Annotated in this window: 55 protein-coding genes and 1 pseudogene (2 of these 56 running past the window's edge); 18 read left to right on the top strand and 38 right to left on the bottom strand. The window is 63.4% G+C overall.

The window, feature by feature from the left end; genetic code table 11:
* The 3 genes in view from JHL16_RS27995 to JHL16_RS27985 are tightly spaced (each overlapping or abutting the next) and all read right to left on the bottom strand, a layout consistent with a single transcriptional unit that may run on beyond the window.
* Positions 1–769, bottom strand: partial view of an ABC transporter permease gene (locus JHL16_RS27995; protein ID WP_137853910.1) — the 5' portion only. Its footprint begins 29 nt before the window's first position; only the first 769 of its 798 coding nucleotides appear in the window; the start codon lies at positions 767–769; its stop codon lies beyond the left edge, outside the window.
* Positions 769–1575, bottom strand: a complete 807-nt coding sequence (locus JHL16_RS27990) for an ABC transporter ATP-binding protein (RefSeq protein ID WP_200188176.1) — start codon at positions 1573–1575, stop codon at positions 769–771. The genes JHL16_RS27995 and JHL16_RS27990 overlap by 1 nt, the downstream gene beginning before the upstream one ends.
* The gene (locus JHL16_RS27985; protein ID WP_200188175.1) at positions 1568–3073 is read right to left on the bottom strand and encodes an aldehyde dehydrogenase family protein; all 1506 of its coding nucleotides are present in this window, start codon (positions 3071–3073) and stop codon (positions 1568–1570) included. Before JHL16_RS27985 ends, JHL16_RS27990 begins: the two co-directional genes overlap by 8 nt.
* A 295-nt stretch (positions 3074–3368) precedes the next feature.
* Here JHL16_RS27985 and JHL16_RS27980 point away from each other — a divergent pair, with 295 nt between their 5' ends.
* Entirely contained in the window at positions 3369–4073 is a 705-nt protein-coding gene (locus tag JHL16_RS27980) for a GntR family transcriptional regulator (protein WP_200188174.1), read from the top strand.
* Positions 4074–4096: 23 nt separating this feature from the next.
* Here the strand turns inward: JHL16_RS27980 and JHL16_RS27975 are convergent, their stop codons facing one another.
* The 6 genes from JHL16_RS27975 to JHL16_RS27950 form a co-directional block, all read right to left on the bottom strand.
* Complete coding sequence (locus tag JHL16_RS27975; RefSeq protein ID WP_200188173.1) at positions 4097–5401, bottom strand: alpha/beta hydrolase; 1305 nt, start codon at positions 5399–5401, stop codon at positions 4097–4099.
* A gap of 120 nt (positions 5402–5521) precedes the next feature.
* Positions 5522–5668, bottom strand: a complete 147-nt coding sequence (locus JHL16_RS27970; RefSeq protein ID WP_200188172.1) for a nucleotidyl cyclase domain-containing protein — start codon at positions 5666–5668, stop codon at positions 5522–5524.
* A 32-nt stretch (positions 5669–5700) separates the two neighbouring features.
* Complete coding sequence (locus tag JHL16_RS27965) at positions 5701–6171, bottom strand: SRPBCC domain-containing protein (protein ID WP_200188171.1); 471 nt, start codon at positions 6169–6171, stop codon at positions 5701–5703.
* Position 6172: 1 nt separating this feature from the next.
* Complete coding sequence (locus tag JHL16_RS27960) at positions 6173–6508, bottom strand: ArsR/SmtB family transcription factor (protein ID WP_200188170.1); 336 nt, start codon at positions 6506–6508, stop codon at positions 6173–6175.
* Between the two features lie 6 nt (positions 6509–6514).
* Entirely contained in the window at positions 6515–7195 is a 681-nt protein-coding gene (locus JHL16_RS27955) for a glutathione S-transferase family protein (RefSeq protein WP_200188169.1), read from the bottom strand.
* 101 nt (positions 7196–7296) lie between these two features.
* Positions 7297–9633: a helix-hairpin-helix domain-containing protein gene (locus tag JHL16_RS27950; protein ID WP_200188168.1), complete on the bottom strand. Its 2337-nt coding sequence runs from the start codon at positions 9631–9633 to the stop codon at positions 7297–7299.
* 180 nt (positions 9634–9813) lie between these two features.
* Here JHL16_RS27950 and JHL16_RS27945 point away from each other — a divergent pair, with 180 nt between their 5' ends.
* Complete coding sequence (locus JHL16_RS27945) at positions 9814–10083, top strand: hypothetical protein (RefSeq protein ID WP_200188167.1); 270 nt, start codon at positions 9814–9816, stop codon at positions 10081–10083.
* A 3-nt stretch (positions 10084–10086) separates the two neighbouring features.
* On the opposite strand, the gene JHL16_RS27940 is transcribed toward JHL16_RS27945, so the two are convergent.
* From JHL16_RS27940 to JHL16_RS27930, 3 genes are read right to left on the bottom strand one after another with little or no spacing between them, the layout of a single operon-like run.
* Positions 10087–10779, bottom strand: coding sequence for a class I SAM-dependent methyltransferase (locus tag JHL16_RS27940; protein ID WP_200188166.1), 693 nt, complete (start codon positions 10777–10779; stop codon positions 10087–10089).
* On the bottom strand, positions 10776–11231 hold the full coding sequence (locus tag JHL16_RS27935) for an Rrf2 family transcriptional regulator (RefSeq protein ID WP_200188165.1): 456 nt from the start codon (positions 11229–11231) through the stop codon (positions 10776–10778). Before JHL16_RS27935 ends, JHL16_RS27940 begins: the two co-directional genes overlap by 4 nt.
* A 39-nt stretch (positions 11232–11270) precedes the next feature.
* A complete protein-coding gene (locus JHL16_RS27930; protein ID WP_200188164.1) occupies positions 11271–12623 on the bottom strand; it encodes an ankyrin repeat domain-containing protein in 1353 nt (450 codons plus the stop codon).
* 174 nt (positions 12624–12797) lie between these two features.
* Here JHL16_RS27930 and JHL16_RS27925 point away from each other — a divergent pair, with 174 nt between their 5' ends.
* Positions 12798–13550, top strand: a complete 753-nt coding sequence (locus tag JHL16_RS27925; protein WP_200188163.1) for a class I SAM-dependent methyltransferase — start codon at positions 12798–12800, stop codon at positions 13548–13550.
* Between the two features lie 6 nt (positions 13551–13556).
* On the opposite strand, the gene JHL16_RS27920 is transcribed toward JHL16_RS27925, so the two are convergent.
* Complete coding sequence (locus tag JHL16_RS27920; protein WP_200188162.1) at positions 13557–14051, bottom strand: MarR family winged helix-turn-helix transcriptional regulator; 495 nt, start codon at positions 14049–14051, stop codon at positions 13557–13559.
* 79 nt (positions 14052–14130) lie between these two features.
* Here JHL16_RS27920 and JHL16_RS27915 point away from each other — a divergent pair, with 79 nt between their 5' ends.
* Entirely contained in the window at positions 14131–14610 is a 480-nt protein-coding gene (locus JHL16_RS27915) for a methyltransferase family protein (RefSeq protein WP_200188161.1), read from the top strand.
* Positions 14611–14650: 40 nt separating this feature from the next.
* Here JHL16_RS27915 and JHL16_RS27910 read toward each other — a convergent pair whose 3' ends face one another.
* The 9 genes from JHL16_RS27910 to JHL16_RS35470 form a co-directional block, all read right to left on the bottom strand.
* Positions 14651–15730: an arginase family protein gene (locus JHL16_RS27910; protein WP_200188160.1), complete on the bottom strand. Its 1080-nt coding sequence runs from the start codon at positions 15728–15730 to the stop codon at positions 14651–14653.
* A 14-nt stretch (positions 15731–15744) separates the two neighbouring features.
* A complete protein-coding gene (speB, locus tag JHL16_RS27905) occupies positions 15745–16731 on the bottom strand; it encodes an agmatinase (RefSeq protein ID WP_200188159.1) in 987 nt (328 codons plus the stop codon).
* 2 nt (positions 16732–16733) lie between these two features.
* On the bottom strand, positions 16734–17876 hold the full coding sequence (locus tag JHL16_RS27900) for an aromatic ring-hydroxylating oxygenase subunit alpha (protein WP_200188158.1): 1143 nt from the start codon (positions 17874–17876) through the stop codon (positions 16734–16736).
* 10 nt (positions 17877–17886) lie between these two features.
* Positions 17887–18909 carry a branched-chain amino acid ABC transporter permease gene (locus tag JHL16_RS27895; protein WP_200188157.1) on the bottom strand — a complete coding sequence of 341 codons (1023 nt, stop codon included), beginning with the start codon at positions 18907–18909 and terminating at the stop codon, positions 17887–17889.
* Entirely contained in the window at positions 18906–19790 is an 885-nt protein-coding gene (locus JHL16_RS27890; protein ID WP_200188156.1) for a branched-chain amino acid ABC transporter permease, read from the bottom strand. Before JHL16_RS27890 ends, JHL16_RS27895 begins: the two co-directional genes overlap by 4 nt.
* Positions 19787–20461, bottom strand: coding sequence for an ABC transporter ATP-binding protein (locus JHL16_RS27885; RefSeq protein WP_348647290.1), 675 nt, complete (start codon positions 20459–20461; stop codon positions 19787–19789). Before JHL16_RS27885 ends, JHL16_RS27890 begins: the two co-directional genes overlap by 4 nt.
* A 1-nt stretch (position 20462) precedes the next feature.
* Complete coding sequence (locus JHL16_RS27880; RefSeq protein ID WP_200188154.1) at positions 20463–21248, bottom strand: ABC transporter ATP-binding protein; 786 nt, start codon at positions 21246–21248, stop codon at positions 20463–20465.
* A gap of 15 nt (positions 21249–21263) precedes the next feature.
* Positions 21264–22493, bottom strand: a complete 1230-nt coding sequence (locus tag JHL16_RS27875; RefSeq protein WP_200188153.1) for an ABC transporter substrate-binding protein — start codon at positions 22491–22493, stop codon at positions 21264–21266.
* Positions 22494–22699: 206 nt separating this feature from the next.
* Complete coding sequence (locus tag JHL16_RS35470) at positions 22700–23764, bottom strand: LuxR C-terminal-related transcriptional regulator (protein ID WP_200188152.1); 1065 nt, start codon at positions 23762–23764, stop codon at positions 22700–22702.
* A 170-nt stretch (positions 23765–23934) separates the two neighbouring features.
* Here JHL16_RS35470 and otnK point away from each other — a divergent pair, with 170 nt between their 5' ends.
* From otnK to JHL16_RS35105, 3 genes and pseudogenes are all read left to right on the top strand, one after another.
* Positions 23935–25206: a 3-oxo-tetronate kinase gene (gene otnK, locus JHL16_RS27865; protein ID WP_200188151.1), complete on the top strand. Its 1272-nt coding sequence runs from the start codon at positions 23935–23937 to the stop codon at positions 25204–25206.
* Between the two features lie 136 nt (positions 25207–25342).
* Positions 25343–25446: pseudogene (locus JHL16_RS35560) on the top strand (aldolase); the annotation flags it as partial.
* 18 nt (positions 25447–25464) lie between these two features.
* Positions 25465–25959 carry a class II aldolase/adducin family protein gene (locus tag JHL16_RS35105; RefSeq protein ID WP_281436056.1) on the top strand — a complete coding sequence of 165 codons (495 nt, stop codon included), beginning with the start codon at positions 25465–25467 and terminating at the stop codon, positions 25957–25959.
* 33 nt (positions 25960–25992) lie between these two features.
* Here JHL16_RS35105 and JHL16_RS27855 read toward each other — a convergent pair whose 3' ends face one another.
* The 3 genes from JHL16_RS27855 to JHL16_RS27845 all read right to left on the bottom strand — a co-directional run bounded on the left by JHL16_RS27855 (position 25993) and on the right by JHL16_RS27845 (position 28338).
* Positions 25993–26469: a nuclear transport factor 2 family protein gene (locus JHL16_RS27855; protein ID WP_137853883.1), complete on the bottom strand. Its 477-nt coding sequence runs from the start codon at positions 26467–26469 to the stop codon at positions 25993–25995.
* Positions 26470–26563: 94 nt separating this feature from the next.
* Positions 26564–27037 (bottom strand): nuclear transport factor 2 family protein, encoded by a 474-nt coding sequence (locus JHL16_RS27850; protein WP_200188150.1) that lies wholly within the window; start codon positions 27035–27037, stop codon positions 26564–26566.
* A gap of 68 nt (positions 27038–27105) precedes the next feature.
* Positions 27106–28338, bottom strand: a complete 1233-nt coding sequence (locus JHL16_RS27845) for a pyridoxal phosphate-dependent decarboxylase family protein (protein WP_200188149.1) — start codon at positions 28336–28338, stop codon at positions 27106–27108.
* Positions 28339–28421: 83 nt separating this feature from the next.
* Here JHL16_RS27845 and JHL16_RS27840 point away from each other — a divergent pair, with 83 nt between their 5' ends.
* The 6 genes from JHL16_RS27840 to JHL16_RS27815 are packed head-to-tail and all read left to right on the top strand — an operon-like array spanning position 28422 to position 35660.
* On the top strand, positions 28422–29183 hold the full coding sequence (locus tag JHL16_RS27840; protein WP_200188148.1) for an IclR family transcriptional regulator: 762 nt from the start codon (positions 28422–28424) through the stop codon (positions 29181–29183).
* Entirely contained in the window at positions 29183–31258 is a 2076-nt protein-coding gene (locus JHL16_RS27835) for a hydantoinase/oxoprolinase family protein (protein WP_200188147.1), read from the top strand. Before JHL16_RS27840 ends, JHL16_RS27835 begins: the two co-directional genes overlap by 1 nt.
* A complete protein-coding gene (locus JHL16_RS27830; protein ID WP_200188146.1) occupies positions 31255–33015 on the top strand; it encodes a hydantoinase B/oxoprolinase family protein in 1761 nt (586 codons plus the stop codon). Before JHL16_RS27835 ends, JHL16_RS27830 begins: the two co-directional genes overlap by 4 nt.
* A gap of 37 nt (positions 33016–33052) precedes the next feature.
* Entirely contained in the window at positions 33053–34093 is a 1041-nt protein-coding gene (locus JHL16_RS27825) for an ABC transporter substrate-binding protein (protein ID WP_200188145.1), read from the top strand.
* Complete coding sequence (locus tag JHL16_RS27820; protein ID WP_200188144.1) at positions 34090–34890, top strand: ABC transporter ATP-binding protein; 801 nt, start codon at positions 34090–34092, stop codon at positions 34888–34890. The genes JHL16_RS27825 and JHL16_RS27820 overlap by 4 nt, the downstream gene beginning before the upstream one ends.
* The gene (locus tag JHL16_RS27815; RefSeq protein ID WP_200188143.1) at positions 34887–35660 is read left to right on the top strand and encodes an ABC transporter permease subunit; all 774 of its coding nucleotides are present in this window, start codon (positions 34887–34889) and stop codon (positions 35658–35660) included. Before JHL16_RS27820 ends, JHL16_RS27815 begins: the two co-directional genes overlap by 4 nt.
* A gap of 29 nt (positions 35661–35689) precedes the next feature.
* On the opposite strand, the gene JHL16_RS27810 is transcribed toward JHL16_RS27815, so the two are convergent.
* The 8 genes from JHL16_RS27810 to JHL16_RS27775 form a co-directional block, all read right to left on the bottom strand.
* On the bottom strand, positions 35690–37438 hold the full coding sequence (locus JHL16_RS27810; RefSeq protein ID WP_200188142.1) for an ATP-dependent Clp protease adaptor ClpS: 1749 nt from the start codon (positions 37436–37438) through the stop codon (positions 35690–35692).
* Between the two features lie 106 nt (positions 37439–37544).
* Positions 37545–38423, bottom strand: coding sequence for an IclR family transcriptional regulator (locus JHL16_RS27805; RefSeq protein WP_200188141.1), 879 nt, complete (start codon positions 38421–38423; stop codon positions 37545–37547).
* Between the two features lie 199 nt (positions 38424–38622).
* Positions 38623–39666 carry a lactonase family protein gene (locus JHL16_RS27800; RefSeq protein WP_200188140.1) on the bottom strand — a complete coding sequence of 348 codons (1044 nt, stop codon included), beginning with the start codon at positions 39664–39666 and terminating at the stop codon, positions 38623–38625.
* A gap of 12 nt (positions 39667–39678) precedes the next feature.
* Positions 39679–40800 carry an alanine racemase gene (locus JHL16_RS27795; RefSeq protein WP_200188139.1) on the bottom strand — a complete coding sequence of 374 codons (1122 nt, stop codon included), beginning with the start codon at positions 40798–40800 and terminating at the stop codon, positions 39679–39681.
* A gap of 108 nt (positions 40801–40908) precedes the next feature.
* Positions 40909–42510 (bottom strand): N-acyl-D-amino-acid deacylase family protein, encoded by a 1602-nt coding sequence (locus JHL16_RS27790; protein WP_200188138.1) that lies wholly within the window; start codon positions 42508–42510, stop codon positions 40909–40911.
* A gap of 13 nt (positions 42511–42523) precedes the next feature.
* Positions 42524–43285, bottom strand: a complete 762-nt coding sequence (locus tag JHL16_RS27785; RefSeq protein ID WP_200188137.1) for an ATP-binding cassette domain-containing protein — start codon at positions 43283–43285, stop codon at positions 42524–42526.
* Complete coding sequence (locus JHL16_RS27780; protein WP_200188136.1) at positions 43282–44283, bottom strand: ABC transporter permease subunit; 1002 nt, start codon at positions 44281–44283, stop codon at positions 43282–43284. Before JHL16_RS27780 ends, JHL16_RS27785 begins: the two co-directional genes overlap by 4 nt.
* Positions 44284–44413: 130 nt before the next feature.
* A complete protein-coding gene (locus JHL16_RS27775; RefSeq protein ID WP_200188135.1) occupies positions 44414–45400 on the bottom strand; it encodes a sugar ABC transporter substrate-binding protein in 987 nt (328 codons plus the stop codon).
* 136 nt (positions 45401–45536) lie between these two features.
* Here JHL16_RS27775 and JHL16_RS27770 point away from each other — a divergent pair, with 136 nt between their 5' ends.
* On the top strand, positions 45537–46325 hold the full coding sequence (locus tag JHL16_RS27770) for an SDR family NAD(P)-dependent oxidoreductase (RefSeq protein ID WP_200188134.1): 789 nt from the start codon (positions 45537–45539) through the stop codon (positions 46323–46325).
* Here JHL16_RS27770 and JHL16_RS27765 read toward each other — a convergent pair.
* Entirely contained in the window at positions 46267–47247 is a 981-nt protein-coding gene (locus JHL16_RS27765) for a GlxA family transcriptional regulator (RefSeq protein WP_200188133.1), read from the bottom strand. The two genes, JHL16_RS27770 and JHL16_RS27765, sit on opposite strands and share 59 nt — an antisense overlap.
* 53 nt (positions 47248–47300) lie before the next feature.
* Between JHL16_RS27765 and JHL16_RS27760 the strand changes: the two genes are divergently transcribed.
* Together JHL16_RS27760 and JHL16_RS27755 are read left to right on the top strand one after the other, a co-directional pair.
* The gene (locus tag JHL16_RS27760; protein WP_200188132.1) at positions 47301–49766 is read left to right on the top strand and encodes a CoA transferase; all 2466 of its coding nucleotides are present in this window, start codon (positions 47301–47303) and stop codon (positions 49764–49766) included.
* Positions 49767–49851: 85 nt separating this feature from the next.
* Positions 49852–50334 (top strand): DUF1801 domain-containing protein, encoded by a 483-nt coding sequence (locus JHL16_RS27755; protein ID WP_200188131.1) that lies wholly within the window; start codon positions 49852–49854, stop codon positions 50332–50334.
* Between the two features lie 15 nt (positions 50335–50349).
* On the opposite strand, the gene JHL16_RS27750 is transcribed toward JHL16_RS27755, so the two are convergent.
* The gene (locus JHL16_RS27750; RefSeq protein WP_210346148.1) at positions 50350–51270 is read right to left on the bottom strand and encodes an NAD(P)-dependent oxidoreductase; all 921 of its coding nucleotides are present in this window, start codon (positions 51268–51270) and stop codon (positions 50350–50352) included.
* Positions 51264–53078, bottom strand: a complete 1815-nt coding sequence (locus tag JHL16_RS27745; protein ID WP_200188129.1) for a M2 family metallopeptidase — start codon at positions 53076–53078, stop codon at positions 51264–51266. Before JHL16_RS27745 ends, JHL16_RS27750 begins: the two co-directional genes overlap by 7 nt.
* A 165-nt stretch (positions 53079–53243) precedes the next feature.
* On the opposite strand from JHL16_RS27745, the gene JHL16_RS27740 reads away from it, so the two are divergent.
* On the top strand, positions 53244–53609 hold the full coding sequence (locus tag JHL16_RS27740) for a PRC-barrel domain-containing protein (RefSeq protein ID WP_200188128.1): 366 nt from the start codon (positions 53244–53246) through the stop codon (positions 53607–53609).
* 116 nt (positions 53610–53725) lie between these two features.
* Here JHL16_RS27740 and JHL16_RS27735 read toward each other — a convergent pair whose 3' ends face one another.
* Positions 53726–54205, bottom strand: coding sequence for a VOC family protein (locus JHL16_RS27735; RefSeq protein ID WP_200188127.1), 480 nt, complete (start codon positions 54203–54205; stop codon positions 53726–53728).
* Positions 54206–54334: 129 nt separating this feature from the next.
* On the opposite strand from JHL16_RS27735, the gene JHL16_RS27730 reads away from it, so the two are divergent.
* Positions 54335–55012, top strand: coding sequence for a hypothetical protein (locus tag JHL16_RS27730; protein ID WP_200188126.1), 678 nt, complete (start codon positions 54335–54337; stop codon positions 55010–55012).
* Positions 55013–55052: 40 nt separating this feature from the next.
* Here the strand turns inward: JHL16_RS27730 and JHL16_RS27725 are convergent, their stop codons facing one another.
* Positions 55053–55259 carry the 3' portion of a hypothetical protein gene (locus JHL16_RS27725; protein WP_200188125.1) on the bottom strand. 105 nt of this gene lie beyond the right edge of the window, so only the last 207 of its 312 coding nucleotides appear in the window; the start codon falls outside the window, past its right edge — the gene reads right to left on this strand; the stop codon is at positions 55053–55055.

Here is a 55259-nt window from a genome sequence, read left to right as displayed (position 1 = left end):
ACGGCACGAAGATGCGTTCGAGCAGAGCGATCAGCGCGAAGAAAGCGATGCCGATGAGCGCCGACATGAGCATCGCGGCCCACAATCTCGGCATGGCCAGCGTGCGGTAGGACGTCATGATGACGAAGCCCAGGCCTTTGTCGGCCTGCACGAATTCGGCGACGATGGCGCCGATCACCGAGAAGGTGACATTGAGCTTCAGCCCAACGAAGACATAGGGCAGCGCGCTCGGCAGGCGCATCTTGAAGAAGCGCTGCGGGCCGTTTGCCGCCGCGATATGGAACACGTCCATGATCGTGCGGTCATAGGATTGCAGCCCCTTCATCATGTTGAGCGCCAGTGGGAAGAAGGACAGGAACGCCGTGACGGCGATCTTCGAGCCGATGCCGTGGCCGAACCAGATGATGATGATCGGCGCCACCGCGACCACCGGAATGGTGTTGGCGGCGATCACATAGGGAAGCAGGCCACGGGCGATGATCTTCGAATAAGCGAAGACCGTGCCGAGCACGGCGCCCATCAGGGAGCCGATGATGAAGCCGGCGACGGCTTCATAAAGCGTGATGCCGGCATGGCCGAAAAGCGGACCGGGATTGGTGGTGATCGCCAGCCAGATGCTCGCCGGCGAGGGCAGTATGTAAACCGGAATTTCGAAGACCGCGATCAGGCCTTCCCACAGGATGACGATGGCGATGAAGGCCGCGACCGGAGGCCAGGCCAGGTCGACGAAGCCGTTCGGCCGCAGAAGCTTCTGAACCGTATCCGACATCACATATAACCCTTTTCCAGCTCGCGGTTGCCGAGGCGGACGAGGTCGTCGAAACGTTCGTCATTGCGCACTTCGAGGCCGCGTGGGCGCGGCAGGTCGACATCGATAAAGCGTGAGATGCGGCCCGGGCGCGGCGTCAGCACCACGATACGGTCGGAAAGCAGCACCGCCTCGCGGATCGAATGGGTGACGAGCACCACGGTGACGCCGGTCACTTCATGGATGCGGGCGAGTTCCATATTGAGCCGGTCGCGGGTGATCTGATCGAGCGCGCCGAAAGGCTCGTCGAGCAGCAGGATGCGCGGATTGGTGGAAAGGGCGCGGGCGATCGCCGCGCGCTGGCGCATGCCGCCCGAAAGTTGACGCGGCCAGGCTTTCTGGAAGCCATCGAGGCCGACAAGCTGGATGAGTTCTTCCGCCTTGCGTTCGCGTTCGGCTTTCGGCGTGCCGCGCAATTCGAGCGGCAATGCGATGTTCTCGCGGATGCGGCGCCATTCGAGGAGCGCCGCGTCCTGGAAGACGAAGCCGATCTCACGGTCGAGGCGCGCCTCGCGCGGCTCACTGCCGCCGATCAGCACCTTGCCGGTGCTGGGCGACAAAAGATCGCCGATGATGCGGAGGAGCGTGCTCTTGCCGCAGCCGGACGGGCCGATGAGCGAGACGAATTGGCCCTTGTCGATGGCGATGTCGATATCCTGGAGCGCATTGACCAGCACCTGGCCAGGTGCGCCATAGGTAAGCGACAGGCCGGCGATGCTGACGAAGGCTTCCGGCGCCGGTGGTGGGACGCGCCGCGGCTCAGCCATAGCGATGGCCTCCGGCGAACCAGTCGCTGAACTGGGCTTCGGTGCGCACCACGACGCTGCTTTTGGTCAGATAGCTCTTGAGTGCGTCCCAGCCATTTTCCTTGCCATAGCCACTCATGTCATAGCCGCCCCAGATCGAGCGTGGATCGTTCTTGTGATGGTCGTTGATCCAGGTCACGCCGGCGCGGATTTTGCCCGCCACGCGATGTGCCCTGATGATGTCACGGCTCCAGATGGCGGCGCCGAGCGCGAAGTCCGAGTCGTTGGCAAGCGCCAGGGCGTGCTCCTCGTCGCGGAACGGCGTGACGCTGACGACCGGGCCGAACACCTCGTCGCGGAAGAGCCGCATCTTCGGCGTGACATCGGCGAAGACGGTCGGCGGCACGAAGAAGCCGTCGCTAAGATTACTTGAAAGCGCCGGCCGCTCGCCGCCGACGAGCAGGCGGGCGCCATCGGCCTTCGTTTCGGCGATGAAAGCGAAGCAGCGGTCGCGCGAGGCAGCCGAGATGACGGGCCCGATATCGGTATCCGGCAGGGCCGGATCGCCGATCTTGAGACGTTTCACCCGCTCGGTCAGCTTGGCGATGAACTGTGGATAGATGGAGTCCTCGACCAGGAATCGTGAGCCCGAGACGCAGGTCTGGCCGGCCGCGACGAAGGCTGAGAACAGCGCGCCGGCAACCGCTTCGTCGAGCTGGCTGTCGGCGAAGATGACGACTGGCGTCTTGCCGCCGAGCTCCAGCGTGCAGGGCACCAGCCGTTCCGCGGCTGCGGCGGCGACGCGTTTGCCGGTGGTGGTGCCGCCGGTGAGATCGATGCGCGCAACTTGGGGATTATTCACCAGCGCCGCGCCGGCGGTGGCCCCGCCGGTGACGACATTGACCGCCCCGGCAGGCAATCCCGCTTCGCGCGCCCATTGGGCGATGAGCAGCGGCGAAACCGGCGCCAGTTCCGACGGCTTGATGACCAGCGTGTTGCCGGCGGCAAGGGCCGCCGCGAGTTTCTTCACCAGGATGAGAACCGGGTGGTTCCATGGCGTCAGCAGCGCGCAGACGCCATAGGGGCGGTATTGCGTATAAGTGAGGAAGCCGCCTTTGACGCGGTTCGCTTCGCCTTCGAGGCCGAGAATGATGCCGGCGAAATAATCGAGCCATTCCGGAATACGGCCCATTTGCGCCCGCATCTCGCGGATCGGCCTTCCGGTCACGGCAGATTCGAGCTCGGCCAGGCCGTCCATGCGTTCGGCGATGATCCGTGCGAGCCCACGCAGCAGGCGGGCGCGTTCGGCCGTGTCGGTCGCCGCCCAGGCCGGAAAAGCCGCTGCGGCCGCATCACAGGCCGCCGCCACATCGTGATCTGTTGCCTCGGTGACGGTGGCGATCAGCGTGCCCGTGGCGGGACTGCGCACTTGCCGACGCTCGCCGGTGCCGGTCTGCCATTCGCCAGCGATATGAAGCTTGAAATCCCGAATGTCGGTCAAAGGCACGGACGCGCTCACATTCTTGGCCTTTCTCCAAGGCGGGCCGCGAGGTTTTTGTGCGGAGCGTCGGGAATGAATTGCATCAGGGCGGCATTTCCGTCATAATTTGTGCGTACGTCGTGTATACACGAAGCCTAATGACTCAGCGTAGCGATTGCAAGCCCATTGGAGCCGATCTCACCAGGAGTCTGGAAAGCACCCGCGCGGGGGCGTTGTGGATGTGCTCCAACATATTGATTCGGCGCGATTCCTGCAGCGGGGTGTTCCCACGCCGCGGCAAAGCGCGCTACACAGGAAGAATACGGGGAATCACATGAAGAGTGTTCTTGCCGCAGCGCCAGGGCCCGCGAAGAAGGGAAGCCCGCGTAAGAAGGGCTGGGCTCTCGGCAGTGATATCGGCGCCGATCTCGAAACGCAGATCATCGAAGGCCGCCTGTCCCCGGGCGCCAAGCTCGACGAAGTCACCATCGGCAATCATTATTCCGTGTCGCGCACGCCGGTGCGCGAGGCCTTGCGGGCGCTCGCCGCCAAGGGGCTGGTCGAATTCCAGCCGCGCATCGGCGCCATCGTGGCGCGCCCGACGGTCGGCGAGGTGATGGACCTGTTCGAGGTCGTGGCCGAACTCGAAGGCGTGGCCGCCCGTCTCGCGTGTGAGCGCATGGATGAAGCGGATGAGAAAGTGATCGTCGAGACGCACCACGCCTGCATCGAAGCCGCCTCATCGCTCGATCCCAAGAAATACTATCAGACCAACGGGCAGTTCCACGAGGCGATCCAGAAGGCCGCTCACAATCAGATGCTGAGCGAGCAGATCGAGCATTTGAACAAGCGCCTGTCGCCCTATCGCCGCTTCATCACTTTCCGCCCAGGCCGCACCGAGACGGCGCTGCGCGAGCATGAGGAAGTCTTCAGCGCGCTCCTCAAGCGCGACGGCGCCGCCGCCTCGACCGCCTTGCGCGATCATGTGCGGGTGCTGGCGGAAGATACGCTGGCCTTGGCGCGAAGCTTGAAGTTCTGATCTCTGGCCGGGGATTCCGCTCCTTACTTGACCAATCTCTTGCCGTTCCGATCAACGATGACGCAGGTATGCGTGTTGGTGGCATCCAGAAAGGCATCACCGCCGGCGGCTTCGTCACAAGCGAACAGGGCCATCTCTTCGCTGTCCAGCATGGTTTCGCCTTCCGGATACCACGACCACACGCCGGTCTTCGCGGCTGCGATGGCCTTGGGATGTTTGAAGTCCTGATATTGCTTCAGATCTGCGGGCGTGATGTAGGGAAATTTCACATCTTTGGTTTCATTGCGCTGCACGGTGATCGGCTTGACCTTCAGGAATTTGCTGACGGCGTCGCGAACGCCGGGCCACCAAAGCGCCGCGTAGTGACCCAGGCCGGCGACCGAGACAGTCGTCATCTTGCCGTCTCCGTCTACCTTCCTGCAATAAGAGGCAAGTTGCTTCGCTGATCGCGCATTCCAGATGGACGCGTCCTTGGTGCCGGCGATGAACATGATCGGCGTTCCCTCGCCGGCCCGATAGGTCCTGGCGGCGCCGAACCCACATGGCGCGCCGGTTACGATGATGCCGTCCAGCCTTTCACCCAGCGCCTGAGCGACATAGCCGCCCTCCGACTGTCCGTGCACATAGATCGGCTCGCCCGGATATTTCTGGCGAATGGTGGCAAGGGTGCGCAAGGTTTGCGCGATGCGAAATTTGACATTGCGCGATTGCACATCGATTCCGAACTCCCCGGGATCGCCGCACATTTCCGGACCGCGCGGTTCAACGAATGAGTTGGGGAGGACGACCCGAAAGCCGTTGGCGCGATAGAAGTTGATCCAAGACCGCAGCCAGCCGCCGACATCCTGGAGTTTATTGCAGCCATGGAGAAGAAGCAGCGTGCCGCGCCGCGGCATGCTGGTGGCTTCCCACTTGCCTCCGTAGTCATAGGGGAGGTCCGGCCCGCTGGCTGCGGTGCCGAAGGGGATGCCGACGGGACTGCCTTTGCCGGTTCTTTCGCCGTCGACATCGAACAGGACACAACGCCGTTTCGCCAGACTCTTGTAGGGCGCGGTGCGTAATACCTGATTGCAACCGGCAAGCGCGGCTTTGCGGGCGGCCGCGGCCGATGCCAGACCGTCGATGTTGCTCCAATAACCGCCCGGCCCGACCGCCAGTGCCTTGTGCTTCTTGCGCTTCGAGTAGCTGTGTATGGCATAGAACTCGGCGATCGCCGATATGTGGATATCGTCGTCATTGGGCGATTGAGCGAAGCCGGCGGTTGCGGCGAAGATGTTGAAAAGCACGGAGAGGACGACGCACACTGATCCAGACAGAAAGCGGCGCATGCATGTCACCTGGTTGCTCAGGAAGCCCTGAGATGGCCGATAACAGCATAGGGCGAGCAGGCAATCAATCACAAATCGGTATCAGTAATCCAACATGTGAGTTGGCAAGCGGCGGATCGGTCAACCCTTGACCCCATAATAATCCCAGTCTTCCGAAATTCCCTTAAGTGTGCGGCGTCCGGCCGGCGTGAAAGCGATACCGGACCCCACCACGAGGTCCTTCACGGTGCGCGAGACGAGTGTCTTGCCCGGGCTCGCTTCGGCCATGATCCGCGGGGCATGACCAGGAGACTAACTTATTAGTGCGAAACCGCCAGACTCTGTTCGATAGCCAGCACCAGCCGGTCGAAGCCCCATCCAGTGCCGCTGCTGCGGATATCGGCATCGGCAGCATCCGCGAAGACGGCCTGCTCGGTGTAGGTCATGCGTGTCTGCTGGTCCGCTGGTGTGAATTCCACCGTGACCAGCGATGCCGAAATCTGCCTCGTGCCGCTGTTCATGGCATAGCCATAGACGATACGTTCGGTCGGCACGATGTCGAAATAGGTGGCGCGGAAGCCGTTCTCGGTGCCGTCCGGTGTTCGCCAGCGCACCCGTTCCGAGCCGTCGATGCGGAAGTCGAGGTGATCCTCCTCGACCGTCCAGTCCGGATGGCAGCTGGTCCATTGCCGCTTGTTTTTGTGTTCCGACCAGAAGCGGAAGGCATGGCGTGGGCTGCCCGGCAGGTCGCGCTCGATCACGAAATTCGTATGGTGGACAAGAAGACCCATGTCAGTCGTCTCTCTCAGGTGTTTCGGTCATGGCCTCGACCAGGCGGTCGAAGGCCTTGTTCATCTGGGCTTCGCGCTGGCGCACCCACTGCGCGACGGAAGTGAGCGCATCGGGCCGCATGCGGTAGGTGCGCACCCGCCCGGCCTTTTCCGAGCGCACCAGGCCGCCATCCTCGAGCACCTTGAGATGCTTGAGCGCCGAGGGCAGCGCAATGGCGATCGGTTCGGCCAGCTCGCTGACCGTGGCCGGCCCGCGCGAAAGCTGCTCCACCATGTTGCGCCGATAGGGATCGGCCAGCGCATGGAACAGGCGGTCGAACTGCTCTGGTCTCATCATCGCCTCCTATCCGTTGAGAAAGCGCGCCGGCATCGCCTCGCGATAGGGAAACATCGAGAAATAGGGCCGCGCCTCGGCGATGACGCGCTGCACCGACGGGCGCTCCAGCAACTGCTCCAGATAACGGGCGAGGTGATGCTGTGTGTCGCCGAAAGGCTGCACGATCGAGGCATAGAAGAGCGCCGGGGCCGCCGCGCAGTCGGCGAGGGTGAAGTCATCACCGCTCGCCCAGCGATGCGCCGACATCTGCCCCTCGATCATGCCATAGGCCGTGTCGAGCAGGCGGCGCGCCTCGGCCACGCCATACGGATCGGACTGACCCTCGGGGCGGATGCGGTCGGTGACGATCTTGCCCACCGGCACATTAACATAGAGATCGAAGAAGCGGTCCCACAGCCGCGCCTGAAGCCGCGCTTCAGGATCGGCCGGCAGCAGGGTGACCGGCCCGGGATAGTGATCTTGCAGATATTCGATGATGATGCTGGTCTCGGGGATGACGCGCTTCGCCGCCGCATCGAACAGCACCGGCATCTTGCCCACCGGCCAGCGCTCTATATGGGCCGCGGCCGATCCCGGATCGCCGAGATCGACCATCTCGGCCCGAAACGGCGTGCCGTTCTCATAAAGTGCGATCAGCACCTTGTGGCAGAAGGAGGCGAGCGGGTGGCTGTAGAGCGTGAGCGACATCGGCTGTACCAGATAGTTTCCGAATTCGGAAACTATAATGCCAATATCCGGCGCTCACGCAAGTAAATAGTTTCCAAAATAAGAAACTATTACCCGGCGACTTACCGCGTCTTGTTCGATCCGTTGAAGCCCGCCTGCCGCAAGGCGTCCGCCAGCGCGCCACCGGCGGAGGAAGATGACTTGTCCTTGCCGCCTTGCGGGCCGGCATAGCCGCGCTTCGGCGTATTGCGGTCGCCGGCGCTTGAGTTACGCGTCGGCTGGCTGCCCACTTCATCGTCGAGCCGCATCGTCAGGCTGATGCGTTTCCGCGGCTTGTCCACTTCGAGGATCTTCACCCGCACGATATCGCCGGGTTTTACCACCTGGCGCGGGTCTTTCACGAAGGTCTTCGACAAAGCGGAAATATGCACGAGGCCGTCCTGATGCACGCCGACATCGACGAAGGCGCCGAAGGCGGCGACATTGGTAACCACGCCTTCGAGCACCATGCCGGGTTCGAGATCGTTCATCGTCTCGATGCCGGCCTTGAACTCCGCTGTCTTGAAGGCGGGGCGGGGATCGCGGCCGGGTTTCTCCAATTCGCGCAGGATATCGGTGACGGTCGGCAGACCGAATTTTTCGTCGACGAAGGACCTGGGCGCGAGGCCGCGCAGCACCGGCGCATTGCCAATCAGGAGTTTGATGTCGTTCTTGGTCGCCTCGATGATCCGGCGCACCACTGGATAGGATTCGGGATGCACGCCCGACGCATCGAGCGGATCATCGCCGCCATTGATGCGCAGGAAGCCGGCGCATTGCTCGAAGGCCTTGGGACCGAGCCGCGGTACTTCCTTCAGCGACTGGCGCGAAGCGAAGCGGCCATGCGAGTCGCGATGGGCGACGATATTCTGTGCCAGCGACTCGCCGATGCCGGAAACGCGCGCGAGCAGGGGCGCCGACGCGGTATTGAGATCGACGCCGACGCCGTTCACGCAATCCTCGACCACCGCATCGAGCGAGCGCGACAGTTTGTATTCGCTGAGATCATGCTGATATTGGCCGACGCCGATCGATTTTGGATCGATCTTCACCAGCTCCGCCAGCGGGTCCTGCAGTCTCCGCGCGATAGACACGGCGCCGCGCAAGGTCACATCGAGGCCGGGCAATTCCTCAGAAGCATAGGCCGAAGCGGAATAGACCGAAGCGCCCGCTTCCGACACCACGATCTTGTTGAGCTTTGGATTGGCGAGCCGTTTTACCAGCTCCGTCGCGAGCTTGTCGGTCTCGCGCGACGCGGTGCCGTTGCCGATGGCGATCAGCTCGACTTTGTGCTCGAGCACCAGCTTGCCGAGGATGGCGAGAGACTCGTCCCAGCGCTGCTGCGGCTCATGCGGAAAGATGGCGGTCGTCGCGACGACCTTGCCGGTGGCATCGACCACCGCCACTTTGACGCCGGTGCGGAAGCCCGGATCGAGTCCAAGTGTCGGCCGGGCGCCGGCGGGGGCCGCCAGGAGCAGGTCACGCAGATTGGCGGCGAAGACACGCACCGCTTCTTCTTCGGCCGCCGTCCACAGCCGCAGGCGCAGATCGATCGACAGAGTGATGAAGATCTTGGTGCGCCAGGCCCAGCGCACCGTTTCGGTGAGCCATTTGTCGCCGGGGCGCCCCTGGTCGATGATCGCATAGCTGCGCATGATGCGCTGCTCATAGGTGCTGACCGTCGGTCTTGTCGCCGGATCGTCCGGCTCGACGATGAGGCTCAGAATCTCCTCGCGCTCGCCGCGGAACAGCGCCAGCACGCGATGCGACGGCATCTTGGTGAAAGCTTCCGAGAACTCGAAATAATCGCTGAACTTGGCGCCGGCTTCCTTCTTGCCGTCGCGCACTTCCGACTTGAGCCTGGCATTGGCCCACAGCTCCTCGCGCAAGGTGCCGATGAGATCGGCATTTTCGGCGAAGCGTTCGATGAGAATGGAACGGGCGCCATCGAGCGCCGCCGCCACGTCGGCGACATTCTTGTCGGCCGAGACATAAGGCTCGGCGGCGACCTTGGGATCGTTCGAGGGATCGCTCAACAGCAGGTCGGCGAGTGGCATCAGGCCGGCTTCCTTGGCGATCTCGGCCTTGGTGCGGCGTTTGGGCTTATAGGGAAGATAGATGTCCTCGAGGCGGCCCTTGCTGTCGGCGGCCATGATCTGGGCCTCGAGCGCGGCGTCGAGCTTGCCTTGCTCGCGCACCGACTCGAGGATGACCTTGCGCCGGTCCTCGAGCTCGCGCAGATAGCGCAGACGCTCCTCCAGCGTGCGCAATTGCGCATCGTCGAGCGAGCCGGTGATTTCCTTGCGGTAGCGCGCGATGAAGGGCACGGTGGCGCCGCCGTCGATCAGCTCGACCGTGGCGGTGACCTGCTGCTCCCTCACATTAAGTTCTTCGGCGATGCGCGCGTGAATGGAAACCACTGATGACACCTCTTCGACTGGATGGGCGAGACTGCCGCCACATCAAGGCGCGGTTATGGACGCCGCCGCTTTGATTCTTCAAGGCGATCATTTTGCAGCCAACAGCTTGATCTTGGGCCCAAATTATGGGGTGGAAGAGCGGGACAGATGGCTACATATTGTCTGCCGTAGAGTCTGCACATGACCCGAGAGAAGACAAAGCGATATTTCCAGAGTCCCTTGCAGCAGATTCTCAAGAGCGAACTGGGGCGCGGAAACAGTATCCGGTCCGCGTCCGATTGGCCACCGCATTGCGTCATGCTGGTGCTGCTCGATCGTCCCTTCAAGCGACGGCATGCGCTGGCGCCCGGCATGGAATACAACAAGCTCGATGATCCGCATTATTGGCAGGCGGAATACAGTATCGAGATCGAGCCTGGCAAATGGGAGAGTCTGGCCTGTGGCTTCTAGCCTTCAGGCATAGGCCACCCAGCCGCGCCAGGTGAAGGCGGCATAGAACAGGCTGACTTTCGTGAAGCCGGCGTCACGCAGGATCGCTTCGTCCTCTTCCGGGTCGAGTATTTCGAGACGGGCGGCGATGGCAGCCCGCGCACTTTCGGCCTTGTCGGGCGGGGCGCCGGAGGCGATGGCGAAAGCGGCGTAGCGTGACAGCCATAGCGCCCGCTCATCCGCATGTTGCGGAAAGCTCGAATGCGCGGCCACAAAGGGTGCGCCGGGCTTCAGGCGGCGATGGATCTCCGAGAGCGTGCGCCGTCTTTCGGCCGGCACCAGGAAGTGCAAGGTCAACAGGCAGGCGGCCGCGTCGAACGGACCTTCCGGCGCATCGTCGATATACCCTTGATGCAGGCGTGTGCGCGCCGCATGCGGTCCGAGCGTCTGCTCGGCGAGCTTCAGCATCTCGGCGGCCGGATCGACGCCATCGAAGGTCCATTGCGGCTGTGCGTCCGCGAAGGCTCTCAATTCCAGACCGCCACCGGCGCCCAGAACCAGCAGGCGGGCATGGCGTGGCGCCCGCTCGGCGAGGAGAAGGCTCGACATGCGGTGCAGATCGGCGAAGCCCGGCACGAAACGCGGCGGCCCTTCGGCATAACGCGCCACGGCATCGGGGTCGGAGAAATGGGCCAGCAATTGCGTATCGTTATTCATGCGTGCGCCTTGGACCGGGTAAGGCCGCGGGCAACGAGGCGGCGATGGAAGTCGGCGCTCAATTGGGCAAGTGTCACATCACCGAGACGCGCCAGGAGCATCGCTTCCACTTCATGAAAGACCGGACTCAGCGCGGCATTGACCGCCTGCTCGACCAGGCAGCCGGGCTCCGCCGAGCGGTTGCCGATGGCGAGCAGCGGCGGACTGTCGAGCGCCGCATAGACATCACGCAATGTCAGCTTCGTGAGATCGCAGGAAAGCGTCCAGCCGCCGCCATGTCCCTTCTCGGAGCGGACATAACCCTGGTCTCTGAGGCCGGCCATGATCCGCCGGATCACTACGGGATTGGTCTGCATGGCCTTGGCCAGCATCTCGGACGTGGCGGCCTCCGGCCTTTCGGCCATGTGCAGCAGAATGTGAAGTACGCCCGACAGTCGGCTGTCCCGTTTCATGTAACTTCATATGTTACATGATGTCGCGAGAATCAAGCTTTATCGTTTGGCGCCGAGTTTCTCGAGCCTTTCGACGACGTCCTGGTGCCGGTGGTTGCTGGCGAGTTTGAGCGGCGTCCAGCCGCTTTCGTCGGCTGCGTTCACTTGCGCCCCGCTCTGGATCAGGAAATCGACCATGCCGATGGCACCTTTATTCGCCGCATAGTGGAGCGCCGTGCTGCCATTGCCTTTGCCGGCGCTGTTGATGTCGACGCCGGCCTTGAGCAGGAGGCGCATGGTCTCGATATCGCCCGAGCAGGCGGCGTAGTGCGCCGGCATGTCGCCCCATACGCCATCCTGCGCATTGGGATTGGCGCCGTTGGCCAGCAGCAGCTTGGCCATCTGGGGATGGAGGAAGCCCGCTGCCACCATCAGCGCGGTCCGCCCCGCGGCGTCGCGGGCGTCGACTTTGGCGCCGCGATCGATGAGGAGGGCGGCGACCTGTGCCTGCCCGTTCAGAGCCGCGGTGTGCAGCGGCAGCGCACCCTCGGGTTCGCCCGGAGCTTCGAGATCGGCGCCGCGATCGATGAGGATGACCGCGATGCCGGTGCGCCCTTTGGCGGCCGCCAGATGCAGAGGCGTGCCGAAGAGATCATAGGCATTCACATCGGCGCCTTGCGCGATGAGTTCGACCACGCGCGCCACATCGCCGGCATTCACCGCATCATGAAGCCCGTCTTCATGCGCACCGAATTTCAGAAGCCGCTCGACGGCCTGTTTCTGGAGTCTGAGCCGCGCATATTGCAGCGGGGTTACACCCTGATTGTCCTTCATGTCGATGCCGGCGCCGCGGGCCGCCAGGAGATCGATCGCTTTCAGGCGGCCATAAAGTGCGGCGAAATGGAGCGGCGTTTCGCCTTCATGCGGCGCGCGGATGGCGATATCGGCACCGTGATCGAGAAGAAGCCGCAGAATATCGGCCTGGCCGGCCAGTGCCGCGATATGAAGCGGCGTGTGACCGGCGGGATTGCGCGCGGTGATATCGGCGCCGAGCGTGAGCAGCACGTCGGCCACTTCGACATTGCCGAAGGTCGCCGCCACCATCAGGGGCGTCAAGCCGGCTTCGTTGCGCGTGTCGACCGGGATGCCGCGACCGACCAGGAATTTTGCCGCTTTAGGCCGGTTGTAGATGGCTGCCGTATGGAGTGCATGGGCGCTGGTGACCTTGGCTGCGCCATCGAGATTTGTCCCGGGCTCGGCCGCGGCGAGTTCGATCGGGTCGCCGACACGATCCGTCAGCGCTGCGGTCGCGCTCAGGCCCAAAGCGAGTGCGCTCGTGAGGAGGGTGGGGATTGCCTTGTAGGCAAAGGCTTTCAGCCTTGACCAATTGATCTGGACGCGGGCCTTGCTCATGGCGTGCCTCACGCATTTGAGAGGATCGCTCAGTCTGCGCCGGTACGGCGTGCGTGAAAAGTAAACGGCGGTTACGCAATTTTCCGCATGTCATCATTGCCCATGGATATCGGGAAAATTGGCCGTCGCATGGGCAGCTGGACAGGCGGCATGGTGAAAAGCATAGTGCCTCTCATGAAGCAGGATGACACCTGGAACGACGAGACCGCCGCCGCCTATGACACCGAGGACGCCGGTATGTTCTCATCCGATGTGCTGGGACCGACGATCGATCGCCTGGCTGATCTTGCGCGGGGCGGGCGCGTGCTTGAATTCGCGATCGGCACTGGCCGTGTCGCCGTGCCTTTGCGGGCCCGTGGCGTCGCCGTCACGGGCATAGAAATGTCGCCTGCGATGGTCGCACAACTTCGGCGCAAGGCCGACGAAGCGACGATCCCGGTGATCCTCGGCGACATGGCGACGACGCGCGCCCCTGGCGACTTCACGCTCGTCTATCTCGTCTACAACACGATCTCGAATCTCTTGACCCAGGCCGCGCAGGTCGCCTGCTTCCGCAACGCGGCGCGCCATCTGAAGTCCGGCGGCCATTTCGTGATCGAGCTTGGCGTGCCTGAGCTGAGGAAGCTGCCGCCTGGCCAGGATGCGGTCGTCTTCCGCTCGGACCCCGATTATATCGGCGTCGACACCTATGACGTGCTGAACCAGCATCTCACCTCTCATCATTTCCGCTTTGGCGCCGGTCGCGAAGCGCGCCTCTTGCGCTCGCATCACCGTTATATCTGGCCCGCCGAGCTGGATCTGATGGCCGAGCTTGCGGGGTTCAGGCTCGAAAGCCGGCACGCCGACTGGGTGAAGTCCCCCTTCACGGCCGAGTCGCCATCGCATGTGTCTGTTTACCGCCTGACGGAGCGGATCGTCTCCGGATAGGTCCCGTTATATCCGCTTCGTCCGATCTTTCACGTCATCGCTCAGCTGCCGCACGATTTCGGTGGTCTGGCGGATATCCGCTTCGCCGAGAGGGGCCACCAGCGTCGCGGCGATCGCCAGAAGCTCGGCATTCATCTCGCCATACTGCGTCTCGCCTTTAGGCGTCAGCTTCACCAGCTTCGAGCGCTGATGCCTGGGATTGTCGATGAAGGTGACGAGGCCGTCAGCCGCCAGCTCATCCGCCAGCCGCTGCATGCGCTGCCGGCTGGTTGGGCGCATCCGGGCGATCTGCGGAATGGTGAGGGGGCCCAGCAAAGCGAGACTGCGCATGAAGCCGAAGGCGCCGCCGCCCCAGCTGGTGATGAGTCCCGTCTTCTGTCCGAGCGCCCTGATCCTGAAGAAACACTGGGCCACTTCGAGCATCAGCTCGGTGACCGCCTCGGCCTTGCCGCCGCTTTCTACCTTGCGGCTCGCACCGCTTTTCTGTCGCGCCGATGTCATGGCCTCAATCTCCCCGATTGACAACCTCATTGTCAATTCTTAGATTGACACCTTAGTTGTCATATCTGCGGAAGTGGACATGGAAACATCCGACAGCGAAACCGCCGGCGTTATCGGGCGGCCGATCCTCTTCGTTCCCGCCACGCTTCTGGCCGGTCTCGTCCTCGACCGTCTGCTGTCCTTGCCCTTCGCTGTTGCAGAGTTTGGCGGACTTCGCTGGCTGGTTGCCGGCTTTCTTATCCTGATTGGTGTCGCGCTGTTTGCGGCGGGCGTGCGCAACTTTTCACGGGCCGAGACACCTTTGCCCACCAACCAGCCGGCCCGCGTACTGGTGACGACCGGCATCCACCGCTGGACCCGCAATCCCGTCTATCTCGGCCTTCTTCTTATCTATGTCGGTATTGGGATCGCGGCGCAAAGCCCATGGAGTCTGCTCCTGGCGCTTCCGCTCGCTCTCGTCATTCATTATGGCGTCGTCAAGCGCGAGGAGGCCTATCTGGAGCGGCGCTTCGGCGACGCCTATCGCGACTACAAGGGCCGTGTCCGCCGTTGGCTGTAAGACGGATGCGGCGATCTCACCGCATCCGCTTCAGTGCAGGTCAGGCCGCGATGCCCCAATGAGTCTTCCGCTTCTGGCCGTGGCGGCACACATGCGCCTCCGCCAGCAGGCAGACCGTCTCGAAACCGAGCGCCGCGCTGATATTGGCGGAGATGCCATTGGGATCGTAAGGCGGGCAGAGCTCGACCATGTCGGCGCCGACGATATCCATGCCATGCATGCCGCGGATGATCTGCACCATCTCGCGCGTGGTGAAGCCGAAGGGTTCCGGCAGTTCGGTGCCGGGCATGAAGGTGGCATCGATCCCGTCGGTGTCGAGCGTGAAATAAAACGGCCCGTCGCCGATGACGCGGCGGATCTCCGCGATGACACCTTTGACGCCCAGCTCATAGACCTCATGCATCGGAATGAGGCGCATGCCGGCCTCGCGTGAGAAGTCCCAATAGGGACTGAGCGAGCCGCGCATGCCGATCTGGATCGTGCGCTCCGGATCGATCGCCTCGTCGAGCACCGCATTGAGGAAGACGCTGCAGTCATTGAAGCGGTTGCCCTGGAAAGTGCCGCGCGCCGTGTCGGCATGGGCGTCGATCTGCACGAGCCCGATCGGTTCACCCGCGGCGAGCCCCGACAGGATCGGATGCGTCATCGTATGGACGCCGCCCACCGAATAGGGCGTGATGCCGCGCCGGCGGAATTCCGCGAAGGTCGCGCGGATGGTCTCCACACATGAATTGACGTCATGCGGGCTCTCGAAGCTGATATCGCCGACATCGGCCATGCTCAGAAGCTCGAAGGGAATGGTCCGCCACACGTCGTGCACGGGACCCCGCACCTTCGACCATTCGCGGAACGACCTCGGCCCCAGCCTTGTGCCGCCGCGCACCGGCGCGCTCGCCTCGAAGGGAATGCCGATGCAGGCGAGGTCGACATCGTCGAGATTGGCGCGCCGCGGCGCGTTGAAGAAGTTCATCTCGCCGGCATAGACATCGGCGAAGACCGGCGCCTTTTCCGCTTCCATGCGTTTGAGGAAGGCATCGATCCGGGGATCGCTGCTTTGCAGGAACTCTCCCTTGGCCAAAGCTTCCAGGCGCGCGCGTTTCTCAGGTGAAAAACCAGACATCAGATACTCTCGGTTTATTTCTTGAATTTCTTGGAATTGGCGTTGCCGGCCAGCGCTTCGAGGATGAGGCGCACCGCCAGCCGGCTGGTGATGCCGTCATGATCCCAGGAAGGCGACACTTCGACGAGGTCGAAGCCGGCAATGCCCATGCGTCCCAGCTCATAGGCCATGGTGAGGGCTTCCCGCGAGCTCATGCCGCCGGGCGTCGGCACGCCGGTTCCCGGCGCATAGGCGGCATCGATGGCGTCGATATCATAGGTCAGATAGACGCCGTCGGCGCCTTTGCTGGCGACCGCCGCCGCCTTTTTGGCGATCGTCTTGGCGCCTTGCGCCCAGATGTCCTCGATGGTGAAGAGCGTGATGCCCTGCTTCTTGATATAGGCCAGCTCGGATTTCGGGTTCATCCAGCCGCCGGTGCCGACGATCGCGATACGTTTGGGATCGAAGCCGGCATCGACGGCGCGGGTGATCGGGCAGCAATGGCTGAGCGTCTCGCCGCCGACATCGAGCGCCGTGTCGAAATGTGTGTCGACCAGCACGAGGCCCGGCTTCTTATAGGCTTTGGCGAAGGCCCTGACGCAGGCGATGGTGATCGAATGATCGCCGCCGATCGTCACCGGCATGGCGCCGCTTTGCAGGATCTGCGAGACCATGGCCTGCGCCCGGTCCATGGTGGTGACGGCGGCACCCGGCACCACCGGCACGTCGCCGCAGTCGGCGAAACGATAATGCTGGGTGAGGTCCATGCCGGTCGAGGCATTGTAGAAGGAGAACTGGTCGCTCGCCTCGCGGATGGCGCGCGGCCCATAATTCGTACCGGTGCGGCTGATGCACATGGCGTCCCACGGAAAGCCTAGAAACGCCGCCGAAATCTTCGCGTCCTTGAGCTTCTTGGCGTCCGCCGCAATGGCCGGCAGCCGCATGAAGGTGCCATGCGTCCCGGCATGGAGAAGGCCGGCAAAGGCGTTCTCATTGAAGGTGACGGTGCTTGTGTTTCCCATCTTCAATCTCTCTGTTGTGTGGTTGTCGGGCGACCCATCATGCGGTCGAGATACTGGCGGAACTCGTCGACATAGATTTCGAGCGTCGAATGCAGATAGCCGGGCTCGGCCGCGTTGAACTGGACGCCCTGCTGCACCCAGGCCACGACGCGCTTGTCTTCGAGCGTGGCGGTATGGATCACCTCGCGGACTTTCTCCGCGAAAGCTTCGGGATCCTTCATCCCCTTCATCGCCTTGGGCGTGAAGGACAGGCCCCAGCGGCCATTGGTGCGGTCCACCGCTTGCGGCTCGAGCGTCATCCACCAGACGAAATTGGCGTCGATGGCGACGAGCGCGTTCGGATAGATGCCGATGACGAGGAGGCGCCGCCGCTCGTCCTCATCGAGATCCTCATTATGGACCTCAGGCAGATCTTCCGGGCGATAGGGATTGTAGTGGACCGAGAATTGCTGCTGGCCGCGCGGGCCCAGCTCGGCCAGCCGCGTCGGGTTGGTCGGCCCGATCGACTGCTTATGTGCGTAGGTCACATGGTAGCATTCGACGAAATTCTCGTAGACGAGCTTCCAGTTACCGGTCCAGATCTCCTCGTCGAACACATAGCGGTCCTCGTAGGACGAGAGATCGTAACGGGCGAGATGGTCGGCCAGCGGCTTGAGCTTGCTCGCCATCGAGGGCAGATCGTGGCGCAAGGCCACGAAGATGAAGCCGAGCCAGACTTCGCAGGCGAGCTCGCGCAGGCCCATCTCGGATTTGCAGGCATCGCCGAAGCCTTGCGGATTGGCGATGCCGATCAGCCGGCCGCTCATCTCATAGGTCCAGGCGTGATAGGGACAGACGATCCGGCCCACTTTGCCGCGGCCCTCGAGCAGCTTGGCATAACGATGCAGGCAGAAATTGGCGAAGGCCTTGATCGAGCCGTCCTTCTGGCGGATGCACACGATGGGACGCTTGCCGATCGCCGCCGTCATATAGCTGCCGGGCTCGAGGATGCTGTTCTGCCGGCCGACCATCACCCAGTCATTGTCGAAGACGTCGCTGAGCTCCTGCTCGAAGATCTGGGGGGTGATATATTCACTCTGCTTGGCGCCCCGCAGCGCTGCCGGTGTTTCGCCGATTTGCGGCTTCGGCATTTTTCCATCATCCATGGCCAAACTCCTATTCTTTCAGCTTGGTTCGCGCCTTGTGCTTGCGCCGCGATACCCGCTCCCAGATCGAGGCAAGCCCTTGCGGCAGCAGAAGCAGGGTCAGGACCACGAGGATTCCGAGGATCAGGAGCCGGTATGTTCCGGCGTCACGCAGCAACTCATTGAGGATGGTGACGACGAAGGCGCCGAGCACCGCGCCGGGGAAGCGGCCGATGCCGCCGATGGCCAGCATCACGATCGCCAGCAGGATGAATTCGTTGCCGAGGATCTTCGGCGTGACGACCGAGGTGTAATGCGCATAGAGGGCGCCGGCGAATCCGGTCACCAAAGCAGAGAGGACGAAGGCCAGCAGCTTGTATTTGAACTCGTTGATGCCGAGCGAGCGGGCGAAATTGGCCGAGTCGCGCAAGGCGACGAAAGCGCGTCCGGTACGACTGCGCAGCACGACATAATAGATCACATAGACCGAGATCGCCGCGGCGGTCAGCGCCAGATAATACCAGCCGATCTTGTTCAGCGGCCCGAAAGTGAGGCCGAAGAATTTGATCGGCGGCACGCCCATGAGGCCCATGGTCCCGCCGGTGCCGAGCCCCTTGGCGAGCTGGATCAAGGGCGGCATGGCGAGGTGGATGGCGAAGGTGAACAGCGCCACATATTCGCCCTGGAGCCTGAGACACGGTAGCGCGATCGCGAGTCCCAGAAGCGCCGTGATGGCGGTGGCCGCGATGATGGCGGCGACGGGCGGCACGCCGAATTTCAGGGTGAGCATCGCGGTCGCATAGGCGCCGGCGGCGAACAGCGCGATCTGCGCATAGTTGAAGATGCCGGCATAGCCGAGCGTCAGATCCCAGGCGGCGGCGACCATGCACCACAGGAAGCACAGGATCAGCACATGCTGCACATAGCTGTCGGTGATCAGCATGCCGGCGAGCGCCAGCACCCCCACTGCGGCCCAGTAGAAGGGCACGCTCGTACCGGCGAGAAGCCGCTTGCCGCCGGCCTGGGCTGTCATCGTGGCATCGCTCTGCGTCATCCGGCTGCCTCGCTCTGGCCTTTGCCCAGCAGTCCTTGCGGACGGATCATCAAAACCAGGAGCAGCGTCACCAGCCAGACCGGCATCGTCCAGCTGGCGCCGAGCTGATAGACCACCATCGCCTCCACCAGTCCGAGAAAGAAAGCGGCGGCGATGGCGCCGCGCGTGCTGCCGAGGCCGCCCAGCACCACGATCACGAAGGCTTTGAGGAACGGCTCCCAGCCGCCTTGCGGCGAGATCAGGAAGATGGGCGAGAGCAGCAGCCCGGCCATGCCGGTCAACACCACGGAGAGGCCGAAAGTGAAGGCGAAGATGCGGTTGACATCGATGCCGACCTGGCGGGCGCCCTGGATGTCCTGTGCCACCGCGCGCACCGCCCAGCCGAAGCGGGTGCGGTTCAGGAACACTTCGAGCAGCGCCACAATGACGAGCGCGATGATGAGCACCGCGACCCGGTAGGCCGAGACGGTGACACCGAAGATCGAGACTGTGCCTTCGATGAAGGCCGGCATCGGTTTCGCCACCGCGCCGAACAGGATCAGATTGGCGTTATCGAGCACGAAAGCGAGGCCGAGCGTGACCATCATGGCCGTCACCCGCCAGTTCTTGCCGCCCCGCAAGGGGCGCAGCATGAGAGTTTCGATGGCGACGCCGATGCTGAACAGGATCGGGATGAGCACCAGGACGGCGAGCCATAGAGGCAGGCCCAGATAGCCGACAGTGAGGATCCAGGAAATATAGGCGCCGGTCGTATAGAGCGCGCCATGGGCGAAATTGAGCGTGCGCGCTGTGCCATAGACGAGCGACAGGCCGACCGCGATGATGCTGTAGGCCGCAGCCTGGGCGATGCCGCCGAAGATCACTTCGAGAAACTGGGTCATCGGTGATCCGCCATGGCCATGGCGGCGCGTGCCGCGCCGCCCGAAATGATGCCTTCCTCGAGCCGATAGACCCGGTCGACGATGCCGTCGATGAGCCCCAGGCTCTGCTCGACCAGCAGGATCGTCGTGCCGGTATTCTTCAACTCCGCGATCGTCTCCAGCATGGTGTCGACGAGCTTGGGCGCCAGGCCCAGCGACGGTTCGTCGATGGCGAGAAGCGCCGGGGCCGACATCAGGCCGCGGCCGAGCGCCAGCATCTGCGCCTCGCCGCCGCTCAAAGTGCGGGCGAGCTGCTCCTGCCGTTCGGCGAGCCGCGGATAGAGGTCGAAGACGCGCCTCAGCGAGGTTTGCTCGTGACCGCGTCCGCGCGCCAGGAAGGCGCCGAGCAGCAGGTTTTCCCTTACCGTCATGTCGGGGAACAGCCGGCGATCCTCGGCGACATAGACGAGGCCGCGCTCGACGAGCTCGGAGACGCTCCGGCGCCTGATGCTTTCGCCCGCATAGAGGATGTCGCCGGAAGCGACGGGGACCAGGCCGCACACGGCCTTGAGAAGCGTGCTTTTGCCATGCCCGTTGGCGCCGACGACGCCGACGAGCTCGCCTTCGCCGACTTCGAGCGACACCCCATGCAGGATGTGGAGATCGTCATAGAAGACGTCGATATCGCGCACGCTAAGCAAAGTTCCGCGCTCCGAGATAGATATCGATGACGCGCGCATCGCGCAGCATCGCTTCCGGCCGGTCGAGGCAGAGCAGCGTCCCGGCATTGAGGATCAGGATCCGGTCGGAGAGGTCGGCCAGCGCCCGGACCTTGTGCTCGACGACCACCAGCGTGAGGCCTCGCGCGCTGTGCAGGCGGCGGAACAGCGCCACGAAGATATCCACTTCCTCGCCATTGAGGCCGCTCAAGGGCTCGTCGAGAAAGACCAGCTTCGGCTCCGTGGCGAGCGCGGCGGCGAGCATGATGCGCTTGCGGGTGAGGAGATCGGCCTGGCCGGCGGGCTGGCGCCGCTGCGAGGCTAAGCCGGTGATCGCCAGCGCTTCGTCGACCCGATCCTTGATCGCGCCTGAGGCGAGGCGCTCGGTCGGACCGAACAGTGCGCCGGTCGCGACATTCTCTTCGACCGACATGGATGAGAAGATTTGCGGGATCTGGAAGGTGCGGGCGATGCCGAGGCCGCAATAATGATGGGCGGCAAGTCCCGCAACGGCCTGACCCTCGAAACTCAATGCGCCGCTTGTGGGTTTCAGTACCCCGGTGCAGACATTGAGGAGAGTTGATTTTCCCGCCCCGTTCGGCCCCGCTATGCCGAGAATCTCACCGCTTCGGATGTCGAAGCTCAAGCCATCGAGCGCCTTGAGGGGGCCGAACTGCTTGCTCACCCGATCGAGCGCCATGATCGGTGCCGCCGCGACTTGCGCGGCGGTTCGTCCTGAATGCAGGGACTCGGCTTGCATCAGCCGCGTACCGGCTTACTTCGCCCAATCCGGCATCACGAAATCGCCGGTCTTGCGCGTGCCGATCATCAAGGGCTTCAGGGCCTTGTCATGGACCTGGAAGAGGAAGGCCGGCTGGCTCGCATCGCTGGTCGGGATCTTGAACTTGTCGTCGAATTTGAGCGTGCCGGTGAGGCCTTTGAAGCTCATTTCCTTGAGCGCCTTGACGACGGCGGCGTGATCGGAGGCGCTGCCCGCGGTCTTCACCGCCGCCGCCCACATGTTCACTTCATCATAAAGTTGCGCGGCGAGGCTCCAGGGCGGTGTCTCGTTATAGGCGGCTTGCCATCTCTTGATGAAGGCATCGCCCTCGGGGCCGGGCAATTGCGCCGACAGCGTCATGCCGAGCACGCCCTCGACCTTGCCTTGCGCGACCACGTCGCCGAAAGCCGGCACGCTCGCCGCATAGCCGGCATTCACCACCGCACCTTTGACCGGATTGTCGAAATATTGCTGCAGGAAAGTATAGGTCAGCCCGGCATCCAGCACTTCGATATGGACGAGGGCCGGCTGTGCTTCGCGAATCTTGCTGAGGATGCCTTGCCACTGCACGCTTTCATACGGCACCTCTTCATTCATCACGACTTCCCAGCCCTGCGCCGTGGCGGCGTCGGCCATCGCCTTGGTGAGGCCCGATTCCCACTCATAGGGGCCGTGCACGATGGCGATCTTCTTGTTGGGGAACTGGTGGCCGAGCGCTGCGAGCTGGTCGAACATGACCTTGCCATAGGAGGCTTCGACGTCGGACGCGTTGAAGATGCTGGTGCAGCCCATGCTGTTCATCATGTCCACGACGCTGGTGAAGGCGTCATTGTGGATGAACGGCACGCCTTGCGGGCAGAAGGCCGGAATATCGGGACCGAAGCCGCCATAGCCGGTGACGATGAAATCGGATTTGCCGCGGTCGATGAGATTGGCGGCGGCCGCCTGCAGCTTGTCGGGCGACAGGTCGCCGATATCGAAGAAGGTCACTTCGACCTGCTGGCCAAGGACGCCGCCAGCCTTGTTCAGGTCTTCCACCGCGAGCTTGATGGCCTTTTCCATGACGCCGCCGTCGCTGGCGAAGGGGCCGGTCTGCGGAATGGGGGCGCCGATTTTGATGGTGTCGGCTTGGGCCGTGACGGGCGCGGTTGCACCGACGATTGCCGCCAGTGCTGCACCGGCAAGGCCATGCGCTGCATTTTTCAGCAGTGATTGGACGCTCATTGAGATTTTCCTTCCCTATCGACGCTTGAATTCCCAGCTCTGGCGGCTGGCGCTCAACGTTCGGGATGCAAGTAGATCATCGCCCTCAGGCACTGACAATGGTGACAACTGATACTATGGCGCCTGGGTCCGAGAAGCTTGTGGTCGGGCTTGACCCGACCATGTGTGCGGTTCTCAGATAAGCCGATGCGCAACTTAAGAGAGTGTCACGCCTGGGTGAGCTGGTCCTTGAAAATACGATCAAAAATCAGCGAGGTGATCTCGCGTTCCGAGGTGACGTCGAGCTTGCTGTAGAGCCTATGCTTGTGGTTGCGCACCGTTCCGGCGCCGATATCGAGACGCTTGGCGATCGCCGCCGTCGACATGCCGCGCAAGCCATGCCGGAGGATCTCGCATTCGCGCGGCGTCAGCTGGTAGTCCGTGATCATCTGGCTGAACAGATTGTCGATGGCGAGATATCCCGGCGAGCGGCGCTCGACGACGAAGACGCGGCCGCCCGGCGCCACCGCATTGCCGTCCTCGAGCTTTTCCCAATGCACGACATCGAGTTCGTCGAGCGAATGCACGCCTTCGCTCGAATCCTGCGAGACCGCGCAGATGGCGTCTTCCGCCGCCGCGGTCACCTTGCCGCTCCATACCCCGTTGCGGAAGCAGGGCTTGCCCTCGTCGTCGACCACCATGACGGCGAGCTGGCTGTCATTGAGATAGCCGCCGCGATGGCCGGAGAGGCTGCTCACAATGTGCAGACGGTGCAGGTTTTCGAGAAGCGGATAGATGTGCCTGACGAACTCCACTTCGCCGGGCTCGAAAGGCCGGTCGTCGAGATCGAGGCAGAGCGCCACCCAGACGCCGCCCACCGCCGGCAGGAGGACGACGATCTCGTCATAGATGCGGGCCGAGTGATAGAGATTCTCGAAATAGAGGTTGTCGTTGCCCTCGCGCCGCATCTGCAGTGCCGTCATCACGCGGTCGGGAACCTGGGTGCGCACCAGATGCAGCAAGGGGTCGATGCGGTAGAGCTCCCGCATATAGGTGACCTCGGCTTCGGCGGTCAGCGAATAATTGGCCAGGAACTGCGGCTTGGCGAATTGCGCATAACGCACCGCGATCTGCCGTTCGCAACCGAGGAGGCGGCCGAGCGCCGCCAGGGCGGCGCTGTAGAAGTTGCGTGCGCCGATGACCTCTACCAGGCCCGCCATCTCGGTCATGAGCTGCGGCAGGTCGAGGCTGTTGTCCGCTGGCAAGGGAAGCGATGAAATCTGCGCGAGCACGAAAATGTCCGGTATCGACGTATGACCCTTCAGGAGCGAAAGCCTAGGAAAATTATATACTCAAATCAATGTCTTTGCGTCTTTGGACGACATTGTTGACGGGTCATCCGGCCGTCCTTATCGTGACCTAGGAATTTCGCGAAGAAGCCGGCAAAGGATGATCGCTTTTAATGCTGCTCGGGGTTGTAGCGGACGACTTTACCGGTGCCAGTGACATCGCCAACACGCTGGCGAAGGGCCTGGCCGGCCAGGGCGGTCTGAAGACCGCGCAATTCCTCAATGTGCCGAGCCTCAAGGCGCCGGCCGATATCGAAGCCGGCGTGGTCGCGCTGAAGAGCCGGTCCATTGCCGCCGCCGATGCCGTCGCCCAGTCGCTCGCGGCGTTGCGCTGGCTTCAGGACCAGGGCTGCCGGCAGATCGTCTTCAAATATTGCTCCACCTTCGACTCGACGCCCGACGGGAATATCGGGCCTGTGGCCGAGGCGCTGGCCGCTGCGCTCGATCAGAAAAGCGTGGTCGTGTGTCCTGCTTTTCCCGGGGCGGGACGCACCATCTATCAGGGACATCTTTTCGTTCATGACCGTCTCCTGAGTGAGTCCGGTCTCGAGAAGCATCCGCTCAATCCGATGACCGATCCCGACATCCGCCGCTGGCTCGCCCGCCAGGCGAAACATCCGGTCGGCCTCGTTGCCTGGCCTTCGGTGCGCCAGGGGCCCGAGCGGATCGCCGCGGAATTGCAACAGGCGGTGCAACGCGGCCAGCGCCTGGTCATTGTGGATGCCATCACCGACGACGATCTGGTCGCCATTGGCCGCGCTGCCGCAACGGCGCTGCTTTTGACCGGCGGCTCGGGCATCGCGCTCGGCCTGCCGGGGAATTTCATCGCCGCCGGTCTCGCGAAAGGAGCGCGGCCGCAAGTCGCTGGCATGAGCGGGCCCGAGGCCGTACTCGCCGGCAGCTGCTCGGGGGCCACGCGCGGCCAGATCGAGCATCACAGGCGCCGGCATCCCGTGCTCGCGATCGATGTCGACAAGGTGATGCGCGGCGCGTCCGGCGCCAATGACATCGTGACATTCGTCCTCGCTAATGCGGGCAAGGCGCCGCTCGTTTATTCATCGGGAGCGCCCGAGGACGTGAAGGCGCTTCAGGACCGTTACGGCCGCGAGAAGGTCGCCCATAGGCTGGATCGGCTCTTCGCCGATGCGGCGCAGGGCCTCGTGGCGAAAGGTATTCGCCGTCTCGTCATCGCCGGTGGCGAGACGTCGGGCGCGGTCGTGTCCGCCCTGGATCTCGGCGCCCTGACTGTCGGACCGGAGATCGACCCGGGCGTTCCCGTGCTGGTCGCCGAGGGAAAGTCTCCGATCGCGCTGGCGCTCAAATCAGGCAATTTCGGTGCGTCGGACTTCTTCGCCAAGGCCCTTGCGCGGCTGGCAGGCGCATGACGGCGGAAACCCAGATCCGCGAGGGCATCGCCCGCCTCGTGAAGTCGCTTTATGATCGCGGCTTCTCGGTGGGCTCGGCCGGCAATCTCAGCGCCGCCGTCGCCGACGGGCTGCTCATCACGCCGACCATTCCTGTCTGGGCTTCCTCGACCCGGCACGTATCTCCAAGCTCGACACGGACGGGCGCCACATTTCCGGCGACAAGCCGTCGAAGGAGATTTTCCTCCACCGCGCCTTCTAGAGCGCTTCCCGCCAAAGTTGCTCGACTTTGGCGATAAGGAAGCGCTCCAGACTACATGTATTTCGAGCCCTTTTACCCGTTTTGATCGAATCGGAACGATTCGATCAAAACGGGAAGGGCTCTATGAGACACGGCCCGCGACCGGCGCCGTGGTCCATCTGCACGCGACCTATGCCACGGCACTTTCCTGCCTTGCGGACATAGATGCGGAGGACTGCGTTCCTCCGCTCACCCCCTATGTGATCATGCGCGTCGGACAGGTGAGGCTGGTGCCCTATGTCAGGCCCGGCGATGCAAAGGCGGGCGACCTCATTCGCGCCCTCGGTGGTTGCCATTCCGCCGTTCTGCTCGTCAATCATGGGCCCGTGGTGGCGGGCAAGGACATCGCGTCCGCGGTCTATGCCGCCGAGGAGCTGAAGGAAACGGCGAAGCTCCTGCTTTTCCTACGCGGCATGCGGACGCGTCTGCTGACGGTGGAACAGATGAACGAGCTGAAATCAGTGTTCGGCTGATCCGATGGGAAACCGCCATCGGGCGCGCAGCTTCTATTTCAGGGCGGCGAAATTCGCATGAGCGGAGATGAGCCACTGGCCATCCACCCGCCGGAACACCGATAGCCGTGGCGAGTTTGCTTCGACGGTTTTCCCCTCGATGGACTGATCCGTCTCGATCCGGTAGCGCAGGACCATGACGTCGCCCGCTCCCCTGGCTACGATATCGCTGAATTTGGAGCGGATCTTCTGGTTCGGGAGAGATTTGAGGTAGCTCGTCTTGTCATGGCCGGTGCCGTCCGATCGCAGGATCTGGTATTCCGGTGCCAGGACTTTTTCGACCTTGGCGGGATCGCCGGAAAAAAGCGCATCCGCCCAGGGATCGAGAGCCTTCAGGGCTTCTTCCTCGGAGACTTCTACCGCTGCAGCGGCGCTTCCCGCTCCCACTGCGAGGGCGGAGATCGTCGCCAATGCGGCAATCGAAAAATCCCTGCGGGTGGATGTCTTCCTGTCCTGCGCTTGCTCGATCATGAAACCCTCATTGATTGCCGCCGCCGGCGCGGATCGGATTTCGATAACCTAGCGTCAATACGGGTGTGGCGACAAGATGCTCGATCTGACTTCGTCATCCCAGGGCGGCAAAATTCGCATGCGCTGAGATCAGCCAGTGACCGGCCTCCCGTCGAAACACCGACAGGCGGGGCGAGATTCCCTTGACCGCCTTGCCGTCAATGGTCTGGTCCGTCTCTATGCGATAGCGCACGACCATGACATCGCCAGTGCCGGTTGCGATAATGTCGCTGAATTTGGAACGGATCTGATGGCGTGGCAGCGCCTTGAGGTAGCTAGCCTTGTCATGGCCGCGCCCATCGGACCGCAAGATCTGGAATTCCGGCGCCAGGACCTTGTCGACCACTGCGGGATCGCCGGTGAAGACCGCCTCTATCCACGGATCGAGCGCCTTCAGGGCCTCTTCCTGCGTGATCTCTTCCGCCGCCGCAGCGCCCGCGCCAAGGGCGAGCGCGGATAGGCCGGCCAGCGCGGCCAATGAAAAATCCCTCCGCGTGGATGTTCTGCCGTCCTGCGCCTCGTAGTTCATAGGATCCTCTTTTCACATTGCCGCCGTCTAACCTTGCGGCAATGGGAGAGGGATGACAAGGCGGTTGGTTAATACTGCGCGCCGGTAACGGCTGGAGACAGCTTTCCCGCGCGCACGTCGCGCAGCGACTGGGCGAGGCAGCGGGCGAAGTCCTCAACCACGGGTTCGTGAGTCAGGTTGAGCATCATGTGAAGCCCGCGCGGCTCGCTGAGCCGTCCGACCATCCAGCCGCGCTTCTCCATCTGTTCGGCCACCGCGAACATGTCTATGTCATCTGAGCCGAAGGAGACGATGCCGAGTTGCGGATCACCCCAGATTTGAAACCCGAGTTTAGTCGCGGCATCGCAGAAGCGTTGCCGCGTGGCGAGGATGCGCCGGGTCTTGTCCTTATAACCCTCCACACCGAGATATTGCATGACCGCCCAGGCCGCGGCGATGGCGCCGCCGGCGCGCGTCCCCACGAAGGTCTTGGTGGCATAGGCGCCGCGTTGCCAGTTGCTGAAGGCATAGGGGAGAAAGGCGAAGTCCTCAGCGCTTGCGAACAACACGCAGGACGCGCCCTTCGCGGTGAAACCGTATTTGTGAAGGTCGGCGCTCATCGAGGTGACGCCGGCCACGGCGAAGTCGAATTCCGGAATGTCGGCGCCGAGCATTTTCGCAAAAGGTGCGCTGAAGCCGCCGACACAGGCATCGACATGAAGCCATAGCGCCTTGCGCTGCGCCAATGCGCCCAGCTCGGGGATCGGGTCGACGACGCCATGTGGGAAAGCCGGCGCCGAGCCGACCAGCATGATCGTATCGGCCCCGATAGCCGCCTCCATCGCGGCGACATCGGCCTTGTAATCCTTGTCCACCGGTATGCGCGTCACCTTCATGCCGAGCAGGTGGGCGGCCTTGTCGAAAGCCGGATGGGCCGAATTCGCGGCGATGACCTCGGCTGTTCCGACCGTGTAGCCGCGCGCACGCGCCCGATCGCGGGCGCTCTTCATCGCCAGGAGGATGCTCTCGGTGCCGCCGACCGTCATGGCGCCCCGCGCATCCGGGCCGCCATGCAGCAGCTCCAGGCTCATCGCCACGATATCGTCCTCGAACTTCGCCAGGCTTGGAAAAGCCCTGGGGCCGAGACCGTTCTCGCTGAAATAGGCGAGATAGGCTTCCTTGGCCACCTCGAGCACGTCCTCGCCGGCATAGTGGATATACATGCCGATGCGGCCATTGCGCCAATCGACATCCTTTTCACGCGCGGCCTCGAGAGCTTCTCTCAGATGGGCGCGCGAAAGTCCCTCGATCGGCAATTTCATTTCTTCGCTCCTGCGATTGACGCCGCCCGGCATCCTTGTTACGTTCGTATTAGACGAAAGCATATTCGCTATTTGAGAACAAGATGATTTCCAGTCTGACAAGAGGCCTCCGCATCCTCGACCTTCTGGTGGACCAGCAGCGTCCCTGGCGGCTCAACGAGCTTGCCCAGGAGCTCGACATCTCGAAGTCAGGCCTGCACGGCCTGCTGGCAACATTGGTGGAGTGCGGTTACGTCGAGCGATTGCCTGGCGGCTTCTACCAACTCGGCTTCAAGGCCTGGCGGATCGGCAACTCTTTCCCGACCGCCGATCTCGTCCACGCCGCTTCCCCGATCATGGAGAGGCTCGTCGGCGAGACGCGTGAGGGCACCATCCTCGGCGTGCTCAACGGTTTCGAGGTTTCCTATGTCCACCTCGTCGAAAGCAGTCAGATCGTGCGCGTCCACGCCAATATCGGCGACCGTATATCGGCGCATTGCACCTCGACCGGACTGGCGCTGCTGGCCTTCCAGGACGGCGCCTATGTCGACCGGCACATCCCGGCGGCCCTCGCGCCCTCGTCGTCGCTCACGATCACCGAGCCGGAAAATCTCAAAGCAGAGCTGAAACGCACCCGAGTGCGCGGCTATTCCATCAACCGCGGCGGCTGGAATGCCGATGTCGGCGGCATCGCCGCGCCGGTGATGGGCACGCGTGGGCCGATCGCCGCTCTGTGTATCGCGCTGCCGCTGTTCCGGATGAATCAGAGCTGGGTTCAGCGCGTGGCGCCGCTTCTGCAGCAGGCCGCGGCCGAGATCGGACAGGCGTTGCTGGCCCAGCCCGATCAGCAGCAGGCGGCGCGGTGATGGACAGCCTGGCCTTTGCCAAACCGGAGAGCTGGCGGATTGGAGTCGATATCGGCGGCACCTTTACCGATCTCGTCCTGGCGTCCTCCACCGGCGCCATCGAGGTTCACAAGGTTCCGACCGTCACCCATGATCCGAGCCAGGGCGCCCTTGATGCCATTGCGGGTGCTGCGGCATCGCGCGGGATGAGTGTCGGCGATCTCCTTGGCCGCTGCACATTGTTCGTGCATGGCACGACGGTTGCGACGAATACGCTGCTCGAAGGCAAGGGCGCGCGAGTAGGGCTCGTTACCTCCAAGGGGTTTCGCGATGCGCTCGAGATCAGGCGCGGCATACGTGAAAATCCGTGGGATCACCGCACGCCTTACCGTCCGGTTCTGGTGCCGCGTTATCTGCGCCTGCCGGCGGCGGGAAGGCTCGATCGACAGGGCAAGGAAATCGACCCGCTGGATCTGAGCGAAGTCGAAGCGGCGATTGGCGCCTTTCGCGAAGAGGGCGTGCAGGCGGTCGCGATCTGTCTGTTCAACAGCTACCTTTCCGGTACGCATGAGGCCGCCGCGGCCGAGCGGATCAAGGAACTGGCGCCCGACCTGATGCTTTCGGTCTCCCATGCCATAGCGCCGGTGATGGGCGAATATGAGCGCACCACGACCTCTGTCCTCAACGCCTATGTCTCGCCCGTCACGCTGTCCTATGTGCGCAGCCTGAATAATGCGCTGACCGGCAATGGTCTGAAGTCGCCCTTCGTCCTGATCCAGAGCAATGGCGGCGCCGTCTCGGTCACCGAGCTCGGCGACACCGCCGTCACGCTGCTGCTGTCGGGTCCGGCGGCGGGTGTCGGTGCGCTCAACTATTATCGCGAGGCCATTGGGTCCGGGAATCTCATCTCGATCGAGATCGGCGGCACGAGCTGCGATGTCATCATCATGAACGAAGGCGAGGTCGCCGCGGTCGATTTGCTCGACATCGGCGGCTACAAATGCGTCACGCCTTCGGTCGACCTGCATACGATCGGCGCGGGCGGCGGCACGATAGCCCGGGTCGACAGCGCCGGCTTTCTGCAGGTAGGCCCCGAGGGCGCCGGGGCGCGGCCGGGACCTGCCTGTTTCGGCCATGGCGGCACCGAGCCGACCATCACCGATGCGCAGGTCGTCCTGGGGCGCCTCAAGCCCGGTCCTTATGCGAATGGCGCGCTGGTCATTGACAAGGTGCTTGCCGAAAAAGCGATCGGCGAGAAAGTGGCGAAGCCGCTTGGTTTGACGGTCGAGCAGGCAGCGGCCGGAATCATCCAGATGATGGAGCAGAAGCTGCTGCATGCGGTGCAACGGGTCAGCACCGAGCGTGGCCACAATCCGGAACGCTTTACTCTCATCGCCGGCGGCGGCGCCGGCCCGCTGCATGCCGCATCCGTCGGTCGCGCGCTCGACTGCGCGCAAGTCTATATACCGAAACTGTCGGGCGCCTTTTGCGCCATGGGCATGCTCAACGCCAATATCCGGCATGACTACATGCGGGTCCTGTGGGGCCGCCTGAACGAAGTGACGTCCGCCTTTCTCGAGGAGCACTTCAATGTGCTCGAGGCCAGGGCGGTTGAGCTTCTGACGCGCGAGGGCTTTGCTCCCGACAAGACCGCTCTGAGGCGCGCTTTCGATCTGCGCTATCTCGGCCAGCAATGGGACGTCACCATCGAGGTCGGCAAGGCGTTCGATCCTGAGCTGGTTCGCCGGGCCTTCGAGAAAGACTATGAACGCCTTTTCGGCCATACCCAGCCGGATGGGGTCATCGAGATCACCAAGATCAGGCTGATCGCGCTCGGCCTGATCGCGCCGCTGCCATCGGCGCGGGCCGACGCCGTCACTGCGCCTGGCGCACCGGCCGAGACGCGGCCCGTCTGGGTCGACCAGGAGTCCGGCTGGCGTGATGTGCCGATTTATCGGGGGAGTTCCCTTGGTGCGGGGCAGGTGATCGTCGGCCCTGCCATCATCGACGAGCAGACGACGACCGTGATGATCGGCTGCGGTGATCGCCTCACCGTCGATCCTTCCGGCAATTACAGGGTTTCGATGGGGCAATGATGAGCAGCTGTGATCCGATCACCGTGGCCCTGGTACAGAACCGACTGGATCATATCGCGCAGCATATGGGTTGGGTCATGACCCGCACGTCGCGCAGCCCGATCTTCAATCAGTCGCATGATTTTTCCTGTTATCTGACGAATGGCGAGGGTCTGCTGATCTCGCAGGCGGACGGCATCCCGATCCATACCGGCGGTGGCGGCTTCGCCGTGCGTGCGCTTCTGGATGCGTTTTTCGGCCGGATCGCGCCGGACGACGTATTCCTTCTCAACGATCCCTACGTGGCTGGCGGCAACCATCTGCCCGACTGGGTGATTGCCCGCCCGGTCTTCGCGGCCGACAGGCTCGTCGCCTTTGCCTGCAATCGCGCCCATCAGTCCGACATCGGGGGTGGTGCCGCCGGCACCTACAATGCCAAAGCGACCGAGATATTCCACGAGGGGATACGCCTGCCACCCTTGCGGCTGATCGAGAGAGGCATCCTGCGCGAAGATCTCTGGCAATTGCTGATGATCAACACGCGCTGCCCGGATTTGCTCGATGGCGACCTCCGCGCCATGCTCGGCGCGACGCAGGTCGGCGCGAGCGAGCTGATGAAACTCGTCGATGAGTTCGGCGTCGAAGAGACCCGCGAGCTTTTCAACCAGATCCTCGATCACGGCGACCGCCGCATGCGCGCCGCGCTCGGTGTGTTGCCGGACGGCACCTATGTAGCCGAAGAGCGCTATCACACCGACTGTTTCGAGGAGGTCGAGATCAGGTTCAAGGTGACGCTGACCAAATCAGGCACCGATCTGCATGTCGACTTCACCGGCACCGATCCCCAGATCCGGGGCTTCAAGAACTCCTCTCTCGCCAACACCTATTCAGCCGTCTACGCCGCCGTCGCTTCGTTTTTCGACGCCGACATGCCGCGCAATGAGGGCACGTTCCGATGCCTGTCGATAAACGCGCCGAAGGGAACGGTGGTGAACGCCAGGTCGCCGGCGCCGGTGACCATGTGCACCGTCTTTCCGGCCCATGAGATCATGCACATGGTCTGGTGGGCGCTTGGCCAGGCGATGCCGGATCGTGCGCTCGCCGGCTGGGGGAAGAACGCTTTTCCGGTCACCGCGGGAACAGACGCGCGCGGATCGACCTGGGTCATGTACAACTGGGGCGGCGCGTCCGGCGCCGGCGCCACCGCCGACCGCGATGGCTTCAACCAGATCGGGCCGATGGTCACGCTCGGGGGGCTTTCGATTCCCAATGCCGAGACCTACGAGCAGCTCTATCCCATCAGGGTGCTTCGCCATGAGCTTCGCGTCGATGGCGGCGGCGCCGGAGAGAGGCGTGGCGGCACCGGCGTCCTGTTCGATGTCGAGATCGAAACCGAGGCTGAATATTCCTTTCGTGGCGAGGGTATTGGCCAGCCAAGCGGACTTGGTGTGCGCGGTGGTAGAGAAGGCGGTGCCGGCTTCCTGTCGCTGACCGCCGCTGACGGATCGGTCTACGAGCCCTTTCCCTATGGTGTCGAGCGGCTCGGCGCCCGGCGTCTGTCGATCCAGGCGCCCGGCGGTGGCGGCTATGGCGATCCGCTGAAGCGTGATCCGGCCGCGGTGCTGCGCGACGTGCGCGACGGTTTGGTCTCGCCGGAGGCGGCACGCAGTGAATACGGCATCGCCTTGGCGAATGATTCTGCATCCGTCGACGTCGCGGCGACCGAGGCGCTGAGGCGGGCATCCGAACCCGAGAGGCGGATCGTCTCGGCGGCATAGATCGAAAACTGCAGAACAAAAGACAAAGGAGAGGACAATGTCACAACGGAGTGGTTTTCCCAGCTGGACGCGCCGGGCTTTTCTGGCAGCCGTCGCGAGCACGGCTTTGACGGTGCCGGCATTCGCCGAAAATGCTCATATCCGCGTGATGGTTTACCAGGGGGCCTATACGTCCCTCACGGCCCATGTCGCGCTGGATCAGGGCTTCTACAAGAAACACGGCCTTGATGCCGAGCTGGTGGTGGCGGCTTCCGGGCCTGCGGGAGTCGCCGCGATGCTGGGCGGCAGCATCGATTTCGCCGAGCCTCCGGCCGACCAGGTGATCCTCAATGTGCTGAAGGGCACCGATCTGAAGATGGTCGTCGGAAACGAGATCAGGAATTTCTACTCCGTGATCGCCCGTGACAAGAAGTCGTTGCCGAATGCGGCGAAGGGATATCCCGAGGTCATCCGCGATCTCAAAGGCAAGACGATCGGGGTCAATGCGCTGGGGGCTACGACGCATCTGATGATGAATGCCGTCCTCCTGGATGCGGGCATGAGTCCGAATGACGTCACCTACCTGGCCGTCGGTTCGGCGACGACGGGGCTCGCCGCGTGGCAGGCGGGACGGGTGGATGTTCAGGTCGCTTTCACGCCGTTCACTCAGATCGTCACCGGAGACGGCAGCGGCGAGATCATCCTCGATTTGAGCAAGGGGGAGGGGCCGGCGGCGCTCACCCAGCTCGGCGGCGCCTTTGAAGGTTTTGCCGCAAAGGGGGACTACATCAAGAACAACAAGCCGACCGTCGATGCCTTCATCAGGGCGCATGTCGACGCCATCACCTGGATGAAGGACCCGGCCAATCGCGACAAGCTCACCGAGCTGGTCAACAAGCATGTGGCGGTTTCCATCATTCCCGAGGCCAGCCGGGCCGCGACCGTGGCGAAGATGATCGAAACCTATGACAACTATCTTGGCTATACGATCGACCCGGCGGCTATCGAAGGCTGGAACAAATATCTGGCCGACTCCGGCCTCGCCTCGCGGCCGGTCAAGCCGGAAGAGGTCATCTACGAAGGAGCCCCGCGGCCATGAGCGTCGCGGCGCCGGGTCAGGAGGGTATCCGCATCGAGGCGGTCAGCCACCGCTACGGCGACGTGGCGATCCTCGACGGCATTCGCATCGAGAGCAGACCCGGCCAGTTCATCGCACTGATCGGGCCGAGCGGCTGCGGCAAGACCACGCTGCTCGACATCATGTGCGGCATCCGCAAGCATCAGTCGGGCAACGTCCTGGTGGGCGGACGTCCCCCCGTCGAAGGCCGCGCGGACACGGCGCGTATGTTCGCGCGTGATGCCCTGCTGCCGTGGCGCACCGCTTCAGCCAATATCGATTTCGCTCTCAAGGCCCGGCGGCGGCCGGGAAACCACGACGCGATCACGGCTCAGCTTTTGGAGGATGTGGGGCTCACCGGCTTCGCGGATAATTATCCGAGTCAGTTGTCGCAAGGCATGCGCCAGCGCGTGGCGTTGGCGCGCACCTTCTCGCTGGAGAGCGATTTCCTGTTTCTCGACGAGCCCTTCGGCGCGCTCGACGCGCAGACGAAGCTCGTGCTCCAGGAGAAGCTTCTGTCATTGTGGGAGAGGACCCGCAGCACGGTGGTGCTCGTCACCCACGATCTTGGCGAGGCCATTGCACTCGCCGATCGCGTCGTCGTCATGACGGCCCGGCCCGGCCGCATCCTCGCGGATGTTCCCATTGATCTGCCGCGGCCGCGTTCGGTGAGCGCGCTCCAGAAGACACGCGCCTATCATGATCTCTACGCCCAGCTTTGGGACAGTCTCGAACAGGCAACCGCTTCCGCGCGGCTGCATCCGGGAGGGAATGCGTGACGGCCGGCAGAACCTCCCATGCGGCGAAAGTCCTGGCCGGACGCCTCGTGCTGCTGTTCGGCGTCGGCGGCCTGTGGGAGCTCGCGGCGCGGACCGGCGTCTTTCCCGCCGCCTTCATCGGCCAGCCGTCGATTTTCCTGCCGGGCCTTGCGCGCATGTTCATCGATGGATCCATTTATGGGCCCATCCTCGACACCTTGTCGGCGACCGCTCTGGCATTTTGCATCGGCGGTGTGCTGGCGCTCGCCAGCGCGCTTCTGCTGACCGCTGTGCCGATCCTGCGCGAGATCGTGCAGCCCTTTCTCGATGCTCTGAACGCCTTGCCCCGCGTCGCGCTGGTGCCGCTGTTCATCGTCTGGTTCGGTCTCGGCATGACGTCCAAGGTCATATCCGGCGTCTCGCTGATGTATTTCATCCTGCTGTTCAACACGTTGGCGGGTGCGCGCTCGGTCGATCCCGACCATCGCGGGCTGGCGCGCAGCCTCGGGCTCGGCAGCAGTCAGATATTCCGCCAGATCGTCATCCCGACGGCGATCCCCGCTATCTTCGCCGGGCTCAAGCTTGGTCTCGTCTATACCCTGCTAGGCGTCGTGACCGCCGAGCTGATCGCCGGCGGCAAGGGGCTCGGCAGCCTGGTCAGCTACTATTCCAACACCTACGACGCCAATGGCGTCTTCGCCGTGCTCGTCGTGCTCGTGGCCGTATCCTTCGCGCTCTCGACCCTGATGGAGAAGATCGAAGGCCGGCTGATGAGGTGGAAGCAGCCTTGAAGGGGATTTCGACCCCAATCCAAAGATGCCTATGCTCCGCTCGCCTGGATCGGCTCACCTTCAGCGCCACCCAATAGTCTTATGTTCAGCCGGCCGCCGGAAAACACCATGTCGTTCAGAGCCTCTGCGATATCTTCTGAGGTCACCGCCGACTCTCCACGTATTAGGCTGGACTGAGCCGTTCGGCGCATCAATTCCTTGATGAACGCGGCGCTGACCCCCTCGGTGCGGCCGGCGGCTTCTTTCATGAGAGTATCCGAAAGTCTCAGCTTGGCGCCGTAGAGGCGAATGAGCTTCTCGCGGCCGGTTTCGTCGGGGAGCGGTACCTCGATCGCCTGATCGATACGCCCGGGCCTGCCGGCCAGAGCGGCTTCGAGTTGTTCGGGTCGGTTGGTGGTGAGGACGAAGATGATGTCTGCATCTTCCTTCAGCCCATCCATTTCATTCAGCAGCGTGTTGAGAAGCGGCTCCTCGCAGCCCTGCATGTCCTCGCGGTTGCGGGCGATGAGATCGACGTCCTCGATCACCACCATGGCGGGCTGCAGCAGACGGGCGAGGGTCATGTATTGGGCGAGGAGGCCCATTTGTCCGGCCGTGATGATGAGCGTCGTATGTCCGGGGAGATTGCTCGCGAGATAGCGGATGGTGTGTGTCTTGCCGGTACCCGGCGGACCGTAAAGAAGCACGCCCTTTCGGGTCGACTGGCCGAGCCGGCGCAGCTTCTCACGGCTGTCGACAAATCTGAGGACATTGCGTTCGAGCAGCCTGAGGGTCGCATCGGGCAGGATGACCGCCTCACGTCCTACATCGGGAAGACGGTGCACCAGCAGGCCCTTGCTCTGCCCGCGATAGTCCGCCTCACTTTCGAATGACAGCACCTTGCCGCGATACGACCGCGCCGCGTTGATGGCCGCCTCCAGCGTCTTGAAGCAACGCTGGACGAAGGCCGAGCCCGCTTCACCGGCCGGGACGGCGATTTCCACACAGGAGCCGGCCTCCCGGCCATATTCGCGATGCGAGGAGAGGACGATTGCGAAACGCAAATCCGCCTCGCGCCGCAGCCACAGGCCGTTGCTGAGGCATCTGACCGGCTCGTCCTCTCCAATATCGACGTCCTGAAACTGCGCGGCGGCGAGGGTTGCGGCATTCCGGCCGATTTGGGCCAGAGCCGTGAAGGAGAGCGTCTCATAGCGATGCGGCTCATGAATGCCGAAGAAGCGGATGGGATCGGTCGCAAAGAGCTGGTCGAGCGCCAACTGAAGATCGGCGCGCATATGTCCGGGAAACCGGCGCATCGCCGTGACGATTTCATTCTGCGCCAGACCCGCGAAATGCCAGTTGATGGCTTCATATGCGTATTTGAAGGATTTCCGGCGCGCCAGCTCCGAAAGATGGCCGGCGGCCATCTGAACACAGGCATGGCAGATCGGCGTGGCATTGCCGTTAAAGAGCGTGCGCTCCGCCGTTGCCGCGGTGAAGCAGAAGGTGCAGCGCGCCTCGCCGTCATCCGGAACGGGCTCGACGGTGATGCGCAGGGGAAAGCCGGACGCCTCGATACGCTCCCGCGCCGTGGCGAGCACCGCAGCCGCATCGGCGGCCGCAAGAACCCCGCATACGGCGCGATTCTCGGCGAATATCCGTGCGACCAGCGACTTTGCATAAGCCTGCGGCTTCCCGAAGATATCGACGAGAAGCTCGACGACGAAATCATCCGGTGTCTCGTCGTCATTATGGAGGACGATCAGTTTGTCGGTGTTTTCCGCGGCTGAGCTGCTCATATGTCTGCCGTAAATAGGTTTGTTCCCTATTTGTACCAATTCTGCGTTGTCGGTCAAGGGCCATTTCCTAAACGGCTGTTGCGAGGGATCAACAGCAGGCGCGCCGTCAGCTCTGCTGCAGCGGCCGCTTCAGCTCGGTGAGTGTGCCGCCCATCGCGTGGGTGATGCGGCTCGCGGCCTGATGCGCCATCCGGGCGGCTTCCTCGAAGGGGATGACGACCTGGTAGCTGGTGAGAAACGGCATGGTCAGTGCGGCGAGCGAGCGGCCTTCGGCATTGAGGATCGGGAAGCTGATGTCGATGACGCCGTGCACGACTTCGCCCTCGATCAGCTCATAGCCGCGCGCCTGGATGTCGGCGACACGTTTGCGGCAGGAGGCCAGCCAGTCGGCCGGGTTGAGAGCGACGGCCTCGCTGAAGAACCACTCCTGCACCGCGGCCGGCTGGAACGCGATGAGGGTGCGCCCGGACGCGCCATGGACGGCGGGGCTCGCGGCGCCGACACGCAGGCGGATGGCGATCGGCGCGGGACTGTCGACCTGCGCCACGATGCGCTGGTTGAGGCCGTCCAGCACCGCCATGTGGCAGGCCTGCGAGGCTTCCAGCGCCAGCGCGTTCAGGATCGGCTGCGCCGCGTCCACCAGCCGCCGGAAGGGTGGAAACATCGTCGCCAGCCCGAAGAGCTGCGTCGACAGCACCAGTGCTTCCTCGCCGGGCGGCCTGACGATATAGCCGCGTCGCTCGAGCGCCAGCACCACGCGATAGATCTCCTGCAGCGACCGGTCTAGGCGCTGCGCGATCTGGCTCGGTGTGATCGGCGCATAAAGCGACGCCATCAGCTCCAGCACGTCGAGACCCTTTTCGAGCGCCGGCACGGCATAGCCGCGCTTGCCGTCACCGTCCCCCAGGCCCGCGAGCGTTTCGATCGCCTTCTTGGCGGTTGGCTTGCGCTTCTTGGCGCCTGGATCTTCGGTTCGCTTCGCCATTCGGGCTTCTTATCTTTGTCCAGGGCAGCGCATCTGCGCTGTCCATCCATCCATCGTCACCCCGACGAAAGTCGGGGCCCATAAAATTCGTGCCATGCGCGCAGCGCTGCTCGTGTGGCGAGGCTTTTCTGGATCCCGGCTTTCGCCGGGATGACGAAGGGAGGACATGTCGACCCAATCAGCTTTCATGATCGCGCCTCTAATCCCACAGCAGCAGCCAGCCGGCGCCGGCGCAGTCGAACAGGGGACGCGCTTCCGATGGACGGCCGCTATCGAGCGGCAACACGCGCACCGCCGATGAGTCCCAGCCGGCGACGAGGACAAAATCGGCGCTGGCCAACAGATGCTGCGGCCAGGCGACCGTGGCATCGATCTCGGAGATAAGCGTCGGTGTCTTGCCGCTGACATCGAAGGTGCTGATCGTGTCATAGCCGCGATTGGCGAAATAGACATGCCGCCCATCGGGCGAGCGCTGGATGTCGCCCGGATAATTTCGGGTGTGGCGGGTTTTGGCCGGGCCGGTGCGTTTTGTGCTCGGCACATGCGCCCAAGCCTCGGGCCGATCGCCGGGGCGCCCGACGAGCAGATTGGAGCCGAGCTCGCCGCTGATCGCCAGCCTGCCATCGGGAAGCACCACGCCGTGGCGCGGACCGGCGCCTGGAGGTACGGCGGTCTGGCGCGTCTCGCTAAGTGCTGAGGCGCCGGCGCGGCTCGGATCGACGGCATATTCGCGCACCAGATCGGCGCCGAGATCAATGACGACGAGCGTATCGCCGGCAAAGAAGAGCTGATGCGGATGCGCGTCCTCCTGCCGCTCGGTCTCGGGTCCGCTGCCTCTCAGCCGCACGAGTTCGACCGGGCCATCGAAGGCGCCTTTGGCATCGAGCCGCTGCACCCCGATGGTGGAGCTGGTGTAATTGGCGAAGAGCAGCAGGCGCCCGGTGGGATCGACCACGATATGGCAGGGCTCAGCGCCTTCGCTCGATTTCTCGCTGAGCGTTGCCGCTTTGTCGCCTTCGATACGCCAGGCATGAATGTCGCCTTCGTCATCGACGCGCGATGTCCCATAGACGACGGGGAGCGACGGGTGACGGGCAAGGCTCGACAGCTGGTTCACCGTTGCGAGCCGTGTCCCGCGCCACTGGCTATTATGCTGCACCCAGCGGGTCAGCCCGTGCTCCGGACCTGTGCCGCGCGAGGCGACGAGAAGCGCCTGGCCGGGCGCGAGTTTGAAGTCCGACATATTATCCCTCCGCTATTCGGATGAGCCGGGCCCGAATCCCTCCCAGCGATCGATAATGGCACCTTCGCGCACAATACTGGCCCGCCGCAACATGGCAAAAGCCATGCAGACATGATTGGGAACGATTTCGAGCCGTGTGCCGACCGGCAGCGGCGCCGGCTCGCTTTCGCCATGCCAGCGCAGCCAGCCATGCTCCTCGGACATCCGCTCGATGACCCAGCCGGGCGCGTTGACGAGGAGGCCCATGCCTGGATATTCGGCCCGCCGCGCCACCGCGGGAACCAGGTCGGTGCTCAGCGATTTCGAGCCGGCATCGATGCAGGCGCGGCCCGCTTCGGGATGGCTGACGACCGTCGCCATGACGCGGATCGCCGTCGTGGCGAGCGTCGCATTGCCGAGCGCGATTTGCCCGACATCGTTGAAGGCATAGATGCCCGGCCTGATCTGGGTGACGCCTTTCACCTGCGCCACGGCGCGTGCCGATGCCGAGGCGCCGAGCGACACGACGGGAAGGGCGATACCCCTGGCCCGGATCGCTTCGGCGACGGAGACCATCAGGCTTCCGGCCGCCTGCGCCTGCCGCACCAGGTCGGCCGCATCCTTGGCGGCATAAGTAGATCCCTCATGTGTATAGATGCCGGTGAGGTCGATGCCGGGCAGGGCGGCGATCGCCGCAGCAATGTCGGGCGCGGCATCAGGCGGAACGCCCTCACGCCCGAGCCCTGAATCGATCGCCAGCATGAGCCGCGATCTCTCGCCTGCTGCGGCGAAGACGTCACCGATGCTGGCGGCGCCAGCGACACTGTCGGTGGCGAGCACGAGGTCGGCCTTGCGCGCCAAAGCGAGGGCCCGCGCAGCTTTCGCTTTTCCGACGATCGGATTGGCGACGAAGAAGCGCTTGACGCCTGCGGCCGCGAAAGCCTCGGCCTCGCCCAATTTGGCGACGCACAGGCCATGGGCGCCGCGCGCGATCTGGCGCAGTCCGGCCTCGGCCATCCGATGCGTCTTGGCATGCGGGAAGAGCTCGATGCCGGCGGCCGCCACGATCCCGGCCATCTCGTCGAGATTGCGGTCGAGAATATCGAGATCGATGACGAGACCCGGCGTTGCGATATCGAGATCGATCCAGCTCATTGTAAACGCTTCTCCTATTCCGTCATCCCGGCGAAAGCCGGGACCCATAAAAGCCCATCCACGCGAGCACCGCCACCCGCTTCGTTGCGCCGGGATGACGATGTAAAGTCACGACCGTCCACCCAATCTCAGCACGCGCCCGGCGCGTTGGCCGGTGATTGTGCCATCCTCGACCGCGAATTGGCCATTCACCAGCACATGGCGGATGCCGGTCGCCGCCTGGCGCGGCTTTTCATAAGTGGCATTGGCCTTGACCTTATCCTTGTCGAAGACGACCAGATCGGCAATGGCGCCTTCGGTGATGCGGCCGCGGTCGGCGAGTCTCAGCCGGTCAGCGGCGGCACTCGTCATGTGGCGCACGCATTCCTCGAGGCTCAGCACCTTCTCCTCGCGGACATAAGTCTCGAGCATGCGCGGGAAAGTGCCCCAGGAGCGCGGATGCGGCCGTTCGCCGACCAGGATGCCGTCGCTGCCGACGGTATGTTCCTCGCGCTGCATCAAGGTGCGTACATGCTCCTCGATGCCGATGAAGAACACACACGGCGCTGCCCGGTCGGTGGCGAGCAGAATGTCGAGACAGAGCTCGGCCGGGCGTTTCCCGAGCTTGGCCGCCGCCTCCGCGAGATTCACCTGCATGATCCAGTCGAGCTCCGGCGCGCCGGGAAGCCCCGCAATATAGACGCCGCTCCAGTCGACCGTCAGGCCTTGATGGCCGTCGGAGCCGTCGACATCGAGAGCGGCGATGATCCGCTCGCGATCTTCGGGATTACGTAAGCGTGCCATCTGCTCGGCGCCGCTGCCCGCCTGGGCCCAGCCGGGGAGCTGTGAATGCAGCGTCGTCATCGCGGCGAGATAGGGATAGCTATCGAAGCTGAGATCGACGCCGTCCGCCAGCGCTTCGTCGAACATGCGCAGAAGCTCCGGCAGCTTGCCGCGATTGGCCTCGAAGCTCAAATGTGTATGGGCGAGATGCAGCGCCACGCCGGAGCGGCGCGCGATCTCGAAACATTCGCGATAGCCGCCCAAGGCGTCGGCGCCATAATTGCGGTGATGCGGGCAATAGAAGCCGCCGAACTCGGCCACGACCTCGCACAGCGCCACCAGCTCGTCGGTGTCGGAATACATCGCCGGCACATAAGTGAGGCCGGTCGACAGGCCGACGCCGCCTTCCTCCATCGCCCGTCGGAGTAGCACCTTCATCCGCGCGAGCTCATCCGCCGTCGCGAGCCGCGGCTCATTACCCATGACCAGGAGCCGCAAATTGCCATGCGGGACGAGATAGGCGGTGTTGACCGCGGTATTGCCGTCGAGCCGCGCGAGATACTCGGCGACACTGCGCCAGTTCCAGTCGAAGCCCGGCGGATCGTCGTTCCATCCTTTGAGCTGGCTCCGGAGCTCGCGCAGTGTCGTGTCATCGACCGGCGCGTAGCTGAGGCCATCCTGGCCCAGAACCTCGGTGGTGACGCCCTGGCTCAGCTTCGACGTGTGATCCGGATTGCACAGCATCTGCAGATCGGAATGCGTATGCATGTCGATGAAGCCGGGCGCGATGACGAGACCGTCTATGGCGATGACGCGATCGGCATCGCTACCTGCCGGGCCCACCGAGACGATGCGGCCGCCCTCGACCAGCACATCGGCGCGGAAGCGGGCGTTGCCCAGCCCGTCGACGACGATGCCTCCCGTGAAGAGGATGGATCCGTTTGTCATTCTGTTGAACTTTCTATTGGGCGGCGATGGTAGCACCCGTCATCAGCGCGACGAGGTCGGTGCCGGAGAGTTTGGACATCGGCCCGTCATGGACTTTGCGCCCGAGCCTGAGCACGCAGACGCGGTCGGCGACGCGCATCACATGCTGCATATTGTGGCTGATGAAGATCACCGCGACCTTGTGGCTGCGCAGTCTTTCGATGAAGGACAGGACCAGCTCGGTCTGCTTGACGCCGAGCGCCGCGGTCGGCTCGTCGAGCACGACCACGCCGCTGCCCCACAGAACCGCGCGGGCGATCGCGACGACCTGGCGCTGTCCGCCGGAGAGCGCGGCGACCTTGGTGCGCATGTCGGGCAGGTTGAGACCGAAGCGCTGATAGCCTTCCTCGACGCGCCGGCGCATGGCGGCGACATCCATCGTCCGTGTCGCGCGTCCGGTGGCGCCGGGAACGAGCAGTTCACGGCCGAGAAAGATGTTCTCGACGATGTCGAGTCCGGGCACCAGCGCGAGTGTCTGGAACACCGTCTCGATACCGGCGCGCCGCGCATCCTGCGCCGTCTCGAAATGCTCTTTCTGGCCATTGACGATGATGTCGCCCTGATCGGGGCGGATCGCGCCGGCGATCATGCGGGTGAGGGTGCTTTTGCCGGCCCCATTGTCGCCGATGAGGCCGATCACTTCGCCCGCATGCGCCGCAAGGCTCACCGTCTTCACGGCATGCACGGGCCCGAAGGACTTGCTCAAGGCGCGCAGTTCCAGGATGGGCGCGCTCATTGGGCTTCTCCTGCTTGCGGGGCCTCGATAGGTTCGCTCTCGACCGGCACATTGAGACGCTCGAGCCGCTGATAGAACATGTCGAGGGCCGCCGCGCCGCACAAAGCCGCGCCGATGGCGACCTGCTCGAAATAGGGGCTGACATTGACCTGGACGAGGCCGTTCGACAGCACGCCGACGAAGAGCAGCCCGAACAACACGCCGAACAGCGAGCCGCGCCCGCCGGTGAAGGAGACGCCGCCGAGCAGGATGGCGGTCAGCACTTCGAGCTCCATGCCGGTGCCGATGGTGACGGCGGCACCATCGAGCTGCGACGCAATGATGAGTCCACCCAAGGCCGCCGCCAAGCCTGAGGCCACATAGAGCCAGAAGGGAATGAGCTTGACCTTGATGCCGATCTCGGCGGCGGTGTCCTTGGCGCCGCCGACGGCGATCATGTGCCGGCCCAGGGGGGCGCGGTACCACAGATGCAGGCCGATGAGGAAAACGATGGCGAACAGGATGACCGGCACCGGCACGCCGAGCAGCTTGCCATTGCCGAGAAACGCGAATTCGCGGCCATAGCCGTAGGTCGTGTAGCCTTGCGTGACGAATTCGGCGAGACCGCGGGCGCCCGCGAGCCCGCCAAGCGTGATGATGATGGGCGAGAAGCCCTGGATGGCGATGAGATAGCCGTTGAAGGCGCCCCAGGCGGCGCCGACCGCGAGGCCGATCAGCAAGGAGACAGGGAGGCCCAGGCCGCTCGCCATCGCCTGGCCGAATACCACCGCCGAGAGCACCGCGACGGACCCCACCGACAGATCGACGAGGCCGCACAGGATCAGCATCGCGCCCGGCACGACGATGAGCCCGATGACCGCGTTCTGCAGCAGGATGACGGTGAAGTTGGGCACCGTCAGGAAGCGGCTGCTCAGGATCGAGAAGATGGCGATGAGGATGGCCAGCGCAAAGAACAGGCCGTTGCGCTGGGTCCAGCCGAGGATCTGCTGACGTGTCACAGGAGAAATGCTTTCATCTTCATCCTTGCGGGGAAGGTGGTTTCCCGGCGATCAGCCGGGAAACCGGATGGGGGTCGGGTGCTTTGGCAGGAACTGCGGAGAAATAGCCTCCATCATCTCCGCCCCGCCATCACGCATAGACACTCAGAATGACGTCGATGTCCTCGGTCGGTGTCTCATGGCCGACCAGCTTGTATTGCTGCAGCACATGAGTCTCGGACTCAGGCCCGCCATTCCACAGCTGATAGGGAATGTCGATGACGCGCCGGCCGATATCGCCGATATCGAGCGCCATCGAGACCTGCAGATAGGGATCGCGCGCCTTGATGAGATTGAGATTCTGCTTGGCGCCGTCGAAGCCGGCGATCAGCAGATTGTCGGCGGCCAGCCCGCTGTTCTGATAGGCCGAGCGGGCGCCGAGCGCGCCGTCATCGGTGCAGCAGATGAGGACCTTCATCTCCGGATGCGCCTGTAGCAGCGACTGCGTCGCCTTGAGCCCGTCCGGCGCGTTGAGGGCCGTCGCCTCGAAGAACTTGGTGTCGGGCAGCTCCTTCAGGATCGCCTCGTGCGTCGACTCGATCCGGTCGGTGACGACCTGAATGTTGGTCGCCGTCAGGAAGCCGACATCGCCCTTGCCGCCGAGCTTCTCCTTGATGTGCTTGGCGGCATAGGCGCCGAGGAGCGCGCCGGCATCGCGGTCGGCCCATTTGATGAAGCCGTCTTCGCCGTCGATGCGGTTGGCATAGGAGATGAAGAGCGCCTTCTGCTCATGCACCTTGGCGACCGTCGGCGCCATGGCATTGGCGTCGAGCGCCAGCACGACGAGCGCGTCGATGCCGGAGGCGAGCCAGGTATTCACTTCGGCGAGCTGCTTCTGCGGATCCATGCCGGAGAAGCTCTGCAGCACTTCATAGCCACGTTTCTCGGCTTCCTTGAGCGCGGCGTTCATGAAGCCTTGATAATAGTCGGCGGCGCGATCCGGATGCGCGATCGCGATGCGCTTCTTCTCTTGCGCCAGGACCGGCAGGCCCATCCAGGCGATACCGGCGCCGGCGATGCCGGCCCCCGACAGCTTCATCAGATTACGGCGATTCACGGCACGCAGTTTGGTCACCATCGCACATCCCCATGCATCAGGCTGGCCGATCCCAGCGGACGTAACGCTAGATCGATGAATTTCAAATATCAACATAAACTTTTCTATATGATAGTATGAAATGACGAACAGGAGTTGAGGGGAAAGGAAGAAGTCCATGAAACTTAAAGATAAAATCGCCGTGGTGACCGGAGCGGGCCGTGGCCTCGGCCGCAGCGCCGCCTTGCGGCTCGCCTCCCTCGGCGCCGGCATCGTGCTGATCGCCCGGAGCGAAGCGCAACTGCGCGAGACGGCGGTTCTGATCACGGCCGCGGGTGGCCGCGCTGTCCCCTTGCCGATGGATCTCACGCGCGAGCTGTCGCCTGATCGCTTGCGGGGCGCTGTCGAAAGCGCGCTCGGACCGCCCGCCATCCTCGTCAACGCCGCCGGACTCTTCGGGCCTCTGGCGCTGGTTCGCGACAGTGATCCGCAAGCCTGGATCGAAGCTTTGATGGTCAACACGGTGGCGCCTTACGTGACCTGCCGCGCCTTTGTCGGCGGCATGATCGATGCCGGATGGGGCCGCATCATCAATGTCTCTTCCGCCGCCACGCTCCTGGCGCCAAGCCCCGTCGACAGCGCCTATGGCACGAGCAAGGCGGCGCTCAACCAGTTCACCCGTCACCTCGCCGCCGAGATCGAAGGCACCGGCGTCACCGCCAATGTCATCCATCCGGGCGACGTGAAGACCGACATGTGGACTGATATCAGCGCGAAGGCCGAGCGGCTCGGCCCCGAAGCCGCCGCCTACAAGAACTGGGCGGGCTGGGTCGAAACAACAGGCGGTGATGATCCCGAAAAGGCGGCCGATCTCGTCGCGCGGATCGTCGGCGAGGAAGCCGCCGGCCTCAACGGCCAGTTCCTCTGGATCGAGAATGGCTTGCGGCAGCCTTTGGTGAGCTGGTGATAGACGGATGCCCGCTCAGCCGCCGATAAGCGCGGGCAAGTGCCGAGGCCGAAGAGAAGCCGCAACGCGCGGCGATGTCGCTTTTGGAAAGGCCGGATTGCAGGGTGAGCTCGCGAGCCCGCGCCAGGCGGAGATGGAGATAGTAGCGCCCCGGCGGCATGTTCAGCTCGGTCTCGAACAACCGCGCCAGGCTGCGCAAGGTCATGCCGCACCGGCGCGCCAGCCGCGGCAGTCGTAACGGCTTCTCCACATGGGCGGCCATCAGCCCGACGATCTGCCGGATCTTGGCATGGGGATGCGGCACGGCAAGAGCGATCTCTGCGCCCACAGGGTTTGAAGGATCATTGAGGAACATCGCCGCCGCATCGAAGCGCGCCGCCGGCCCGAAGCGGCGTGCGACCTCCTGCAGGATGACCTCGAGAGCCGCCGCGGCGCTTCCGCATGTCGTCCAACGGCCGTCGCGCACATGTGGCGCATTCACCGCGACGACGTCGGTGAAGGTCTCCGAGAACTCCGGCAGCAATTGCCAATGCAACGTGGCCCGTCGCCCATCGAGATATCCCGCTTTGGCGAGAAGCCACGCCCCGGTATCCGCCGCAACGACCGCGCCGGCTTGCCTGACCAGCCGCAGGCTGCGGCGCAGCGCCGGGTCCGTCGCATCGCTGCGGAAGCGATCGCCGCCAATCACCAGGAGCAGGTTGCAGGGACCTGCTTTCGCCAGCGGCAGATCGGGCGCGATCGTCAGGCCGCTCGATGAGCGCAGTGGCCGGTCGCCATGTGTCAGGATCTTCCAGCTGATATCCGCCCTCGCCGCATCGCGCACCACCCGCAAAGGCTCCAGCAGGCAGGCGAGAAGCATGTTCGAATAGGCATCGAACAGCAGAATGTTGACGGTCAGCCTTGCTGGCAGAATAAGCTTCATATCTGGCAGAATATGCTCTATCGGCCAAGATCGCCAAGGCACATCCTGCGGCCATGGCAACTCGTCCGCTTTCCCATCTTCGCGTCCTCGACTTCGGGCACTATCTGGCGGGACCGCTCGTCGGTCTGATGCTCGTAGATCTCGGCGCCGAGGTCATCCGCATCGACCCGCCGGGAGGGCCGCGCTGGAAGGATCCGGCCTTCGATATGCTGTCGCGCGGCAAGCGCTCGTTGGAACTTGATCTGAAATCCGACGCTGGCCGCGCCGCCGCCCTGGACCTTGCCGCCCGCTCCGACATCGTCATCGAGAACTTCCGCCCTGGCGTGATGGAGCGCCTTGGCCTCGGTCCGTCGGCACTGCGGGAGGCGAATCCGCGTATCGTCACCTTGTCGCTGCCGGGCTTCGCCTCGACCGATCCCGAACGCGCGCCGCTTGCGGCCTGGGAGGCCGTCATTGCTGCCGCCACCGGGCAATTCACCGATATGGGGCTCAACCGGCAGCTGATGGGCATCAACCCTTCCTTCACACCGCTGGGCCTCGCTTCGGCCTATGGCGCGGCCTTTGGCGCCATGTCGGTGCTGTTTGCACTGGGCGCGCGTGACCGCAATGGCGGAGAACATATCGAGGTGCCGTTGGCCTCGGCGCTGTTCGAAGGGCTCGTCTATAACTGCCAGCAGATCGAGAATTACCCCGAGCGCTACAAATCTCCACGTGAGCTGGAATTGGACCGCCGCTGCGCCGCCGGACTGCCGATGAATCTGAGCTATGCCGATCTCGGTGATTTCCTGGACCCGTTCTATCGCACCTACATTTGTGCCGACGGGCGCGGATTCTATGTCGTCTCCTGCTCGATCGTCACCCATCCGCGCCGGGTATTGCAGGTTCTGGGCCTTGGTGAACTGGCGGCAACGCTCCCGGATTTCGATGCCTATCTGGACCGGACCGACTGGCCTGATGAATGGAGCTTGCGTAACTATCCCGTCGGATCGCGCGACCGGGGGCGCATCGCGCAGGCGATGCAGGCGGCCTTTCTCACCCGCCCTTCGTCGGAATGGGAGATGTTGTTCGGTGCAGCCAAGGCGCCGGCAACCGCGCAGCGCAGCACGAAGGAATGGCTGGCCGATCCCCATGCCCTCGCTTCCGGCCTGGTGCTCGAGGTCGATGATCCGCGCCATGGCCGCATGCGGCAGCTGGGCAATCTGGCGTGGCTCCTGGACGACGGCGGCGCTTTGAGCAAGCAATCCGAAAGTCCCGCCGATCTCGCAGATCTTCTGGCCGCAGAACCCCGTAGCAGCGCGCCGGTCTCAGGCACTGGCGGCTGGCTCGAGGGATTGAAAGTTGTCGATCTGACCAACGTCATTGCCGGACCGACGATCGGATCGACGCTGAGTCGTTTCGGGGCGGAGATCGTGTCCGTGCAACCGGTGACGCCGTCCGTCGATCCCTGGAATGCGGTGGTCTTCGGCCTGCATGCGCATCGCGGCAAGGAGAGCATCCTGCTGGATCTGGGACGATCTGAGGGGCGGGAGGTGCTCGCGCGGCTGATCGCCAGGGCGGATGTCGTGACCATGAACGGCACCGACGCCCAGCGCGACGCGCTCGGGCTTGCGCCGGAGCGATTGGCCGTATTGAACCCGCGCGCCATTCTCGTGCAGCTCGATGCCTGGGGCGGGCCGCGGCGCGGACCGAAATCCGACCATCTGGGTTATGACGACCTGGCGCAGGCGGCGACCGGCGTCATGGTCCGTTTCGGCGGCGGCGCCGATACACCCGAAGAACATGCGCATTTCGGCACCATCGACGCGCTGACCGGTTATGCCGCCTGTGTTGCGCTCGGCGCGGCGCTGGAACGGCGGCGGATCACCGGGCGAGGCGGGGTGGCGCGCGCGGCGCTCGCCGGCTGCGGCGCGATGATCCAGGCGCAGTTCATGTATGACTACGCGGGCCGCGCCGCCTTCGACGAGCCCTCCGGCCGTAATGTCCGGGGCTGGGGGCCGTTCTATCATTGCTACCGCGCCTCTGACGGTTGGATGTTCTTCGCCGCGCCCACCGAGCGGGAGAAGGCATTGGCCGGCGTACCCGAATTGGCGGAACTCGCTGACCGCTCCGGGGTCGATCTGGTGGAGGCGCTTGCGTTGCGTTTCTCCACCCGGCCTGTCGCTTATTGGGCGCAACATCTCACCGGCACCGCTTCGTCCGTGGTTCCGCTCGGCTCATTGTCGCTGAACCGCGAGGCCGGCTTGCAGCGCGAAAGCCAAGGCGGCATCGACCTCACCCAGGCGACCTACCGCGCGATAAGGCATGATCTTCATGCGATGGGACGCTTCGTGGATCTGGTGGCACCCAACGCGGTCAGGCCCGAGCGTGCCGCCATCACCATTCCCGCAGCCACGCCCAAGCCAGGCGCGCAGACACGCGCCGTCCTGGCCCGGCTCGGTTATTCCGAGGCTGAGATTGCGGACCTGCTCGCCGCTGGCGCCGCCGGCGAAAGCTGGTCGGCCAGATATCTGCCGGAGTAAGGCTTGACCAGCTCATAGCCTGGTAGCTATGCGATGACCTGCTCTATGTTGGAAACGCGCAGCGTGATTCTGGAGGGGTAAAAGCATGACGGAGAAGAAGGCTAAGAAGGCGCCGGCGAAATCCGCCGCAAAAAGCAAATCCCCGGCTACAGCGAAGGCGGCTGATGGTGTCGTCCTCCTCTCGGGCGGCAATCCGCAGATCGCCAAGGCCTATGGCGACGAGCCCGTCCAGAAATACATCGCGGCGATGCCGGGCTGGAAGAACCGCGTCGGCAAGGAACTCGACCGGCTGATCGTCAAGGCTTTCCCCAAGGTCGCGAAGGCGGTCAAATGGAACTCGCCGTTCTACGGCACGGAGAAGGATGTCTGGTTCCTCGGCTACCATTGCATGACGAAATACGTGAAGGTCGCCTTCTTCCGCGGCGCGCATCTGAAACCTCTGCCGCCGGGTACCTCCAAGCAGAAGGAGGTGCGTTATCTCGATATCTATGAAGACGACGAGATCGACGCGGCGCAGTTCATCGACTGGGTCAAGCAGGCGAGCAAGCTGCCGGGCGAACGGATGTAAGCGGCCCTTCGCTTCTCACTCCAGGCGGGCGGGAAAACCTGGCGCCCGGAGATCGGTGCCGACGGCATCTTCGAGCAGCTTGACGATCTGCGTCGACTGCGCCTCGCCGCCATAGGCTTCCTTGCCCTTGACGAAGGTCTGCTGGGTCAAGGTCGCCAGATCGAGCGGCACGTCGAATTCACGGCCGAACTTCATCGCAAAGCCGAGGTCCTTGAGGGCGAGATCCATGGTGAAGGCGATATCGTAGCTGCCATTGAGGATGAGCTGGCCTTCGGTCTCATGGACGAAGCTGGTGCCGGAGCTGGCTTTGATCGCCGCCCAGGCCTGGCCGAGATCGAGCCCGCCGCGTTTCGCCAGCATGAGCGCCTCGCCATCGGCCACGAGATGGATGAAAGCCAGCATGTTGGTGATGACCTTGATCACCGCGGCGCTGCCGAGCGGGCCCATATGAAAGATCTTGTCGCCCATCGCTTCGAGCGCCGGCCGGTGCAGCTCGAACAGATCCTTGTCGCCGCCCGCCAGCATGGTGATCTTTCCTTGCGCGGCCAGATGGACGCCGCCGGTCACCGGCAGCTCCATCACGCGCACGTCCTTTTCGGCGGTAAGTGCGGCCAGGCGCAGGATCTCGTCGCGGCCGAGCGTCGACATTTCGATCCACGTCGTTCCCGGCCTCATGGTCGTGAGCATCTGGCGCAGAACCAGCTCCGAGACCGTCGGCGAGGGCAGGCAGGTGATGACGGCGTCACAGCTCCCGGCAAGGGCGGCCGGCGTATCCGCCCATGCCGCGCCTTGCGCCAGGAGCCGGCTCGCCGCCGCGCGATCCTTGTCATGGACCGTGACCGTGAAGCCGGCTTTGAGCAGGCTCGCCGCCAGATGTCCGCCCAGATTGCCGAGGCCGATATAACCGTAACGCACGCGCGTGCTCCTGCCTACCAGCCGCAGCTCTTGCCCTTGTTCTGCTCCTTCAGCCAGCTTTGCAGCGGCGCGAAATAGGCGATGATCGCATCGCCTGAAATCTCGCGTTGGCCGGTGAAGGCTTCCAGCGCATCAGGCCATGGTTTGGACGCGCCCATTTCCAGCATGGCGTTGAATTTCTTACCCACCTCCTTGTTGCCATAGAAGGAGCAGCGATGCAGCGGACCTTTCCAGCCGCTCTGCTCGCAGGCGGCCTTGTAGAACTGGAACTGCAGGACATTCGCCAGGAAATACCGCAAATAGGGCGTCGTGGCCGGGATATGATATTTGGCGCCGGCATCGAAATTGGCCTCGCTGCGCTGGACCGGCGGCGTGATGCCTTGATATTTCAGCCGCAGGTCGTTCCACGCCGCATTGTAGCCGTCGGGCTTGACTGAGCCGTCGAAGACGCCCCAGCGCCATTTGTCGACCAGGAGGCCGAAGGGCATGAAGGCGATCTTGTCCATCGCCTGGCGCAACAGGAGGCCGATATCCTTGTCGGCGCTCGGCACCTTGTCCTTGGGCAGGAGGCCGATCTGGACCAGATATTCCGGCGTGATCGACAGCGCGATGGTGTCGCCGATGGCTTCATGGAAGCCGTCATTGGCGCCGTTCATATGGAGGAAGTCCTGCGCCTTGTAAGCGCGTTGATAATAATTATGCCCGAGCTCGTGATGGATGGTGGTGAAATCCTGCGCATTGACCTTGATGCACATCTTGATGCGCAGATCGTCCTGGTTGTCGATATCCCAGGCCGAGGCATGGCACACGACCTCGCGGTCGGCGGGCTTCAGGAACATCGAGCGGGTCCAGAAGGTGGCGGGCAGCTTTTCGAGGCCGAGCGAGGTGAAGAAACCTTCGCCGGCTTCGACCATCTTCTTCTCGTCATATCCGGCCGTCTTTAACAGCTCGGTCGTGTCGAAGCCGATATCGCCGGCGCCGGCAGGCGCCACGATGTCGTAGATGCCGGCCCATTCCTGCGCCCACATATTGCCGAGCAGGTCGGCACGGATCGGCCCGGTCTTGGCCTGGACGGCGTCGCCATATTTTTCGTTGAGCTTGCCGCGCACATAGCAGTGCAGGTCGTCATAAAGCGGCTTCACATCCGACCAGATCTTGTCGGTCAGCTTGGCGACATCTTCGGCCGGCATGTCATATTGCGACCGCCACATGGCGCCGACATCCTTGTAGCCGAGCTCCGTGGCGCCTTGATTGGCGATCTCCACCAGCCGCGTGTAGTCGTCACGCATCGGCGCGCCGACCTTGTCGTGCCAGCTCGTCCACATTTCCTTCAGTTGCTCGGGATCGCGGTTGAGCGACATCTGCTCCTCGATGTCGGACCCGTTGATCGGCTTGCCCAGCAACGTGCCTTCGCCCTTGCCATAGTCCGACTGCAGCTTGGTGGAGATATTGCTCAATTCATCCGCCGCACCCGCCGTGGTCGGCGCCGGCAGCACGATGCCGCCTGTGAGAATGGTGAGCTTGCGCTTGATCTCATCCGACAGGCCCGGCACCTTGTCGAACTTGGCCGCCTCGATGGCGAGCCGGACGCCGAGCTCGGTCTGCCGCGCGCCCGCTTCCGCCGCCAGCGCATCGGTGTCTTCGGTGAGATAGGTGCTGTTCACCCACTGGATCCGGTTGACCCTGACCGACTCCGCCGCGAGCTGCGCTTCCGCCCCTTTCAGGAACTTCTCCACATCCGCGACCGTCGGGCTGTCGGCTCTCGCAAACGCCGTCGCCTGCAACATCAGGCCGACCATCGTCGTCGTGACCAGAAGGGCGCGTTTCATGGGGATCTCCTCATGTGGGCTGTGGCGGAGAGTTGAGCATACTGTTTGGGTGGCCACGCTTCCAACTATTTTGCGGCCGCTGACACTTATCCTCGAAAATGGAACAAAGACCGGGCGTGCCGGTTTGCTCTGTATTGAGGTACCCCTTCCAAGCAGGAGATAACCATGCCCACCGCAACAGGTCATACCGACGCCATCCGCGCCAGCCGCGTCATCGGAACGGAAGTTTATAACCCCGCCGGCGATCACATCGGCGAAATCAAGGATGTGATGCTCGAGAAGACCAAGAACGGCATCATGTTCGCCGTGGTCGGCTTCGGCGGCTTTCTCGGCATGGGCGAAAAGTATCACGCCATACCGTGGGCTTCGCTGGATTATGACGAGAAAAAAGGCGGCTATATCGTGCCCTACAGCAAGGACGAGCTGAAGGCGGCGCCGTCCTATTCGGTCGACGAGTTGACCGAAAATGACGGCATGAAGGCGCGTGACGCTTCGTACGACTATTATAAGGTCGACCCGTACTGGCAGTAGCCAATTCAGAGCGCGCAGCGACAACATGCTCTAAGGTGTCGGAGACGGTGAAACTGCGCCGTCGCCGGCACCTTAGCGTTACCCGGCGCGCAGTTGAATTCTCATTCCTGCAGTACTCATTCCAGTCCGAGAATTATCCAGGGTACACCGAACTTGTCCGTCACCATGCCAAATTGAGCGGCCCAATCGACTTTGCTCAGCGGCGTGGTTACAAGGCCGCCGTCACTCAACGCATCGAAAATCCGTCGCGCGTCATCCGCCTTCTTGACGTGCAGTGAAATACTAAAACCCTTCATCGGGATGAATTGATCTTTAGGAACATCGTTGCCCCTCAGCACTGAGTCTCTGATGCGGATCTCCGCAAATCTGATCTGATCGGCCTCGCCCGCCGTCGAACCAGGCGGCAGAGCTCTGTCTTCATTGCCTCCGAACGTGTTCATGACGACGATCTTGCCATCCAGCAATTGGACGTAAAACTCAAAGGCCTGTCGACATTGCCCCGAGAAGGCCAATTGCGGTGCGATGTTCATTTGGCTCTCCATCTGCTGAGCGTAAGGGAAACGATTGCGGTACTTGAACAACGCCTCGGCCGTCATGAGTGTTCCTGCATTCCGGCAGTCGATGAACTTGGGTACTATTTCAACAGCCGCCGGTGAGCGTTTTGGCCTGACACTCCTGACGTATTCAGGCCGGCGATATGATACGACCACTGAGCGATGTGCAGAATGAGGACCACTGACGTGAGCGCGACTGCGCGCCAAAGCACGACCGGACTGCGGCGATTTCTCGATCTCGGGCAGCAGCGTAAATGGCTGGAAGGCAAGGCGGCCTTGCGCGATACCGGCGAGCGTCAGGAGTCCCCGGAGCTGCGTCTCAAATATGTCGCGAAATATCAGAGGCTGCTCCGCCGGCCGCAGGCGCAGGAGGTCCTGGAGATTCTCGGGCTCTACGGTCGCGACTGCATCCCGATCCCGGGCACGACCGAGCGGCACTACTGGTCGGTTTCCTGTCTGCCCTCGACGCCTGGCAAGGCGCTCATCCGCATCAATGCGAGCTGGATGGAGCTTTTTTCGCTCTATGCGGAAGGTGACGGCATCCGTGCGCTGTTCCTGGTGCATCTTTCGGATTTCACCAGGGACCACTCACCCGAGCCGGGCCAGGTGGATGAAGCTCTTCTCGCGCGCTGCGCCACGACGCCGGAGGATGTCAGCTGGTTCATCCCGCGCGGTGAGGATATTTTCGGCATCAAGGTCCGCGGCATCGCGTCGATCCGCAAATTCATCGCAACGCGCCATTCCTTGCGTGCCATCCGGGCCTTCAACCTCACCCATATGAATCGGGGCCGGAATGCCTATCAGGCGAGCCACTGTTACAGCCTGGCGGATCACATGCTGAGCCGGTGAGGCAAGATCAGGCGGCCGCACTCAGCCTCGCCCGCCAGCCTCATTTTTTTCCGCATATCCAGCTCAGCTTGCCCTTATCGTCGAACGCGCCCAACAGGGGACGCCCATTCTTTTTGCAGCTCGCCTCACCGGATTTGAGGACGTCGCGGGCGCCGGCAGCATTCTTGCTCTTGATGCATTTGAGCTGATCCTTCTTGGTCAGCTCGACGCCCAGATAGAATTTTCCCAGCTTGGCGCGGCATTCGGC

This window comes from Taklimakanibacter albus (assembly GCF_016595235.1).
Lineage (GTDB): Bacteria > Pseudomonadota > Alphaproteobacteria > Rhizobiales > Aestuariivirgaceae > Taklimakanibacter > Taklimakanibacter albus.
This window is presented reverse-complemented; position numbering and strand designations above follow the sequence as displayed.

Bases quoted from the DNA above. Each gene is read 5' to 3' on its own strand.
- JHL16_RS27990 (WP_200188176.1), bottom strand. From the start codon at position 1,575: ATGGCTGAGCCGCGGCGCGTCCCACCACCGGCGCCGGAAGCCTTCGTC.
- JHL16_RS27980 (WP_200188174.1), top strand. From the start codon at position 3,369: ATGAAGAGTGTTCTTGCCGCAGCGCCAGGGCCCGCGAAGAAGGGAAGC.
- JHL16_RS27975 (WP_200188173.1), bottom strand. From the start codon at position 5,401: ATGCGCCGCTTTCTGTCTGGATCAGTGTGCGTCGTCCTCTCCGTGCTT.
- JHL16_RS27970 (WP_200188172.1), bottom strand. From the start codon at position 5,668: ATGGCCGAAGCGAGCCCGGGCAAGACACTCGTCTCGCGCACCGTGAAG.
- JHL16_RS27965 (WP_200188171.1), bottom strand. From the start codon at position 6,171: ATGGGTCTTCTTGTCCACCATACGAATTTCGTGATCGAGCGCGACCTG.
- JHL16_RS27960 (WP_200188170.1), bottom strand. From the start codon at position 6,508: ATGATGAGACCAGAGCAGTTCGACCGCCTGTTCCATGCGCTGGCCGAT.
- JHL16_RS27955 (WP_200188169.1), bottom strand. From the start codon at position 7,195: ATGTCGCTCACGCTCTACAGCCACCCGCTCGCCTCCTTCTGCCACAAG.
- JHL16_RS27945 (WP_200188167.1), top strand. From the start codon at position 9,814: ATGACCCGAGAGAAGACAAAGCGATATTTCCAGAGTCCCTTGCAGCAG.
- JHL16_RS27940 (WP_200188166.1), bottom strand. From the start codon at position 10,779: ATGAATAACGATACGCAATTGCTGGCCCATTTCTCCGACCCCGATGCC.
- JHL16_RS27935 (WP_200188165.1), bottom strand. From the start codon at position 11,231: ATGAAACGGGACAGCCGACTGTCGGGCGTACTTCACATTCTGCTGCAC.
- JHL16_RS27930 (WP_200188164.1), bottom strand. From the start codon at position 12,623: ATGAGCAAGGCCCGCGTCCAGATCAATTGGTCAAGGCTGAAAGCCTTT.
- JHL16_RS27925 (WP_200188163.1), top strand. From the start codon at position 12,798: ATGAAGCAGGATGACACCTGGAACGACGAGACCGCCGCCGCCTATGAC.
- JHL16_RS27920 (WP_200188162.1), bottom strand. From the start codon at position 14,051: ATGACATCGGCGCGACAGAAAAGCGGTGCGAGCCGCAAGGTAGAAAGC.
- JHL16_RS27915 (WP_200188161.1), top strand. From the start codon at position 14,131: ATGGAAACATCCGACAGCGAAACCGCCGGCGTTATCGGGCGGCCGATC.
- JHL16_RS27910 (WP_200188160.1), bottom strand. From the start codon at position 15,730: ATGTCTGGTTTTTCACCTGAGAAACGCGCGCGCCTGGAAGCTTTGGCC.
- speB (WP_200188159.1), bottom strand. From the start codon at position 16,731: ATGGGAAACACAAGCACCGTCACCTTCAATGAGAACGCCTTTGCCGGC.
- JHL16_RS27900 (WP_200188158.1), bottom strand. From the start codon at position 17,876: ATGGATGATGGAAAAATGCCGAAGCCGCAAATCGGCGAAACACCGGCA.
- JHL16_RS27895 (WP_200188157.1), bottom strand. From the start codon at position 18,909: ATGACGCAGAGCGATGCCACGATGACAGCCCAGGCCGGCGGCAAGCGG.
- JHL16_RS27890 (WP_200188156.1), bottom strand. From the start codon at position 19,790: ATGACCCAGTTTCTCGAAGTGATCTTCGGCGGCATCGCCCAGGCTGCG.
- JHL16_RS27880 (WP_200188154.1), bottom strand. From the start codon at position 21,248: ATGCAAGCCGAGTCCCTGCATTCAGGACGAACCGCCGCGCAAGTCGCG.
- JHL16_RS27875 (WP_200188153.1), bottom strand. From the start codon at position 22,493: ATGAGCGTCCAATCACTGCTGAAAAATGCAGCGCATGGCCTTGCCGGT.
- otnK (WP_200188151.1), top strand. From the start codon at position 23,935: ATGCTGCTCGGGGTTGTAGCGGACGACTTTACCGGTGCCAGTGACATC.
- JHL16_RS27855 (WP_137853883.1), bottom strand. From the start codon at position 26,469: ATGATCGAGCAAGCGCAGGACAGGAAGACATCCACCCGCAGGGATTTT.
- JHL16_RS27850 (WP_200188150.1), bottom strand. From the start codon at position 27,037: ATGAACTACGAGGCGCAGGACGGCAGAACATCCACGCGGAGGGATTTT.
- JHL16_RS27845 (WP_200188149.1), bottom strand. From the start codon at position 28,338: ATGAAATTGCCGATCGAGGGACTTTCGCGCGCCCATCTGAGAGAAGCT.
- JHL16_RS27840 (WP_200188148.1), top strand. From the start codon at position 28,422: ATGATTTCCAGTCTGACAAGAGGCCTCCGCATCCTCGACCTTCTGGTG.
- JHL16_RS27835 (WP_200188147.1), top strand. From the start codon at position 29,183: ATGGACAGCCTGGCCTTTGCCAAACCGGAGAGCTGGCGGATTGGAGTC.
- JHL16_RS27830 (WP_200188146.1), top strand. From the start codon at position 31,255: ATGATGAGCAGCTGTGATCCGATCACCGTGGCCCTGGTACAGAACCGA.
- JHL16_RS27825 (WP_200188145.1), top strand. From the start codon at position 33,053: ATGTCACAACGGAGTGGTTTTCCCAGCTGGACGCGCCGGGCTTTTCTG.
- JHL16_RS27820 (WP_200188144.1), top strand. From the start codon at position 34,090: ATGAGCGTCGCGGCGCCGGGTCAGGAGGGTATCCGCATCGAGGCGGTC.
- JHL16_RS27810 (WP_200188142.1), bottom strand. From the start codon at position 37,438: ATGAGCAGCTCAGCCGCGGAAAACACCGACAAACTGATCGTCCTCCAT.
- JHL16_RS27805 (WP_200188141.1), bottom strand. From the start codon at position 38,423: ATGGCGAAGCGAACCGAAGATCCAGGCGCCAAGAAGCGCAAGCCAACC.
- JHL16_RS27800 (WP_200188140.1), bottom strand. From the start codon at position 39,666: ATGTCGGACTTCAAACTCGCGCCCGGCCAGGCGCTTCTCGTCGCCTCG.
- JHL16_RS27795 (WP_200188139.1), bottom strand. From the start codon at position 40,800: ATGAGCTGGATCGATCTCGATATCGCAACGCCGGGTCTCGTCATCGAT.
- JHL16_RS27790 (WP_200188138.1), bottom strand. From the start codon at position 42,510: ATGACAAACGGATCCATCCTCTTCACGGGAGGCATCGTCGTCGACGGG.
- JHL16_RS27785 (WP_200188137.1), bottom strand. From the start codon at position 43,285: ATGAGCGCGCCCATCCTGGAACTGCGCGCCTTGAGCAAGTCCTTCGGG.
- JHL16_RS27775 (WP_200188135.1), bottom strand. From the start codon at position 45,400: ATGGTGACCAAACTGCGTGCCGTGAATCGCCGTAATCTGATGAAGCTG.
- JHL16_RS27770 (WP_200188134.1), top strand. From the start codon at position 45,537: ATGAAACTTAAAGATAAAATCGCCGTGGTGACCGGAGCGGGCCGTGGC.
- JHL16_RS27765 (WP_200188133.1), bottom strand. From the start codon at position 47,247: ATGAAGCTTATTCTGCCAGCAAGGCTGACCGTCAACATTCTGCTGTTC.
- JHL16_RS27760 (WP_200188132.1), top strand. From the start codon at position 47,301: ATGGCAACTCGTCCGCTTTCCCATCTTCGCGTCCTCGACTTCGGGCAC.
- JHL16_RS27755 (WP_200188131.1), top strand. From the start codon at position 49,852: ATGACGGAGAAGAAGGCTAAGAAGGCGCCGGCGAAATCCGCCGCAAAA.
- JHL16_RS27745 (WP_200188129.1), bottom strand. From the start codon at position 53,078: ATGAAACGCGCCCTTCTGGTCACGACGACGATGGTCGGCCTGATGTTG.
- JHL16_RS27740 (WP_200188128.1), top strand. From the start codon at position 53,244: ATGCCCACCGCAACAGGTCATACCGACGCCATCCGCGCCAGCCGCGTC.
- JHL16_RS27735 (WP_200188127.1), bottom strand. From the start codon at position 54,205: ATGACGGCCGAGGCGTTGTTCAAGTACCGCAATCGTTTCCCTTACGCT.
- JHL16_RS27730 (WP_200188126.1), top strand. From the start codon at position 54,335: ATGAGGACCACTGACGTGAGCGCGACTGCGCGCCAAAGCACGACCGGA.